This is a genomic window from Bradyrhizobium hipponense, from assembly GCF_008123965.1.
Classification (GTDB): Bacteria; Pseudomonadota; Alphaproteobacteria; order Rhizobiales; family Xanthobacteraceae; genus Bradyrhizobium; species Bradyrhizobium hipponense.
On sequence record NZ_VSTH01000027.1, the window covers coordinates 1 to 52,805 of the forward strand.

Here is a 52,805-nt window from a genome sequence, read left to right on the forward strand (position 1 = left end):
CACTCCCCATACAAGGATGAGGGACAGCGCGCGTGGCACAGTAGAACTCCCTCACGTCAGCCTGGCTGCGATCGCTGCATAGATCAGCTCGAGCTCTCGCCCCAGCGCCGCCAATTCATCATGGCCGTAGCGATCGAACAGCTGCGCGGGGGCTGGCCATCTCACCGTAACCGCATCGGCATCCTCCATGACGACGATCTTCAGCGGCGCCTCCAAGAGCGCGGCAGGGTCTGCGCCCAGCAGGCGAACCATGTAGTGTGGATGAAAGAATAGGATCTGGCGCGTGCGGGCGATGATATAGCCGCCACACTTGAGCAGCATCTGCGGATCGATTTCATGAATGATCCAGATATCCGCCTCGCGCAGTACGGTGCGGACGGTCTCGATGACCGTCTCAAATGGCGAGCTCGTAGCGATCGCGCGCTGGAACGCATGTCCGTCTCGCGGCCGAGCGCAGTTGACCTCGACCAATCCTGACGGCTCCTCGCTCATCGAAGCGCCTCCGCCGCAGCGGGACCGGACTTCATCGCGACCGCGTCGAGCACGCGCGCCGAATAGACCATCGCCGCCCCCGCGCCGAGGGCAACCGCGACCCCAAGCGCCTCGCAAATCTCGTCCGGCTCGGCCCCCTCCTTGAGCGCCGCTTGCGCATGCACGACGATGCAGCCGTCGCAGCGGGCCGTGACCGCGACGGCGAGCGCAATCAGCTCCCGCGTCTTCGCCGAAAGCTTCTGCGTCGTCTCGCCTGCCGAGCTCAGGGTCTTGTAGCCTCTGAGCGTATCCGGCGAGCCTTTGCCCAACTCGCCGATGCGGCCCAGCAGCTGCTTGTGATAGCCATCCCAATCGATCATCACGATCGAACTCCGTTGTTGGTGGAAGCGATGCTCCAGACAAGCGGAGTTGCCGCACAAAACAAACTGCCGATCCTTGTTTAGGTCTTATGCATTTTCGTCTGGGGACGATCGCCGGGGTCGAGACCGCGGGATTTCTTGCGGATGCCGGCGGCAAGGATTTGCGCAGCCGCCTGCACGCGGGGCGTGTCGCGAACCTCGGCGTGAATGCCCATCCAGATCTCGCGCGCCGGTATAGGCACGGGCGTCTTCACCAGACCAAGACCCGCCGTGTTGTCGCCGATGTAGCGCGGCAGGCAGGCAAGGCCGGCGCCGGCAAGCGCTGCATGTGCCTGTGCTTCGCGACTGTCCGTTCGCAGCACGGTGCTCGCGGCGTAGGCGATCTCTCCAAGCCAGGCGAGATCGGCAATCGCGTCCAGCTCGCTCCGCATCGCAATGATGGCATGACCCTTGAAGCCTGCCCCGAAGTCCGCCGCACGATGGCGGCTGAGATAGGCAGGCGCGGCGTAAAGGCCAAAGCCCACGCCACCGAGCCGCCGCTGGACCACCTCGCCTTGCTCGAAGCGAACGAAGCGAAACGCGATGTCGGCCTCGCCGCGCGCGAGATTAGCCCGGCGGGATTCTCCGAGCAGCTCGATGGTCATGCCGGGATGCGCCTCGGACAGTTCTGCACAGATGGCAGCCAGAACGCGCGCACAGAACCATTCCGCAGCGCTGACCCGAACGACCCCCTCGGCTCCCGCATCGCGCCCGGAGACCGTTCGCTCGATAGCCAGGGTCTCGGTCTCGATGCGCTCGAGCCTTTCCAGGATCGCAACACCGGACTCGGTGAGCGCGAGCGATCCGGGCAAGCGGCGAAAGATTTGCGTGCCAAGGCCGGCCTCGAACGCCGCGATGCGACGACCCACCGTGGGCTGCGTGGTCCGCAAATATCGCGCAGCCGCAGAGAGCGAGCCGTGCTTGGCGACCGCCAGCACAAATCGCAAATCGTCCCAGTTCAACGAACCCGCCGCAGTCTCCGGCTTGGATCCTCGGCTCGCATCCCGATCGAAACGGCGTTTCATTGACCAGCGGGCTCAGCCCTGCTCCCTTTCGATGATTCGACGTCTCACTAGCATACTTCACGAAATTCTCTTGACCGCGCCACCATAGCGTTTCCGCCGACCATCGCCTGCCCGCCGGTCGGGACAGCGGAATTGGTTCGCCGTTCTCAACGAGCGACGGGCCTCACTGTGCGGAGTGCACTGTCGCCGGAATCTCGGTTTGGCAGGACGCGCCGATGAAGGCGATCGGCACGGGCCTGCCGTCAACGGCTTTATCGATCACCGCAGAGCTGTTCTGATCGACGGCGCATGAGCGCCGTCGATCAAGCCGAGCCGCTTCGTCGTCAGGTCAGGCGGACCGACATGCCGCCATCAACCGTCATTGGGCTGCCGGTCATAAACGACGCCCGGTCACTCAGGAGAAAAACGGCCGCTTGCGCGATCTCCTTGGGACTGGCCATCCGCTTCATCGGGTGGAGCCCGGCGATCAAATTCAGGACGTCAGGATTTCCTTCGCCTCCCGCCGGGGTGACGGTCCCTCCAGGCAGAAGGGCGTTGACGCGAATGCCTTCGGCCGCGTGGTCGGAGCCCAGCGATTGAGCCAGGCCAATCAGTCCTGCCTTCGATGCTGCGTACGCAGCCATTCCCGGCATGCCCCCGTTGCTGAAGCCAACGAAGGACGAGGTAAAAACGATCGAGCCACCGCCCTGCTTCCGCAGTGCCGGGATTTGTGCCCTTGCGCCGAGGAAAGCCGAGGTGAGATTCACGGCAAGCACATCGGACCAATTTTCGACACTCATCTCGGGGACCGAGGTCATGTCGCCGACGAAGCCGGCATTGTTGAACGCGCCGTCGAGCTTTCCGAAGATTTTGACGGCGTGCTCTACGAGGCCAGCAGCGTATCCAATGTCCCGAACGTCGCCCGCGAGAAAAGTCGCGCGCCCTCCAGCACCTTTGATGCTTTCAACGATCGTTTGCAGATCGGTGGCGCGACGAGCCCCGAGCACCACATCGGCGCCTTCGGACGCGAACAGCGACGCCGCGGCAGCGCCGATACCGCTGCTGGCGCCGGTTATGATGATCGTCTTGTTTGCAAGTTCCACGGCGAGACCCTCCTGATGTCAAAAAGCAGCCGAACAAGACATCAGGCATCCGCCAGCCCGCCACCCGTTTCCTGAATCGAAACCGGGATCGCGATGCCCTCCTCCGCTTGAGCGCGATCGTCTAATCAAGCGGTTTCGGAAAATGTCGCAGGGATGCAATTTCGGCGCGAGAGTCTTGTTCGTTTCAACCCGAACCTGCCGGCGCCACGGCGTCGGTGCTGGCCCGAGGACGTGCCAGAAGACTAAATGCGGCGACGTGCGTGATCATCAGCAGCGGTACGTAAATGATCGGGATCGCATAGGCGGCGCCGAGCCACCCGGCGTGCTCGGGAAGGCCGACCTGGATGGCGTTGTAATAGTTTAGGACGAGGTCGACCGTTCCTACGACATTGAAGGCGGCGACGAACGGCCAGAACAGCAGGCGCACCCTCACTGTGAGAAGCGCCAACATGGCGAGCAGCCCGGTTGCAAAGTCACCCCAGGCAGCAGACACCGCGAAACCGGCCGGCAGGTCCGGACTGACGACACCGGGAAGAATGAAGACGAGCCCGAAGAAGCGGAAACTGTGCAGTGTGGCGATGGCGCGGTGCGCCTCGACTCTGTCCATCGACTTGAGCCAGGGCCAGACGTAGGCGCCAAAGCAAAGCAGCCAGGCGACATAGCCCAGGACGAGGTGTATCCGGAAGAGAGATTCCGTAGCCATTTTGGTCTCCGATCAGTTCACGACGTCGAGCGCCCGTCCCGACTTCGGCTTATCGCACATCGTCTTTTGGCCGGCCTGAGCGCGCGCCTCGCCCTTCGAGACGACCGCTCCGCAATCTCCTCAGGATGAGGCTAAGCGACATGGGCGCACACTGAAACTACTGCCGCGCACTCCATCCTCATCCTGAGGAGCCCGCAAAAGCGGGCGTCTCGAAGGATATACCGCAGCGAACCGTCGGCGGCTCCGACGGTGCAGTTGGCGCAAGCACAGGCGCGTCCGGGTTGCGGGCGCTCAGGGATTGGCCATGAGCAGGCGAAGTGGCAAAAGCGGGCCGACCGCGATGTACTCGTGGTCCATCAGGTCCTGCTTGGCCAATGGGAGGCCTTCCATGATCGTCTCCGCTTCGGCAACATCGCTAGTTGCGAGCAAGAGGACGACGCCGCGACCATCGCCGCGCGAATACCACTCACGGATCTTGCCACTGAGATAGAGCTGCACGGTCTGCCGGATTTCAGCCGGCATGACGGTCATGACCTGTTCGCGTGTGACGCCCGCTTTCACGGTCAGGATGACCATCACCCCGGTGGTTACGGGCGAGGTGGCTTGTGCTTGTTCCTGTTTTTGGGCTTGCGCAAAGGATTGATGGGCCATGGAAACGACTCCTATGAGAGTTAGGGTGACTGCCAGCGCGACGTTACGCACGGCTTTGATCCGGCTTGTTTGCTCGATCACGGCGATCACCTTTGCCTCGAGATCACGACGGCGTTGCGAACGTTGGGCTCGACATCAGCAACGCGCCCGATTTGTGCCCCGGTTGTAAGACCGCTTTCCGCGAGCGACTATCCGCGATAATGTCGACGGGTTATGAAGCGAAACTTCACAGTCCGGCGGGGCGCGCTCGACGGCGTCGAGGCGTTCCTGAGCGTTGCCCGGCACCGCAGCTTTCGCAAAGCGGCGGCGGAGCTCGGCGTGACGCCGTCGGCGATGAGCCAGGCGGTGCGGGCGCTCGAGCTTCGTGTCGGCGCCGCCCTTTTCATCCGCACCACGCGCAATGTTGGCCTGAGCGAAGCCGGCGAGCGATTCCACGCGCGGGCACGGCCGGCTTTCGAGGAGCTTATCGCCGCAAGCGATGTCGCCCGCGACCTCGGGCAGCGGCCCTCCGGATTGTTGCGCCTCACGGTGCCGCGGGCGGTCGTGCCGATCCTGCTGGAGCCGCTGATCGCATCCTTCTCCAAGGCCTATCCGGAGGTCGAGGTCGAGATCGCCGTCAGCGAGGGGCTGGTCGACCTCGCCGCCGGCGGATTCGACGCCGGCGTCCGGATGGGCCAGTTCATCGCGCCCGACATGATCGCGGTGCGGCTGGCGCCGCCGTTTCCGTTCGTGGTCGTCGGCAGCCCCAAATATCTGCGCCGGCGCGGCACGCCCGAGCAGATCGACGATCTGCGCCAGCATGCCTGCATCCGGATTCGCCGGTCGAACGGGACGATCGCACCGTGGTCCTTTGTCAGCGGCAACAAGCCGATCGAGGCGATCGTTTCAGGGCCGCTCATCGCCTACGACTTCCCGACCATGCTCGGTGCCGCCCTCGAAGGCATGGGACTTGCGCAAGTGCCCTCGCCGATCGCGACCGGGCCAGTGAAGGCGGGAAAACTCTTGCAGGTTTTGCAGCCGTTCGCGCCGATGACGCCGGGCGTGTTTCTCTACTATCCCAGCCGCCACCAGATGATGCCGAAACTGCGAGCCTTCGTCGATCACGTGAAGCACCGCTCCGCCACCAACCATGATGCCCGACTTCAACCGGACGACAGGCGGGCACGCAGCACGAAAAAGCGCTGAGGACGCGTATTGTGGAGCCCGCGTTTCTTGCGATCGGAAGGACAGGCCGCCGTCGGAGGGCGCTATTTCAGCGGCAGGAAAACGTCCGCGACCGTTTCGTGCTCCGGCACGTCCGGAAAGAAGCTCAGCCGCTGGCAATAGATCGGGAAGTCGCGCGCTTCCTCGCCGCTGGCCGGAAGCCAGTCGCGATAAAGGTAGAGCGCGGCGGGCTCCAGATTGTCGGTGTAGCCGACGACGCGCAGCACCGCGCAGCGTCCGCCGGGGATCTCGCCGACCTTGATCTCTTCGCCGTTCGCCTCGATCGGCCGGTCGGTCGCGCAATCGCGCCGGCCCGGGCTTCGTTCCAAGCGATCTCGCCGCGGAATATTACGGCCAACGCGCGTCGGCCGGCCTGCTGATTTCCGAGGCCACCCAGATCTCGCAGCAGGGACAGGGTTACCAGGACACGCCCGGCATCTACTCCCAGGCTCAGATCGACGGCTGGCGCACGGTCACGAACGCCGTTCACGCCAAGGGAGGGCGGATATTCCTGCAGCTCTGGCATGTGGGCCGGGTCTCCCACGTCGACCTGCAAGACAACGGCGCCGCGCCCGTGGCGCCCTCGCCGATCCGCGCCCGCACCAAGACGTTCGTCCACAACGCATTCGTTGACGTGTCGGAGCCCCGTGCGCTGACGCTCGACGAACTGCCGGGAAATCGTGAGCGACTTCCGGCAAGCGGCCGCGAATGCCATTGCGGCCGGCTTCGATGGCGTCGAGATTCATGGCGCCAATGGCTATTTGCTGGACCAATTCGCCAAGGACGACGCCAACGTCCGCACCGATGCCTACGGCGGATCGGTCGAGAACCGCGCCCGGCTGATGCTGGAGGTTACGGCTGCGGTCGTCGAGGAGATTGGCGGCGGGCGCACCGGAATCCGGATCTCGCCGATGTCGCCGGCCAATGGCGTTTCGAGCAGTGATCCTCAGGCACAGTTCGACTACATCGTCGATCAACTCGATGCCTTGGGCATCGTCTATATCCATGTCGTCGAGGGCGCCACGGGCGGACCGCGGAATGTCGCGCCATTCGACTTCGGATCGCTGCGACGGCGGTTCAACAACACGTACATTGCAAACAACGGCTACGACCTCGAACTCGCCGCTTCGTGCCTCTCGGAGGGCAAGGCGGACCTGTTTGCCTTCGGTCGACCTTTCATTGCCAATCCCGACCTCGTGGACAGACTGAAGACCAGCGCGAAGCTCGCGGAGTTCGATCCGGCGACGCTCTATGGCGGTGGCTCCGCCGGCTATACCGACTATCCCACCATTGCAGCCGCAAGCCGCCCTGAGAACAGCCGCCCTGAGAACAGACCATGATGAAGGCTTTCATCCTCGACAGATACAAGAAGAAGGATGCACTGCGCTTCGGCGACATGCCGGAGCCGACGTTGCGGGACGACGATGTTCTGGTCGAGATTCACGCGGCCGGGCTCAATGTTCTGGATTCCAAGATTCGGGATGGAGAGTTCAAGCTCATCCTGCCCTATCGACCGCCGTTTACCCTGGGGCACGACGTGGCCGGAACCGTGGTTCGGATCGGATCCAAAGTCCGTCGCTTCAAGCTGGGTGACGAGGTCTATGCCCGGCCGCGCGATGGCCGGATCGGGACGTTCGCGGAGTACATCACCGTCAACGAAGTCGACATGGCTTTGAAGCCGAAAACCCTCGGCATGGAGGAAGCGGCTTCCATCCCCCTCGTGGGCCTGACCGCCTGGCAGGCGCTGGTCGAGCTGGCCGAATTGAAGAAGGGGCAGAAAGTTCTCATCCATGCCGGCTCAGGCGGCGTGGGCACCCTCGCCATCCAGCTGGCGAAGCATCTCGGTGCGACGGTCGCGACGACGACGAGCACGGCGAATGTCGAACTCGTCAGGAGCCTCGGCGCCGATGTCATCATCGACTACAAGAAGCAGGACTTCGAGAAGGTCCTGTCCGGCTACGACGTGGCGTTGAACAGCCTCGGCGGCGACACGCTGCAAAATCGCTCAGCGTGTTGAAGCCCGGCGGCAAACTGATTTCCATCTCCGGCCCGCCGGACCCCGATTTCGCCAAAGACCAAGGACTGAACTGGTTGCTGCGTCAGGTTGTGCGCGTTCTGAGCTTCCGCATCCGAAGCAAGACCAAGCGCCGCCGCGTCAGCTATTCATTCCTGTTCATGCGCGCGAACGGCGATCAGCTGGGCCGGATCGCATCGCTGATCGAAGCCGGGATCATTCGCCCGGTCGTGGACCGGATCTTCCCGTTCGAAGCGACAAACGACGCCTTGGCCTACATCGACACGGGTCGCTCCAGGGGCAAGGTCGTCGTCAAGATCCGATAGGCGAAGAGTATGACCATGCTGCAAGCCGGCAAGGTAACCAATTGGATCGACACGCCAGAGGCCGGTGTGATGGGACGAGCGGCTTTATGGGCGGAGTTCGTGAGGCAGCGATGTTACTTGCTCCGCTGGATCGGACATTGGTGATGCGAGGAATTGCCGACGAATGAAAGTCGGCCTCGTGAAAGCTGGCCTTGCATCGCGGGATTCGGAGTTTTGTGCACTGTCACCGTAATTCCCGTAATTCGTAATTCCCGCAATTCCTGCCGGGCGTCAGTCGCGCGATATGGACAGCCCCGCGAGAAGCGGAGCGTACGCGGCGAGCCTGCGGGATATGAACTCCGTGAAGAGCCGGACGCGCTTCGTCTTGCGTGTCTCCCCCTGTGTGAGAAGCCAGAGCGTTCCGTACATGTGCAGGTCGGTGCCCGGCACCCTCACCAGCAGGGAGTCGGCATCTCCGACGAAGCACGGCAGTGTCGTGATCCCGAGCCCTTGCCGTACAGCAACGATCTGCGCCTCGGCGTCCGTGGTCCTGAATGGAACCCCCGTGGCGCGAACCTCACCTTCGCTGGCCCAATCCGGAATTCCATGAATGCTTATGACGATCCACCGGATGGGATCAGGCGCGCCCGCACGCCACGCGGCTAGTCGATCGCAGGACATGTAGACGCCGCCGAACAGCTCCGGTCCCTTCATGCCGTGAAGATTGAGCGGCAGGGTCTTGCGGTCGTAGACGACGCGGATCGCGACGTCGGCCTCTCGGTTGGTCAGATTTGCCAGCTCGCCGGACGACAAGATTTCCATCTCGATGTCCGGATGCAAACGCGCGAAATCGGCGAAGTCCGGCATGAGCAGGTGTGTCGCGAGGGGCGGAGCCAGCGTCACCCGCAGAAGCCCGCGCACGCTCTGGTCGCGCCCGAAGACGCGCGTCTCCAGCAGGTGCGACGACGCTTCCATCTGGTCCGCGAACTCGAGGACCTCCTCGCCCGCAGCCGTCAGGCGGTAGCCCGAAGGCAGCTTTTCGAACATGTGGACCCCGAGGCGCTCCTCGAGCTGGGCGATGCGTCGCAGCACGGTCGCGTGGTTCACACCGAGGCGCTCGGCGGCAGCCCGCACCGAGCCTCCGCGCGCGACGGCAAGAAAGTAGCGAACGTCATCCCAGTCGATCATGGTGCAATCCCGCACCGCGCGGTGCGCCTTCCAAAGCCCGTATCTAACGCCTCGTACAGCAGTACCGGCAGTCATCATAGCCCGTGCCGACAAGCACGGCCCAATTCCGAAACGGCGGGCACCGATCGTCGCGGCTGGCGTCAGTCGTCCGGCCGGAGCGATTTCGCACCACCGATGTGCGCGCTTCCGCACTCAACGCCTGACTGCGGCGGACCTATGTCGAGGTCCTCGGGGCGTCCCCGAACAACCAAAGACGGAGTCTGAAAAGAAGTCATGAGAAAGCTTGAGGGTAAGGTTGCAGTCATCACGGGTGGATCGAGCGGCATGGCGCTGGCGAGCGCGAAGCGGTTCGTTGAAGAAGGCGCCTATGTTTTCATCACGGGCCGGAGGCAGGAGGCGCTCGACGAGGCCGTCAAGCTGATTGGCCGGAACGTGACCGGCGTGCGCGGCGACGCGGCCAATCTCGACGACCTCGACCGTCTGTTCGACGCGGTCAAGCGCGAGAAGGGCAGGATCGACGTCCTGTACGCGAGCGCCGGCATGGGCGAAGCCGTCCCACTGGGCGAGATTACCGAGCAGCACTTCGATGCGACCTTCAACCTGAATGCGCGCGGCACGCTCTTTACGGTCCAGAAGGCGTTGCCGCTGTTTAGCGATGGCGGATCGATCTTCATGACCGGGTCAGTTGCTTCGATCAAAGGTTTTCCTGGTTACAGCGTGTATGCGGCGAGCAAGGCGACCTTGCACGCATTCGCACGCGGTTGGCTCAACGAACTGAAGGGCAGGAATATCCGGGTGAACGTGCTGCACCCGGGGCCGATCGCGACACCGATGCAGGACCAGGTTCTCACCGAGGAAGCGAAGCGGATGTTCGAATCCCTGATCCCGCGGGGAAAGATGGGGCGTCCTGAGGAAATTGCGGCGGTCGCGCTGTTTCTTGCTTCCGACGATTCAAGCTTCGTGAATGGGCTGGAGCTGTCTGTCGACGGCGGCTTCTCGGCCATCTGAACGGGCGGGGAATCAATATCAACACGGATCGGAGAAGCATGATGAACTACGCGATTGTAGGATTCGGTAAGATAGGCCAAGCCCTCGCCCACGCCTTCGCCCGTAAAAGCATCGACGTGGCCGTCGCGAGCCGCCGGCCGCCCGAGGCGTTGGCGCCGCAGGCGCGCGCAATTGGACCCAGGGTCGTCGCCAAGTCGCTGCGGGACGCACTCGAGGCCGACACGATCATCCTGGCGGTGCCGTTCGGGGAGCACCGCGAGGTTGCGAAGGCCCTGCCGAGCTGGAAAGGCAAGACGATCATCGACGCGATGAACGGGTTTGGAGAAGAGCTGGACGGTCTTCTGTCCTCCGCTGTCGTCGCGAAGGCGTTCACCGGCGCCAAGCTCGTGAAAGGCTTCAATCACCTGGGTGCGGCCAAACTGGCTGCCGATCCGGTCGTCGAGGGCGGCCACCGGGTCGTCTTTCTGTCGAGCGACGACGAGGACGCGACCGCTCCCGTGGCGGCCTTGGCCAAACAACTCGGGTTCGCGCCCGTCAAGCTCGGAAAGCTCAACGAGGGTGGCGCGCTGGTGCACGCACGCGGCCGCACCTGGGGCCAGCTCATCTTCCAGGATTTGTTCAGGAAGGAGCAGTAATCGATGTATGACCATGTGATTTGGCCCGAGCGATATGATCCGAAAACGTCGGCTATCTACGCACTCAACGACATTGACGTGAAGGCGCCGCCTGAAGTGGTCTGGAAGCTGCTCGTCGACGCCGAGAATTGGTCGAGCTACTTTCCCGCCGAAGATCAGGTCAGGATCCTGACCGGCGAGGCGGAGCTGGCGCTCGGAACCAAGTATAGTCGAGTCACCGTCGGATTCCCGATGAGCCTTATCGTGACCGAGTTCGAGCCCTTGCGCCGGCTCGCTTGGGCGACGACAGTCGACAGCGATGAGACCGGCTCGAGCGCATATCACGGCTGGGTCATCACGCTGACCAACGATGGCTGCCATGTCCTGACCGAGGAGACGCAACAGGGAGCCTGGTTTCTGGATTTGCTTGGGCACAAGCATCCCGGCGCGCTCTACCGCTATCACCAGGAGTGGGTCGAAAGCCTCGCCCGCGCAGCGGAGGCTGAAGCAAAGAAAGCGAGCTGACGCCCCTGCCCTGGCGCTGTCCACGCTTCAACGCTGCCTTCGTCCGGAAGCTGCCGGTACTCGACGGGGCGACAACCTGCGTCCAGCATGGATCGGTGGATCGATCGCCCAGTTCACCTATAATTTGGAGATGAAATAACATGAATATCGAACTCAAGGGCCGCAAGGCGATCGTTACGGGGTCAACGGCAGGCATCGGCCGTGCTACCGCGGAGGGACTGGCCTGTGCCGGCGCATCGGTCGTCATCAACGGCCGTGGAGAAGCCCGGGTCGACGAGGCGGTGCGGCAGATGCGGCAGGCCTTTCCCGGAAGCGACATCTCGGGCATCGCCGCCGATCTTGCGACAGCGGAGGGCGCCGAGGCCTTGATAGCGCAGGCGCCGGACGCCGATATCCTTGTGAACAACGTGGGCACGGCTCACATCCGAGACTACAGTGGCGTCGAGGACATCGCGAAGATCCCCGACGAGGACTGGCTTGGCCTCTTCCAGTTGAACGTCATGAGTGGCGTGCGCGTGACCCGTCATTACCTGCCGCGGATGGTGGCGAAAGGCTGGGGCCGCGTCGTGTTCGTAAGTAGCGAGTCCGCGGTCAACATCCCCAAGGAAATGCTCGACTACGGCATGACCAAGACCGCTCAACTCGCGGTCTCGCGCGGGCTCGCCGAGGCGGTCGCGGGCACGGGCGTCACCGTCAACGCCGTCCTGCCGGGACCTACCCGCTCTGAGATCCTGGGCGACTTCATGGCGAAGCAGGCTGACGCAAACGGGATCACGCAGCAGGAAGCCGAGCAGGGCTTCCTGAAGGCGATGCGTCCGAGCACCCTCATCCAACGCTTCGCGACCACCGATGAGGTGGCCAACATGATCATCTACACATGCTCGGAGCAGGCTTCGGCGACAACCGGCGCGGCTTTGCGGGTGGATGGCGGTGTGGTTCGTTTCGTCGCGTAGCTGCCGAGACGGTTATGGCGCCAATGGCGCCGACCAGCGGACGGTCGACGCCAGCGGCTGAGCGTCCCTTGAGTTTCTCCTGCCCGGTGTCTTCAGGCCGAATACTGGCCGTGACGTTCACCTGTTTCTCGACACAGCCTGCAACAGGTCGAGGAAGGCGCGCACGGCGGGATTGGCGCGCCGGCTTTCCGGCCAGACCGCCGACAGTGCACAAAACTCACCTTGAGTTTAGTGCACTGTCACCATAACTCCATCAACGCTACTACGCCATGCTGGAACAACCGCCATGGCGGCATAACTTAAACCAAATGGCCTCCGGCAAACCCGGGGCGGTTCAGATCGGCGACGGCGTCCCGTCTCTGTAATCGGTCCCAGCTCGGCGCGGGGATACGACCCCAATCAAGAATCGGTTTCGTCTTCGTCGCCATATTTCCAAGCCGGACCAGCCTCCGCACCGCTATTCAAAAGACCAACGCTTGGGTTCCCCCATGGTCTAATCGACCAAAGCATTGAAGTCATGTCGGTCGGAAAGATTGACTTTCCTAATCGCACCGTTGTTCCCAGGTCAAACTCTAAAATAGTATGGTCGGCTTGACGAGCAGCGGACAGCAATCTCTGTCCGTCCAAGTGGAAGAATATCATCTCATCCACAAGGTCCTGGCTTGACTCCCAATTGACTGAGTTAGCTTTCGTGAAAATCGACCACTGCGAGTCGGAAATAAATAGAGACAAGTCTCCCTTGATCGAGATTAGCCTACGACTTAGCATTTTCTGAACAAGGGGGCTTGCACTCTCACTTGCCTGCCTGGGTTCGCGAACTACCCGATGTGGCTCACCAAACTGCATCGTGAGAGAGGTACCAATGCCCCTTCGAACCGACCATGCGAATTGGCCAACAAGTAGATACAGGAGGTCGTCGATCCTTTTAAGATCTGGCATAGGTTGATCCTACAATATTTTTCCCGCCTTAACGTCCTTTGCAATCTCAACCATATCTTTGAAGCTTAGCTTTTTGCCATTAATTTCCTCTACACGCTGAATTTCGTCGTGAAACACCTCCATTTGATCTCTATTTAGCCCGGGATTACGGGGACAGTGCACAAAACTCACCTTGAGTTTTATGCACTGTCACCGCAACTCCTAGCGGCTTCTCCGATACTGCCTATTGCTTGAAGCAATGCTCGCGATGCCATTTTAGGAAATGCGGATGTGGACGATCGGATATCCGTGGCGGCGCAAGTGCGTGCCCCGTATTATTGATGATCGATCGCGCTCCATCCGGATCGTTGGTGTGGCGCGAGATCAATATCTCTAGATTGTCCGCCAAGCTGATGAGGCCGCGATCGAACATCCAATGCGCGGTGCCAGAAAGAGCGATGCCATTGCTGATGATGTCGGGCCCGTGTGCCTCGACTGGTCGTATGTGAGCGGCTGCGACCTCTGCACGGCCCATTCCATTGATGAGCTTTAGCCCGGTAATAGCGCAACGCTCATCATAAGCCCGGAGCACGATGCGGCGGAAAACTCGGTCACGCAGGATTCTCGACACCGTCAGGTTAACACGTTCGCGCTGTTGGTCGAAGTTGAATGGCGTCTGCTCCTCGTTAAGATCGAGTGATCGGAAGTCCTCGTCGCGCCGCGGCAGCAGCGGCGCATTCTCAGCCAAGCCGAATTCGCATATTCTATTGAAATCGTCGAGAGAGATTGGTCGGACCGCCGACTGAGCACGTCCTGAAATTCGACCCTGCTCGTTTAAGACGCCGCGCTCCACAGGGCCCGAGGGACTGTTGAAAGGAACTGGATTGGCGAAATCGAGATAGCTGCCCGGCTCAATCAAAGCAACGTACATCCCCGGCGTGCCGGGATCGGGAATAACTTGCTGAACCTTCGCAATCGCAAAGTAGCCGCGCGTTTCGGCTACTTTGCTCGGTTCATAGTAGATGATCCAGTTTCCGACGCAGGCTTCAACGCGACGCAAGTACTGACTCGGAAACTGATAGCGTTCAGCCGGGCTGTCATCGTAGATCGAGTCCGATCGATGGATGAATACCCCAAACCCCATGGCTAATGCGACGCCGCCTCTCTGGGATGAAAACAGCTAATGAGTGACGACCTACCGTAGCAATTCCCTACTCCCACTCGATCGTCCCAGGCGGCTTGCTCGTCACGTCGTACACCACCCTATTCACGCCCTTCACCTCGTTGATGATGCGCGTGGCCGTCTCGCCCAGGAATTTCATGTCGAACTGGTAGAAGTCCGCGGTCATGCCGTCGGTGGAGGTGACGGCGCGCAGGCCGACTACGAAGTCGTAGGTGCGGCCGTCGCCCATGACGCCGACCGTCTTCACCGGAAGCAGCACGGCAAAGGCCTGCCAGATCTCGTCGTAGAGGCCTGCTTTCCGGATCTGATCGATGTAGACGGCGTCGGCCTTGCGCAGGATCTCGAGCTTGTCGCGGGTGATCTCGCCGGGGCAGCGGATGGCAAGGCCCGGGCCCGGGAACGGGTGGCGGCCGACGAAGATCTCGGGCAAGCCGAGTTCGCGCCCGAGCTTGCGCACCTCATCCTTGAACAGCTCGCGCAGGGGCTCGACCAGCTTCATGTTCATGCGCTCGGGCAGTCCGCCGACATTGTGGTGCGACTTGATCGTCACCGAGGGGCCGCCGGTGAAGGAGACGCTCTCGATCACATCGGGATAGAGCGTGCCCTGCGCCAGGAAATCGGCGCCGCCGATCTTCTTGGCCTCCTCTTCGAACACCTCGATGAAGAGGCGGCCGATGGTCTTGCGCTTGGTTTCGGGATCGGTGACGCCTTCGAGCTCGCCCAAAAACTGCTTCGAAGCATCCACGTGCACGAGCGGGATGTTGTAGTGGTGGCGGAACAGATCGACCACCGTCTTGGCCTCGTCGAGGCGGAGCATGCCGTGATCGACGAAGACGCAGGTGAGCTGGTCGCCGATGGCTTCGTGAATCAAGACGGCCGCGACCGCGGAATCGACGCCGCCGGAGAGGCCGCAGAGCACCTTGCCCTTGCCGACTTGGCTGCGGATCTTCTGGATCTCCTCCTCACGGAAAGCGCGCATGGTCCAGTCACCGCTAAGGCCTGCGATCTTGCGCACGAAATTGCGGATCAGTTTTGCGCCGTCGGGCGTGTGCACCACTTCGGGGTGGAACATCAGGCCGTAATATTTGCGCGTCTCGTCCTGGATGATCGCGAACGGCGCATTCGGCGAAGTGCCGGCGACGGAAAAGCCCGGCGGCATTTTCGTGATGCGATCGCCATGGCTCATCCAGACCTGGTTCTTGCCGCCGGGCGACCAGACGTCCTCGAACAGCTTGCTCGGCGCCTTCACCTCGACATCGGCGCGGCCGAATTCGCGGTGATGGCCGCCCTCGACGGTGCCGCCGAGCTGCTCCGCCATGGTCATCTGGCCGTAGCAGATGCCCATCACCGGCACCCCCGATGCGAAGATCGCTTGCGGCGCGCGGGGCGAGCCGGCCTCATGCACCGACTCCGGGCCACCGGAGAGAATCACCGCTTTCGGCTTCATCTCCAGAAAGGCCTGTTCGGCCTTGTTGAACGGGACGATCTCGCAATAGACGCCGTCCTCGCGCACGCGCCGCGCGATCAGCTGCGTCACCTGGCTGCCGAAATCGACGATGAGAATCTTGTCATGCGCCGAGGGCGTCGACGCGGAGCGGTCGTGCTGTGCTGCTGTCATGGCAAGCAAATACGCGACCATGCCCCGGGCCGCAACCGCGCGCCGACGCGCGCCCACATTCTTCTTTGGGCATGGACAAACGGATATAGGTAAGTATCATTGACCTAATAAAGACAAGGGCCCGATCAGGGAGGAAGCCATGCCACAGCACCATCAGCCATCAGAGCTCGCCGCGCTCGGCCGGACCTGGGTCGAGGCCTGGAATGCGCGCGACCTCGAACGCGTGCTCACGCTTTACGACGACGACGCCGAGATGACCTCGGACCGCATTCCCGTGATGGGGTTTGACGCCAGCGGCACGGTGCGCGGCAAGAACGCGTTGCGGGCCTATTGGGGCAAGGCGCTCGGGCTGTTGCCGGACCTGCATTTTTCGCTGATCGATGTGTTCGTCAGCCCGGACAGCGTGGTGGTGTTTTACGAGAACGAGCGGGGCAAGCGCATTTGCGAGTATTTGCGGGTGAATGCGGCCGGGCTGATCGTGCAGGGTTCGGCGAACCATTTGCCGCATTGAGGGCTCGTTGTAGTACTGGGACCGCCCGCCACATCCTCCGCTGTCATTCCCCGCGAAGGCGGGGGAATCCAGTACCCCGCGGCTTCTGATTGAATCATGGACGTCTCGGGGTACTGGATCGCCCGATCAAGTCGGGCGATGACAGCGAGAGTGCGGCGCCGTGCCTTAAGCTTGCAATGACGGAGACTGGGGCGACCGGGTGCGATAACAACACACACCACCGGCACAGACACAGGACCCACCGCCATGAAACTCCCCGCCTCCCCCTTCACGGTCACCGACTGGAGCAAGGTGGAACCGACGCTGCATCCCGGCGAGACCGGCGAGGCCAAATGGCGCACGCTGAACGTCGGCGATCTCCGGGTGCGGATGGTGGAGTATTCGCCCGGCTATCTCGCTGATCACTGGTGCGACCGCGGCCACGTGCTCTACGTGCTCCAGGGCGAGCTCGACAGCGAGCTGCGCGACGGGCGCAAGTTCAAGCTGACGGCGGGAATGAGCTACCAGGTCTCCGATTTCGGCGACGCCGCGCATCGCTCCTCGACGGCCGTGGGGGCGACGCTGTTCATCGTGGATTGAGGGCATTCGAGCAGGCGGTGTGCACCGCAAAATAGCAAAGTCCGCTGGCCTCGCGACCAGCGCGTGCCGTCTTGAAGTTGCCCCAATAATTCGCTATATTGTGATCATCGATCCTTGGCCGAACGACTGGGCCGCTCCGCCTCATTTCCAATGGGTGAGCACGTTTCAGGTATTTCTCCAAAATCGACCAAATGGGACGACGGGCGCAAAACATAGCGCACTAGTCCCCCTGAATGCATCCTCAATGAAGGGAAATGACTATGGCAATGGGCACAGTGAAGTGGTTCAACAACCAAAAGGGTTTTGGTTTCATCCAGCCGGACAACGGCGACAAGGACGTTTTCGTCCACATCAGCGCAGTTGAGCGCGCTGGTCTGAGCACCCTCAACGAGGGTCAGAAGGTTTCCTTCGACATCGTCGCGGACCGCCGCAGCGGCAAGTCCTCGGCTGACAACCTCCGCGCCGGCTAGTCCGCCGCGCACCTCGCAGTCCGACCGCGGACGTACCGGCCAGATCGCAGGAACCTCGAAGCCCCGTCACCGGCCTCCGGTGGCGGGGCTTTCGTTTGGGCGGGATGGTGTTGTCTCGGCGACGGGCGCGACGCTGTTCGTAGGGTGGTCATTCCGGGGCGCCCGGAGAGCGAGCTATGATGCGCAATTGCGCATCTGAGAATCCATTCCACGGCCGTCTCTGCGGCTCGATGGATTCCGGGCCCGATGCTTCGCATCGCCCCGGAATGACGGAGGGAGTTCAGGATGTCTTCTTCAGCACCGACACGAAGAACCCATCCGTGCCGGTTCGGCGCGGCGTCATCAGCCAGCCTTCATCCGACCGAAGCGCGGCTTGCGCAAAATCCTCGGCCTTATCCCAGAGCACGCCGGCGGTCTGCTCGGGCGGGACAACGGCAAATTCGGGATGGCGAGCGACGAATGCCCTCACCTGCTCGCCATTCTCCTCAGACAGGACCGAGCAGGTGATGTAGGCGATGCGGCCGCCTGGCTTCACCAGCGGCACGGCGCGCTCCAGCACCTCGGCCTGGTCCTTGAGGCGCATCTCCAGCGCGCCCGGGCGCATGCGCCATTTGGCGTCGGGGTTGCGCCGCCAGGTTCCGGTTCCCGTGCAGGGCGCATCGATGACGACGAGGTCGGCCGAGGCATGGATGTCCTGGAGCGGATCGGCTTCGCCCTTGGGCGTGCGGACATCGGCGTTGTGGACGCCGGCGCGCGACAGCCGCTCGTGGATCGGCGCCAGTTGCCGCTTGTCGCTGTCGGTCGCGATCAGGCGACCCTTGCCCTGCATCATGGCGGCGAGCGCCAGCGTCTTGCCGCCGGCCCCCGCACAGAGATCGATCACCTGCTCGCCGGGCTTTGCCGCGGTGAGGCTGGCCGCAAGCTGCGATCCCTCGTCCTGCACTTCAACGCCGCCCTTGATGAAATCCTCTTCGGCCTGAATCCCGGGATTGCGCGCATCGGCCGAAAGCGCAATGCGCAGGCCGGTTGCCGACCACGGCGTCGGTTCCGCATGAAGATGAGCAAGCGCCCGCAGCACCTGGTCGCGGTTGGATTTTAGGGTGTTGACGCGCAAATCGAGCGGGGCCCGGCTCGCCATTGCGGCGGCCTCCGCCGCGCGGTCCTCGCCGAACGCTTTTGCCAGATACGGATCGAGCCATTGCGGATAGTCGCCGGCGATCGCGGCGGGTGCGCCCCTGAGGGAACGGGAGGCGAGCGCCGCCTGCTCGGCCTCCGTCAGCGGCGCCGGCGCGAACCGGCTGCCGTCGAACAAAGCCGCCATGGTCGCCGTGTCCATGTTGCGCTCGAGGCGGAGCATACCGATCAGCCGCGCCCGCGCCGTGTCGGCGTCCATCAGATACGCGCTCGAGGCATAGCGGCGCAGCACGTCCCAGACCAGGCCGGCAATGGCCGCACGGTCGCCGGAACCCGCGAAGCGGTGCGCAGTGCCCCACTCCTTCAGCGCCTTGGCCGCAGGCACGCGGTCTTTTTCGATGGTGTCGATCAGCTCGATGGCCGCGGACAGCCGGGCAGCGGGGGTCATTTGAGTCTTTCAGGTCAGGATTGGTTGTTTTTGCGCATGATCTTGTCGGAAAACCGGTATCCACTTTTCCGGATCATGCGCGCGCCTACAACAGCAACAGTATCTTCAGCGCGAAGTAGATCCACATCGCCAGCAGCACAAGCACACCCGCGAGCCACACCGTGGAGCGCCGGCCAAGATCGTTCGAGGAGACGAAGATTCCGGCATGGGCAAAACGCGTCACCACGAACACCCAGGACATCAGCACGATGAAGACGTCGGCATGGCGGAGCGGCAGCGCCAGCGCGATCAGGGCGTAGAACAGCACCGGCAGCTCGAACTGGTTGCGGTAGCAATTGGCATATTGTGTGGCGTCCTTCGGCCAGTTCGGCTCGCCCAGCGCAATGTCACGGATCCTGGTTTCGCCCGAGACCAGCGAGCGGCGGCGCGCCAGCACCATTCCTATCAGCAGCGCGAAGGTGAGCCCGATCTGGACGAAGACCGGCAGCAAAACCATTTGAACGGACATCGGAATCTTCCCGGCAGGCGAAAGACTTCCGACCGTCATTAGCCGCGACCATTGACGCTGACAATCAAGCAGTTGAACCGGCCGTTCCCATGCGGCTTTGACGTCATCGTTCGGTCTTCGTGACCGGGTTATGCTCGCAGCATGTCCGAATTTCGCCTCACGCAGATTTCCGACACCCATCTCGGCCGGCGCTTTCCCGGCCTGATCGCCAACTTCCACCGCGTCGGCGAGCACATCGATGCCTCAAGGCCCGATCTCGTCGTCAACACCGGCGACGTCTCGTTCAACGGGCCGACCAGCCGCGACGATGTCGAATTCGCCAAGAGCCTGCACGACGCGCTGCCCGTCGCCTGCCGCTACCTGCCGGGCAATCACGACATCGGCGATAATCCCACCGCGATCGGGCCCGCGCCCACCCCTCCGGTCGCCGAACCGCATCGCCGGCAATTCTGCACTCTGATAGGCGAAGACCATTGGTCGTTCGAGGCCGCAGGCTGGTGCTTCATCGGCCTCAACTCGCTGGTGATGAATTCAGGGCTGGCCTTCGAGGCCGAGCAGTTCGACTGGCTGGCCTCCGAAATCTCGCGCGCGAACGGCAGGCCGGTCGCGCTGTTCCTGCACAAGCCGCTGTTTCTCAACCTGCCCGACGATCCCGAAACGCCGGAGACATCGATCCGCTACGTGCCGCAGCCGGCGCGGGCACGCCTGGTCGAGATGTTTTCGCGCGTCGATCTGCGCCTCATCGCCAGCGGTCACGTGCACCAGCGGCGCGATTTCACGTTCCGTCACACGCGGCACATCTGGGCGCCGTCGGCCGGCTTCGTCATCAACGACGAGCACCAGGACCGAGTCGCGATCAAGGAAACGGGTCTCGTCGAGTACCACTTCCAGCCCGACAGTCTCGAGGTCCGCCACGTCCGGGCTCCTGGCCAGGTCGATGTCGATATCGAGGAGCTGCTCGCGCAGATGGGTGCGCACTAGCGACGATCGTCAGGCGACGCTCTTGAGATCCTGCTGGATCGCGGCAAGCAGGGATTGCAGCGCCTCGCTGTTCACCGGCTTGGCCGCGCCAGAAGCAGGCTGACCATCGGATGGCTTGGCGGCCTTGACCGGACGTTTCGGCAAGGGCGGCGCAGGCGCGCGCATCGCGGGTTGCGCGGTCGCGCCCCCATCGTCCGCATGAACGAACTTGCCATGGATGACGTCGTCATGACGGCCCATGACGAACATGATCGCCCAATAACCGGCGGCCAACAGCATGACGCTGAAAACACTGATCTCTAACATCGCAACACCCAAAATATGCGCGATGATTCAATGCCTTCGCTCAGCCGTCAATGAACCACCGGTCACACCAGCAGCTTTTTGCCGGCAGGTGTGGCCGATCGGTCACTCTTTGTTAACCATGTCCGTGCCGGCGTGTGACGCCGGTGCAACCAGGCTTCGCAGCTAAGCCTTATCCGGCCCGACCCGGACGAGCTGCTTGCCGAAATTGGCGCCTTTGAGCAGCCCGATGAAGGCCCCGGGCGCGCTCTCCAGACCCTCGGTGACGAACTCCTTGTATTTCACCCGGCCGTCGCGGACCCAGGCCGACATGTCTTGCAGGAAGTCGCCATGGCGGGCGGCGAAGTCGGAGACGATGAAGCCGCGGAAGGTCAGGCGCTTGGTCAGGATCGCGCGCATCATGGACGCGGCCCATTTCGGCGGCTTGGCCTCGGTGTCGTTGTAATGAGCGATCAGGCCGCACACCGGCACGCGCGCGAACGGATTGAGCAACGGGAACACCGCCTCGAACACGGCGCCGCCGACATTCTCGAAATAGACGTCGACACCCCCAGGACAGGCGTCCTTCAGCTTCGCCGCGAGATCGGGATCGCGGTGATCGAGACAGGCATCAAAGCCGAGCTCCCTCACGACGAAGTCGCACTTGTCCTTGCCGCCGGCGATGCCGACTGCGCGTGCGCCCTTGATCTTGGCGATCTGGCCTACGGCCGAGCCGACCGCACCGGAGGCGCCGGCGACGACGACGGTCTCGCCCTCTTGCGGCTTGCCGATGTCGATCAGCCCCGTATACGCCGTCATGCCGGGCATGCCGAGCACGCCGACGGCCGTCGAGATCGGCGCGAGCTTTGGATCGACCTTTGCCAGTCCCTTGCCGTCGGAGATGGAGTGCGTCTGCCAGCCGGCGCGCGAGAGCACGATGTCGCCCTTGGCGAAGTTCGGATTGTTGGAGGCCGCGACCTCGCAGACCGTGCCGGCTTCCATCACCCCGTTCACCGGCACCGGCGTCGCATAGGACGGACCGTCGCTCATGCGCCCGCGCATATAGGGATCGAGCGATAGCCAGATCGTGCGCAGCAGGACTTCACCCTGCCCCGGCGTCGGGATCGCGAATTCCTCAATGCGGAAATCGGACGGCTTTGGCTCGCCGACGGGACGCGCGGCGAGAACGATGCGTTTGCCTTGGGACATGATGGCTTCCTCCGGAGTTTCTTTCGACGCGAACGGAAGCGGAGGGAGGTAGCTACGTCAATACCAAAGCGGTGGAGCTCGACGTTGCGTCATGCACTTCTCTCGTGTCCCGGACGCGCTGCAGCGCCCTTGCGCTGCTGCGCAGAGCCGGGACCCATCTCTCAGCGATCGAAACGCACTGGGCCCCGGCTCTGCAACGCACCGCTGAAGAAGCGCTGCGCTGCGTCCGGGGCACGAGAACGAGAACGGAGACTAACCTCCGCCCGGATAGTTCGGGGCTTCGCGCGTGATGGTGACGTCGTGGACGTGGCTTTCGCGCAGGCCTGCGCCGGTGATGCGGACGAACTGCGCCTTGGAATGCAGCTCGCTCAGGTCGCGCGCGCCGACATAGCCCATCGCGGCGCGAAGGCCGCCGGCGAGCTGGTGCATGACGTTGCCGACCGGACCCTTGTAGGGCACCTGGCCCTCGATGCCTTCGGGCACGAGCTTGAGCGTGTCCTTGATGTCCTGCTGGAAGTAGCGGTCGGCCGAGCCGCGCGCCATCGCGCCGACCGAGCCCATGCCGCGATAGGCCTTGTAGGAGCGGCCCTGCCACAAGAACACTTCACCGGGCGTCTCGTCGGTGCCCGCCAGCAGCGAGCCGACCATGGCGATATCGGCGCCGGCGGCAAGCGCCTTGGCCAGATCGCCGGAGAACTTGATGCCGCCGTCGGCGATGACGGGGATGTTCGACTTCTTCGCCGCTTCCACCGCATCCATGATCGCGGTGAGCTGCGGCACGCCGACGCCGGCGACGATACGCGTGGTGCAGATCGAGCCCGGGCCGATGCCGACCTTGATGCAATCGGCGCCCGAATCGATCAGGGCCTGCGTGCCCTCCGCCGTCGCAACGTTGCCGGCGACGACCTGCACCGAGTTGGACAGGCGCTTGATGCGGTTCACGGCGTGAAGCACGTGGCGGGAATGGCCGTGCGCGGTGTCGACGACGACGAGGTCGACGCCGGCATCGATCAACCGCTCGGTGCGCTCGAAGCCGGTATCGCCGACGGTAGTGGCGGCGGCGACGCGCAGGCGGCCCTGCGCGTCCTTGCAGGCGAGCGGATGGGCGACCGCCTTCTCCATGTCCTTGACGGTGATCAGGCCGACGCAGCGATACTGCTCGTCGACGACGAGCAGCTTTTCGATGCGGTGCTGATGCAGCATCCGCCTCGCTTCGTCCTGGCTGACATTCTCACGGACCGTGACGAGGTTTTCGTGCGTCATCAGTTCGGAGATTTTTTGCTGACGATTGGTCGCAAACCGCACGTCGCGGTTGGTGAGGATGCCGACCAGCTTGCCCGGCGTGGACTTGCCTGCGCCGGTGACGACGGGAATGCCGGAGATGCCGTGATCGCTCATCAGCTTCAGCGCATCGTCGAGCGTGGCATCGGGGCTGATGGTGAGCGGGTTCACCACCATGCCCGACTCGTATCGCTTGACCTGCCGGACCTGGGCGGCCTGCCCCTCGGGGTCGAAATTGCGATGTATGACGCCGATGCCGCCGGCCTGCGCCATGGCGATCGCCATGCGCGCCTCGGTCACAGTGTCCATGGCGGAGGCCATGATCGGAATGTTGAGCGGGATGGCGCGGGTGACGCGGGAGCGGATATCGACCTCGCCCGGCATGACGTCGGAGAGGCCCGGCTTCAACAGCACGTCATCGAATGTAAAGGCTTCGCGGATGCCTTGTTGCACCGTAGCCATGTGCCAACTCCTTCCTGCGGCCTTGCCGCAAATAGCTATGGATGAGCGCCGCCCTCGGCGTACCTTGCGGCAGCGCCGTCGAATCGGAGCCCATCAGTGGGGTTGACGCGGGTCGATAGCACGGTCGGGTGACGAATCAAAGCGATTCGGACCGCTGGCCAGCCATGCACAGGCTTTTTGGGCTAATTCAGCGGGGATAGCCCGGCGGCGACCCACCCGCCGTCATTCCGGGGCGCGACGAAGTCGCGAGCCCGGAATCCATCCCAGAGCGGTCTCTCGGCCCAATGGATTTCGGGCTAGCGCCAAGAAGGCGCGCTCCGGAATGACGAGAGGTCACACCGTCGTTGCGCAGGATTTAGGTGCCATGCGCTGATCCGCAATGGTCCCCGCTCGGTGGCGGTGATAAGCCGCAATTCCACCCGTCCTGCCATTTCAATTACCAATCCGTCATGGTCGACAAGCAACGCGTCATTCCGCTGATCGTGGCCACCGCCCTGTTCATGGAGAACATGGACTCGACGGTGATCGCCACCTCGCTGCCGGCGATCGCGGCCGACATCGGCACCAGCCCGCTGACGCTCAAGCTCGCGATCACGTCCTATTTGCTGTCGCTCGCGGTGTTCATCCCGGCGAGCGGCTGGACTGCTGACCGCTTTGGTGCGCGCCTGGTGTTTGCGATCGCTGTCGGGGTGTTCATGGTCGGCTCGGTCGGCTGCGCGCTCTCGACGTCGGTCACGGATTTCGTGTTCGCGCGCATCCTCCAGGGCATGGGCGGGGCAATGATGACGCCGGTCGGACGCCTCGTGCTGCTGCGCTCGGTCGACAAGAGCGCGCTGGTCAATGCGATGGCCTGGGTGACGGTCCCTGCCCTGATCGGTCCCGTGATCGGGCCGCCGCTCGGCGGCTTCATCACCACCTATGCGTCGTGGCACTGGATCTTCCTGATCAACATCCCGATCGGGCTGCTCGGCATCTTCATGGCCTTGCGCTTCATCGATCCCATCAAGAGCGAGGAGCGCGAGCCGTTCGATCTCTACGGCATGGTGCTCGCCGGAATCGGACTCGCCGGTATCGCGTTCGGGCTGTCGGTAGCCGGCCTCAATCTGCTGCCGTGGAGCACCGTCGTCGCCCTTGTCGTCGGCGGATCGATCTCGATGACGTTTTATGTGCTGCATGCAAGGCGGACGGGATCGCCGGTGCTGGACTTTTCGCTGCTGAAGCTGCCGACGCTACGCGCGGCCATTCTCGGCGGCTTCATGTTCCGGCTCGGCATCGGCGCGCTGCCGTTCCTGCTGCCGCTTTTGATGCAGATCGGCTTCGGCCTGTCGCCGTTCAAGTCCGGCCTCGTCACGTTCGGCTCCTCGCTCGGCGCCATGGGCATGAAGGCGCTGGCCGCGCGCATCATCCGCGCCTTCGGGTTCCGCAATCTGATGACGATGAATGCCATCATCAGCGCGGTTTTCCTCGCCGCCTGTGCGCTGTTCACGGTGACGACGCCGCTGCTCATCATCATGATCATCCTGGTGGTCGGCGGCTTCTTCCGCTCGCTGGAGTTTACCGCGATCAACACGGTCGCCTATGCCGAGGTCGAGACCATCCAGATGAGCCGCGCCACCACGCTCGTCAGCGTCAACCAGCAGCTGGCGGTCTCGGCCGGCGTCGCCGTCGGCGCCGCCTCGGTGGAGACGACGATGTGGCTCAGCCACGTCAATGAGCTCAACGCCAGCGTGTTCGCGCCGGCCTTCATCGTGGTCGCGCTGACCTCGGCGGCGTCGAGCTGGTTCTTCTGGCAGATGCCCGATGACGCCGGCCACGAAATCTCGGGCCGCAAGGCGGTGGAGATTTCCAGCCGCAAAGGCGCGGACAAGGGTGCGGCGAAAGCGGCCGTCAAGGCGGCGACCGAGGATACGCAGGACGTGCGGGATCAAAGGCTGGGGTAGCGGAAAGCAAGGTGTCGTCCGTCCTGCCCTCGACGTGATCTTCGCACGCCCGCGGAACAGCTGGGCATATGGATCGCCCCAGCCAACGCGATAGCCATGAGGCGGCCGCCACCAGAGCGCGCGGGTTCAATGAGAGGAACGCTCGTTTATCTTTGTGGCTCCTGTTGCTCGCGGACGGCGTGCACTTGCAACTTTTGCCCTTCGGCAATGTTGGCTCTCATTGAGAAAATGCTCATGGAGGAGCTTCAGATGAACACGAGGAAGAACAGGTTCCTGCTGACCACAGCAGTGCTGCTCGCCGGTGTCAGCCTGGCATCGGCCCAGGGCATGCGTGAAGGTGCCGGCGGTGGAATGAGCGGCGGCGGAACGAGTGGAGGCGGAATGAGCGGAGGCGCAGGCGCTGCGGAACACGGTCGATCCGGCGGCGGAATGCCGCAAGGTGCAGGTGGTGCTTCCCATAGCGAAGGCGCAGCTGGCACTTCCCACCGCGAAGGAATGACACAGGGCCGCGCAGGCGGCCGGGCCGAGGGTCCATCTGCGGCGCCATCGCGCACCGAGCGCAGTGAAGGAATGCGTGATAGCGGCACGGCCGACAGGAGCGAGCGTCAGACCATCGGTCAGGGGCGCAGCGATCGCGACGCTACACGTCAGTCCCAATCTGAAAACGAGAAGCGTGGCAAGGACCAAACGGTCGGCCAGAGCCGTAGCGAACCTGGCCATGCGCGTCAGTCCAAGTCCGATAGCGACAAGAGCGGACAGAAGGACCAGACCGTCGGACAGGGACGCAGCGACCGCGACCGCACGCGTCAGTCACAAGGTGCAGAACAGGGTAAGAGCACGACCACAGGCGCCAACACCAAGGACAATGTCCAAGGCAAGAACGCGCAGGGTCAGAACACGACGACGACCGGCGCCAACACCAAGAGCAACGCCCAAGGTCAGAACACACAAGGTCAGAACGCCCAGGGTCAGAGCACGACAACGACCGGCGCCAACATCAACCGCAACGTCCAAGGCCAGAGCCCGCAGCAGGATCAGGGCACGACGACCGGCGCCAACACTCAGGCCCCGGCCCCGGCCAACACTCAGGCGCAAGCCCAGGGTGGGACTACCCAGAGCCTGTCCGGCCGCGTGCAGGTAAACGCGCAGCAGCAGACCACACTGCAGCAGTCGGTGTTGAGCTCAAGCAACGTGGAGCGCGCGCGGGTCAACTTCAATTCCATCAACTTCGCCGTCAATCCTGGCGTGGTGGTGCCACGGAACATCTCCGTGGTCGCCGTCTCGGCATTCCCAGTGCTGATCGACATCTATCCGGACTATCGCGACGATAGCTTCTTCGTCGTGGATGACGAGATCGTCGTCCTCGACCGCAGTCGCCGGATCGTCGACACCATTCCCGCCGGCCCAAGGACACACTTTGCCCGGCGCGGCGGCCCGAGCGGCGGCGGTGCCAGCGTCGCGGCGCTGAATCTCAGCCCCGACGAGATCCGCGTTGTTCAACGGGTCCTGATTGAACGTGGCTTGCTGTCTGGCCAAGCAGACGGCGTCCTCGGGCCCGCTACGCGCGATGCGCTGATCACCTTCCAGAGACAGGAAGGCTTCCAGACCACTGGCTCGATCGATACCCGCACGGTCGCTGCACTTGGCGTATCCGACCAGATCCGCGCTACGCAGGGCCAATCGACGACCGTTGGTCAAGGCGCGACTGGCCAGGCGACGCAGCAGAACACAACCGAGCAGTCGACGCAGCAGAACACGACCGGTCAAACCACCGGTCAGACCAACGCGCCGGCGCAGCAGAACCAGACCACGGGCCAAGCCGGACAGAACCAGCCGTCCACTAGCGGCCAGGCCCAGCAGAACCAACCGGCGACGTCGGGTCAGGCAGCCACACAGCCGCCGCCGGGCCAGACCACCGGACAGGCCCCGGCTGAAAGCAACCAGTCCACCAACCAGCCTGGCGCCACGCAGAACACGCAGTCTGGACAAACCAACCAGAACAATGTCCCGCCGCCTTCGCAGTCGGGTCAGCCGGCTCAGAACCAACCCAGCCGGTAAGGCGCCCTCCCCGAGCCCCGCCCCTGGCGGGGCTCTTTTTGCGGCCTGTACGATGCTCAGGCGTTTGGCTGCCACTGCCGGACGATCGCTGCAACTCTGGTTGCCTCGGTACGTCTACCGCGCATCACGGACGGATCACGCGGTAGGGGTCCCGGCCTACGCCGCGACGACCGCTGAGTGTTGGGCTACGCCTTCGCCCCGCCCCGAAATCCCGTCGCCAGCACGTAGCGCTCCGAGGAATCCTGGCGGCTGGCGGCGGGCTTCACATGGCGCACGGTCGTAAAATCGCGCTTGAGCTGGGCGAGCAGATCGGCGTCCGCGCCGCTCTGGAACGTTTTCGCCAAGAACGCGCCGCCGGGCTTGAGCACGTCGCAGGCAAACGCCGCGGCGGTCTCGATCAGGCCGACGATGCGGAGCTGGTCGGTCTTGCGATGGCCGGTGGTGTTGGCGGCCATGTCGGACATCACGACGTCGGCGCCGCCGCCCAGCATGGCCTTGAGCTTGTCCGGCGCGTCATTCTCCATGAAGTCGAGCAGCGCGAAGTCGACGCCGGGAATCTCAGGCATCTCCAACAGATCGATTGCGACGACCTTGCCCTTGCCCTCGACGGAACCGACGCGCTTGGCCGCGATCTGGCTCCAGCCGCCGGGTGCAGCGCCAAGATCGACCACGGCCATGCCGGGTTTCAGCAGCCGAAACTTGTCGTCGATCTCCAAGAGCTTGAACGCCGCGCGCGAACGATAGCCCAGCGCCTTGGCCTTGACGACATAGGGATCGTTGAGCTGCCGCTCCAGCCAGAGCTTTGACGACAGCTTGCGCTTGCCGCCGGTCTTGACCTGGACGTGCAAGCGGCCGGTGGTGTCCTTGGCCATCACCAGCTCCTGAGCGCGCCGTCCTCGCGCATCATCTCGACCAGCATGCCCTCGCGCAGGCCCCGGTCGGCGACGCGCAGGCGCGGCAGCGGAAAGGCGCGGCGGATCGCATCGAGAATGGCGCAGCCGGCCAGCACGAGATCGGCGCGCTCGGCGCTGATGCAATTGTTGGCTGCGCGCTCCTCGTAGCTCATGCCGAGCAGCTTGCTGATGGTCGTGGTGACGTCGGCATCGTTCATCCAGATGCTGTCGATGCGGCGGCGATCGTAGCGCGCGAGGTTGAGATGAATGCCGGCGAGCGTCGTCACCGTGCCAGACGTACCCAAAAGATGCATGTCGGCGAGATCGCGGCCATGCTCTTGCGCAAACGGCGCCACGTGGCGGGCCACCTCCTGCTCCATCTGCGCGTAAATTTCCGGCGTGACGTCGCGGCCGCCGAACTGCTCGGCCAGCGTCACGACGCCGAAGGGAATCGACATCCACGCCTTGATGCGCGGCTCCGGATTCTCGCCGGCGGGATCGCGCTCGATCCGCACCAGCTCGGTCGAGCCGCCGCCGATGTCGAACAGGATGGAGCCGCGTCCCCTGTGATCGACCAGCGGCGAGCAGCCGAGCACGGCGAGCGCGGCCTCGGTCTCGCGGTCGATCACCTCGAGTTCGATGCCGGTCTCGGCCGAGACGCGGCTGCGAAAACCTTCCGCATTCGAGGCGGCACGGCAGGCTTCGGTGGCGATCAGCCGGAGCCGCCGCGCTTTGCGCAGGTTGATCTTGTCGCGGCAGATGCTGAGCGCAACGATGGCGCGCTCGATCGCGGCCTCGCTGATGCAGCCGGTTGCCGAGACGCCCTCGCCGAGCCGGATGATGCGCGAGAACGAATCGACCACGCGAAAGCCGTCGTGGGTCGGACAGGCGATCAGAAGCCTGCAATTGTTGGTTCCGAGGTCCAGCGCCGCGTAAACGCCGGTTCCCGGCGCTTGCGCGACGACGGCCGGTTCAGTGGCCAACGCCACCGCCGCCATCGACCCCTCCAGCTCACCGGGCAGCGCATGGCCGTCGCGGAGCCGCGTGTGGTCATTCATACAAACTGTCTTTCCGCGGCCCCTAAGGGCCGGTCTGGAATTGCTTTTTCGCCTGAAACATTAGCAGCGCGGCAGGTCTGCGCAACAACGCATCACATAGGACCATGCCCATTCGTGCGTTGTCGTGAACGGGTCCGTGGGCTATTTGGAGGGATCCGGTCCTCCAGGCGCCCCCAAACCGCGCAATCGCCGGCTTTTCAGGTCAATTCCATGCAAGAACACACCAAATCGTCTACGCTCGAAAACGCTATTGCACTGCAAAAATACGGCGTCGGGCAGCCAGTCCGCCGCAAGGAGGACGACACGCTGGTGCGCGGCAAGGGCCGCTACACCGACGATTTCAACCTGCCCGGCCAGGCCCATGCCGTGGTCGTCCGCTCGACCCATGCGCATGGCATCATTCGCGGCATCAAAATCGACGCCGCCAAGGCGCTGCCGGGCGTGCTGGGGGTGTGGACCGGCACCGACCTCAATGCCGCCGGCTATGGCCCCTTCACCTGCGGCCTGCCGCTGAAGAACCGCGATGGCTCGCCCCTGCTCCAGACCAACCGCCAGCCGCTGGCCACCGACAAGGTCCGCTTCGTCGGCGATCCCATCGCCTTCGTGGTGGCGGAGACGCTGGCCCAGGCGCGCGATGCGGCCGAGGCGGTCGAAGTCGACATCGACCCACTGCCAGCCGTGACGGATCCCGAGGAAGCCGCCAAGCCGGGCGCGCCGCAACTCTACGACCACATCCCGAACAATGTCGCGCTCGACTATCACTATGGCGACACGGACAAGGTCAACGCCGCCTTCGCCGGCGCCGCCCATGTGACCAGGCTCGACATCGAGAACACACGCGTAGCCGTGGTCTCGATGGAGCCGCGCGTGGGACTTGCCTCCTATGACAAGAAGGCCGAGCGCTACACCCTCCAGGTGCCGACGCAGGGGGTCGCGGGCAACCGCGCCAATCTCGCCAAGAACCTGAAGGTGCCGAACGAGAGGGTGCGCATTCTCACCGCCAATGTCGGCGGCTCCTTCGGCATGAAGAACATCAACTATCCCGAATACATGTGCATCCTGTACGCGGCCAAGGCACTCGGCCGTCCGGTGAAATGGCTCGACGAGCGCTCGACCAGCTTTCTCTCCGACAGCCACGGCCGCGCGCAAAAGATCCATGCCGAGCTCGCGCTCGACGCCGAGGGGCATTTCCTCGCCGCCAAACTCTCCGGCTACGGCAATCTCGGTGCCTATATCACCGGCGTCGCGCCGGGCCCGCTCTCGCTCAACACCGGCAAGAATTTTTCCAGCGTCTATCGCACGCCGCTGATGGCGGTCGACATCAAGACGGTGCTGACCAATACCACGCTGATGGGCGCCTATCGCGGCGCCGGACGGCCCGAGGCGAACTACTACATGGAGCGGCTGATCGACCGCGCCGCCGACGAGATGGGCATCAACCGCCTGACCTTGCGCAAGCGCAACTTCATCAAGCCGAACCAGATGCCGTTCCCGGCCTCCTCCGGCGTCACCTATGACAGCGGCGACTTCCAGGGGGTGTTCAACAAGGCGCTCGAAATCTCCGACCACGAGAATTTCGCCAAGCGCAAGAAGGAGAGCAAGAAGGCCGGCAAGCTCCGCGGCATCGCGGTCGGCTCCTATCTCGAGGTCACCGCGCCGCCGAGCCCCGAGCTCGGCAAGATCGTGTTCGACCCCGACGGCACCGTGCAGCTCATCACCGGCACGCTCGACTACGGTCAGGGCCATGCAACGCCATTCGCGCAGGTGCTGTGCGAGCAGCTCGGTGTTCCCTTCGAGAGCGTCAAGCTGGTGCAGGGCGACAGCGACATCGTCCACACCGGCAGCGGCACCGGCGGCTCGCGCTCGATCACCGCGACCGGCATGGCGATCGTGGGCGCCGCCAAGCTCGTGATCGAGAAGGGCAAGCGCGCCGCGGCGCACATGCTGGAAGCCTCCGAGGCGGACATCGAATTCGAAGGCGGCAGCTTCACCATCGCTGGCACCGATCGCAGCATCGACATCATGGAGCTCGCCAAACGCCTGCATGACGGCAAAGTGCCGGAGGGCGTGCCCGATACGCTCGACGTCGACCACACCAGCGAGCCGGTGCCGTCGGCATTCCCGAACGGCTGTCACGTCGCCGAGGTCGAGATCGATCCCGACACCGGCGTGGTGCAGATCGTCCGCTACAGCGCCGTCAACGATTTCGGCACGGTGATCAACCCGATGCTGGTCGCAGGTCAGCTCCATGGCGGCGTCGTGCAGGGCATTGGCCAGGCGCTGATGGAGCAGGTCCGCTACGACGAGAGTGGCCAGCCGATCACGGGCTCGCTGATGGACTATGCGCTGCCGCGTGCGGAGGACGTGCCGAACATGACAGTCGGCGACCATCCGGTGCCAGCGACGACCAATCCGCTCGGCAGCAAGGGCTGCGGCGAAGCCGGCTGCGCCGGCAGCATGTCGACGGTGGTGAATGCGGTGGTCGATGCCCTCTCCGACTATGGCATCAAGCACATCGACATGCCGCTGACGCCCGAGCGGGTGTGGCGGGCGATCCAGGATGCGAAGGGGACGGCGTAAGGGACGCCCTCTCCGTCGTCATGGCCGGGCTTATCCACGCCTTCATTCGCCGGCCCAAGAACGTGGATGCCCGGGACAAGCCCGGGGCATGACGATGTGGTGGCGACGTGCCCCTTCCGACCGCCTACGCCGCCGCCTGCTCGCGCGGCTGGTAGATCGCGATGTGCTGGCAGTGCGCGAGCGGTGTCGTGCCGTTGCCGACGACGAGCGCGTCGAGCTCGACGAAGCGGTGGCCCTTCTTCTCATAGTTCGCAGTCACCTTGGCTCGTGCAATGATCTCGTCACCGGCGCGCGCGGCTTCGAGCAGCTGCATGCGGCTGCCGACATGGATCCACGGGCCCAGGATCGTATTGTCCACCAGCACACGGTTCATGACCCGCTGGATCAGACCGGGATGGCCAAGTCCCTCGCGCGCGAAAATCGGATCGGTTTCCCTGATGTCGGCGAGATAGTCAGCGGCCGCCTGACCAATCCAACGGCGGGGCTCGGTGCCAAGCCATTTGTCTGTCTCGAACGTCGCCGGGCTGACCGGCTTGCGCTCGGCCACGGCCGGCACCTCGACATAATCGTTCAACGAGAACGCGGGCACCGTCGCCGGCAACGAGGCCGTTCCCGTGGCGCACAGCTCGCCTCGACTGAACACCTCGATCGTCAGCACGTCGTTGTGCTCAGTCGCATCGACATCCGCCGTCTCACCGTCATAGACCGGCTTAGTGAAGCGCGCCTCGACCAGCCCGCGCGCAAGGAAATCGCGGCCCCAGCGCGCCACCGGCACATGCATCATGTAGGCGAAGACATCGACGCCCGGGACCAGCCCGCCGGAAAAGCCGAAGCGCCGCGCCACCGTGTCGTCATGCATCTTGTTTTCGGATTGCTTGGCGGTGTTGTAGGCCTCGACGCGGTAGGTTTCGAGCCGGTTCGGCATGGGGTTTTCCCTGAATTCTTGTTGTTTCGGCGCCGATCGTAGGCCGCCGGGAACCACGGTCAATCCCCCTCGCCTTTGCAGCCCGAATGGGGTACCACGCGGCGAATGACTGATACCCCCACCCGCATCTATGTCGACGCCGACGCCTGTCCCGTGAAGGACGAGATCTACCGCGTCGCGCTCCGGCATGGCGTGCCCGTGAGCGTGGTCGCCGGCAATTTCATCCGCGTGCCGCAGGATCCCCTGATCGAGCGCATCGCCGCAGGCGCCGGCATGGACGCGGCTGACGACTGGATCGCGGAACGAGCCAAGCCAGGCGACGTCGTCGTCACCTCCGACATTCCGCTCGCCAGCCGCTGCGTCAAGGCAGGCGCCGACGTGATCGCGTCGAACGGAAAACCGTTCACGGAAGAGTCGATCGGGATGACTTTGGCGGTGCGCAATCTGATGACGGATCTGCGCTCGGCGGGCGAAGTCACCGGCGGCCCGCGATCGTTCGCACCGCGCGACCGCTCGACATTCCTCGCGGCGCTCGACCAGGCGCTGCGCCGGATCCAGCGCCGCCGCACCGACCAGGCCATGGAGAGCCAGAATTCGAGTCAAGGCTAGTCATGGCGCCGCCGCTGATTCAACTGAAAGACATCAAGCTGACGTTCGGCGGCACGCCGCTTCTGAGCGGCGTCGAACTCAATGTCGCGGCGAGCGAGCGAGTCTGCCTGATCGGCCGCAACGGCTCCGGCAAATCGACATTGCTGAAGATCGCGGCCGGCATCGTCGAACCCGATGCCGGCACCCGTTTCGTGCAGCCCGGCGCGACCGTTCGCTATTTGCAGCAGGAGCCGGACTTCGGCGATCACAAAACCACGCTTGCCTATGTCGAGGCGGGCCTCGCGCCGGGTGACGATCCATACCAGGCGCGCTATTTGCTGGAGCAGCTCGAGCTCACCGGTAACGAGCACCCCGAAAATCTTTCCGGCGGCGAGGCGCGTCGCGCTGCGCTGGCCTGCGTGCTGGCGCCCTCGCCTGACATCTTGCTGCTTGACGAGCCGACCAACCATCTGGATCTCTCCACGATCGAGTGGCTGGAAAAGGAGCTCGACGGCCGCCGCAGCGCGCTGGTGCTGATCAGCCACGACCGCCGCTTCCTCTCCAATCTGTCGCGCTCGACCGCGTGGCTCGACCGCGGCAGGATCAAGCAGATCGACCGCGGCTTTGCCGCCTTCGAGGCCTGGCGCGACGAGGTGCTTGCCGAGGAAGAACGTGACCAGCACAAGCTCGACCGCAAGATCGTTGACGAAGAGCACTGGCTGCGCCACGGCGTCTCCGGCCGGCGCAAGCGCAACGTCAAGCGACTCGGCAATCTGCACGCGCTGCGCGACCAGCGTCGCAATTATCGCGGCACGGCCGGCAGCGCCAACCTCGCAGCGGCCGAGGCGGAGCAATCCGGCAAGCTGGTGATCGAGGCGAAAGGCATCAGCAAAGCCTTTGGCGAACGCATCATCGTCGACAATTTCTCGACCCGCATCCAGCGCGGCGACCGGCTCGGCGTCATCGGACCGAACGGCGCCGGCAAGACCACGCTGGTCAATCTGCTCACCGGCGGGGCGGAGCCGGACTTCGGCACGGTGCGGTTAGGGGCCAATCTGGAGATAGCGACCCTCGACCAGCATCGCGAAAGCCTCGATCCCAAGTCGACGCTGGCCGAAGCGCTCACCGGCGGCCGCGGCGACCAGATCATGGTCGGCGGCAAGCCGAAGCATGTCGTCGGCTACATGAAGGACTTTCTGTTCGCGCAGGAGCAGCGCGGCACGCCGGTGGAAGTGCTCTCCGGCGGCGAGCGCGGCCGGCTCATGCTGGCGCGCGCGCTGGCGAAGCCGTCGAACCTGCTGGTGCTGGACGAGCCGACCAACGACCTCGACCTCGAAACGCTCGACGTGCTCGAGGACATGCTCGGCGACTACGAGGGCACAGTGATCCTGATCAGCCACGACCGCGATTTCCTTGACCGCGTCGTCACCTCGGTGATCGCGCCGGAAGGCGACGGCAAGTGGCTCGAATATGCCGGCGGCTACAGCGACATGCTGACGCAACGCGGTGCCGACCTCAAGCGCGAGACCGCGAAAGCGCAGCCGGCTGCGGAGAAGAAAGAGGATCGGCCCGCCGCTCCGACGTCCGCGCCAAAACGGCGGCTGAACTTCAACGAGAAGCACGCGCTGGAAACGCTGCCGAAGAAGATGGAGACGTTGCAGGCCGATATCGCCAGGCTGCAACGCGTACTCGACGATCCCAATCTCTACGCTAAGGATCGCAAGAAATTCGACGATACATCGGCCGCCATCGCCAAGGCGCATGACGAATTGTCCGCCGCCGAAGAGCGCTGGCTCGAACTGGAAATGCTCCGCGAAGAGATTGAACAGGCATAACCCATGACAACCACTCTTGCCGCCAAGATCGCCCGCGAATACGGCACGCCCTGCGCCGTCATCGACATGGACAAGGTCGAGCGCAACATCGCGCGGATCCAGAAGGCCTGTGACCATGCCGGAATCGCCAACCGGCCGCACATCAAGACCCACAAGAACCCGACCATCGCGAAGATGCAGGTCGCGGCAGGCGCGAAGGGCATCACGTGTCAAAAACTCGGCGAGGCCGAGATCATGGCCAATGCCGGCATCGACAATATCCTGATCAGCTACAATCTGCTCGGCGAGGAGAAGATGGCGCGGTTAGGGGCACTGCAGGCGAAGGCCAATATGACTGTCGCCGCCGACAACTCGACCGTGGTGGCCGGTCTGCCCAAAGCCGCGGCGGCCTCGGGCCGGCCGCTGTCCGTGGTGGTCGAGTGCGACACCGGCCGCAAGCGCGCCGGCGTCGAGACACCGGCCGAAGCGATCGCGCTGGCGCGCGAAATCGCCGCGTCCAAAGGGCTGCAATTCGCGGGCTTCATGCTCTATCCGACCGAGACCGGCTGGGCCGACGCGCAAAAATTCTACGATGAGGCGCTGGCCGGCGTGCGCGCGCATGGGTTGGAAGCCAACATCGTTTCGACCGGCGGCACGCCCAACCTCAAGAACATCGGCAAGCTCAAGGGCGGCACCGAGCATCGCTTCGGCACCTACATCTACAACGACCGCATGCAGGTCGCCGCCGGCGTTGCCACCTGGGACGACTGCGCGCTGCAGATCTATTCGACGGTGGTGAGCCGCGCCGCGCCCGAGCGCGGCATTCTGGACGCCGGCTCGAAGACGCTGACCTCGGACACCGGCGGGCTCGAGGGCCACGGCCTGATCCTGGAGCATCCCGAAGCCAAGATCGCCCGCTTCGCCGAGGAGCACGGCTTCCTCGATCTCTCCCGCAGCAACACGCGGCCCAATGTCGGCGATGTCGTGCGCATCGTGCCGAACCACGTCTGCGTCGTCGTCAACATGATGGACGAGGTGGTGATGGTGCGCGGCGAGGAGATCATCGGCACGCTGCCGGTGGCAGCACGCGGGAAGCTGCGCTAAGCGCCGATCAGCGCCTTCAGCTCCCGATCCAGCCCGTCACGAAACAGCTCGATCGGACGCGCCAATCGGCCAGCCGGCGGGCGATGCACGATCCATGCGCGCACGGCCGGCTTGAAGCCCCGAACCGCGACCGGCCTAAGCTTGTCGCGAAATGCGCTCCGCCTCAACCCAATCGGCGTCACCAGACCGACGCCGAGGCCGCGCGCGACCAGCGACAGACGAAGCTCGCTGTCGAGGGCCTCCACCGCAATGTTGAAAGGCAAATGCTCGGCGTCGAACCGACGCTTCAGCGCGTCGCGAAATCCGCAACCATCCTGGTTGATCACCCAGGACATTTGCGACAATCGCTCCAGCTCGACGATGCGCGGCATCTTGATGTCGCGTGCGACGACGAACACGACCGGCTGCGCACCGAGATCGTCGGCAAGGAGATCCGCCGGGGGCACGGCGCCGTCTGGCAGGCAAATCGCGGCCGCATCGAGCTCGTTGCGGCAGACGCGCTCGACCTGGTGCGGCGACCAGCCGGAAACGACCCGCACGGCCAAGGCCGGAAATTCAGCCCGTACCGCGTCTAACGGTGCGGTGAGCCCGGCCTCGGACAGAAACGGTGTGAGACCGAGCCTGAACTCGCCGCGCACGACGCCGTCGTTCGCAACGCCTGACTTGAGGTCATCCAGCATCCTGAGCAGGCGCCGGCCCTGCTCATAGGCTTCATGGCCCGCGGCTGTCGGCTTGAGCGGCTTGGAGAGCCGATCCAGCAGCTGCGCACCTAACATCTCCTCGAGATTCTGGATGCGCCGGGTCACGCCGGGCTGGGTGAGATTGAGACGGGCCGAGGCCGCGACGATCGATCCCGTCTCGACCACCGCGACGAAGGCGACGAGGTCATGGGTATTCATAACGAACTCGCATATTCTTTATAGGCTTATTTGAATTGTAGCATATTGTCCCGCCCGGTTAAAGGACCCGCACCATCGTTGCGAGGTCCAATGACCATTTCAGAAATCACCAGGCTTGCGTCTCCCAAGCAACTCTCCGAGCGGCCCCTGATCTGGCTCGGCGCGATCACCACCGGCGTCGTCGTCACCAATTTGTTCGCACCACAGATTTTGGTCGGCCTGATCGGCCGATCGCTGGCGATGCCAGGCTGGCAGGCCGGCCTCGTCAGTACGCTGACGCTGCTCGGTTATGCGCTCGGCCTGCTGTTGCTGGTCCCGCTCGTCGATCTTGTCGAAAACCGGCGCCTGATCCTACGAACGCTCGGCTGCGCCATCCTCGCCGCACTTGCGACGGCGCTGGCGCCGACGCCAGCACTCCTGCTGCTTGCCAGCTTCGTTCTCGGTGCCTCCTGCGCGGCCATCCAGATGATGGTCCCGCTGGTTGCGTCCATGGTGGCGCCGGAGCGTCGCGGCCAGGCCATCGGCGAGGTGATGAGCGGACTGATGATCGGCATCCTGGTTTCGCGGCCAGCAGCAAGCCTGATCGCCGACCTCTGGAGCTGGCGTGCCTACTACATCGCCTCAGCCGCCCTGATGGCGCTGCTTGCCGGCGCGCTTGGCCGCTATCTGCCGCTACTCCGGCCGACGGCCCGCACGAGCTACGGCGAACTGCTGCGCTCCTTTCCGACACTGCTGCGGGAAGAGCCCGTGCTCCGTGTCCGCGCCTGGACCGCGGCACTGGTGATGGCTTCCTTCACAGCCTTCTGGTCCGCAGTCGCGCGGCGCCTGCCGGACGCGCCGTTCGGTCTCGACGCCAGGGGAATTGCCGCGTTCGCATTGATCGGAGTGGTCGGCGCCGCGGCAACGCCGATCGCCGGCCGCTGGGGCGACAAGGGCTGGGCGCGCCCGATGTTGCTCTCAGCCCATGTGCTCATCATCGGCTCGCTCGCGCTCTGCGCCTGGGCTGGCGTGCTGGAATCCCCTGTCCCCGCCCTGCTCGTGTTGGGCTTTGGCACCATTCTGCTCGACGTCGGCATCACCACCGACCAGACGCTTGGCCGCCGCGCCGTCAACCTGCTGCGTCCCGAAGCACGCGGCCGCATCAACGGCCTGTTCGTCGCTCTGTTCTTCATCGGCGGCGGGATCGGCGCCGCGGCAGCATCGCTGGCCTGGAGCTACGGCGGCTGGACGGCGGTCTGCACGGTCGCGGCCAGCTTCGGCGTGCTCGGTCTCGTCACGGATCTCATGACTCGAACCGGGACGTCGTGATCGCGGGAAATCAGCAAGACGATCGCGCAATCCATCGCAGCGCGCCTCGCCCCGCGGCGGCGCCGGTCGCGAACGAGGCTTGCAGCAGGTATCCGCCAGTCGGCGCTTCCCAGTCCAGCATCTCGCCGGCGGCGAAGACGCCCGGAAGCTTGCGGATCATGAAATCAGCGTCGAGCTCCTCAAAGGCGATGCCACCGGCGCTGGAGATCGCGCGCGCAATGGGCGCGAGCCCGGTGAGCTTGATCGGCACGGCGTTGATGAGTTCCGCCGATCGTTCCGGCGGCATTGCCGATAATGACTGGCCCGCGCCGATCGCCGCTTCCTGGAGCAGTCCGACGGCGACGGACGGAAGCTGCGCGGCCTTGCGCAAGAAGTTGGAGAACGATTGCTTGCCGCGCGAGGCGGACAGGCGCTTGACCAGTTCGGCCCGATCGACATCCGGACGCAATGCGACGTGCAGGACCGCCTCACCGTTCGCGATCACCGCGTCACGCAACTCGGCCGACAGCGCATAGATCGCGCCACCTTCGATGCCGTTGCGCGTTATCACCGCCTCGCCGCGTACCGTGTGCGCACCGATCGTCAGCGCCACGCCCTTGAGCGGCTGGCCCTCGAAGCGCGTGCGAAAGACGTCGGACCAGGCGACCATGAAGCCGCAATTCGCCGATCGCAACGGCGCAATCTCAACGCCTTTGTCGGCCACGATCGTGGTCCAGCCGCCATCGGAGCCCAGCCGTGGCCAGCTCCCGCCGCCGAGCGCCAGCACCATGGCATCTGCGGCCACAGCGGCCGTGCCGTTGGGTGTTCTCAACAGCAAGCGGCCCTCGTCGTCCCAACCGGTCCAATGGTGGCGAAAGGCGAATTGCACGCCCGCTGCATCAAGCCGGCGCAGCCAGGCACGCAGGAACGGCAAGGCCTTGAACGCTTTCGGAAATACACGTCCGCTGGTGCCTACGAAGGTCGGCTCGCCCAGCGCCTCGCACCAGGCGCGCAATGCTTCCGGCGGAAACGTTTCGATCGCCGCCTGCAGCATCGGCGCCGCCTCGCGATAGCGCGCCATAAACTGCGGCAGCGGCTCGCTGTGGGTCAGATTGAGGCCGCCGCGGCCGGCCATCAGCAACTTGCGGCCCGCGGATGGCATGGTGTCGTAGACGGTGACGCGGGCCCCGCCCCGCTCCAGCGTCTCCGCCGCCATCAGCCCGGCGGGACCGGCGCCGATCACGGCGACGTGGTTATCAGGTGATGTCATGGCGCAAGCTTAGGCCAGGCTGGACGCGAAAGAACAGGTCGTCATGCCCGGGCTTGTCCCGGGCATCCACGGGAGCCACGCCCGCGGTGCCAAGACCGTGGATGGCCGGGACAAGCGCGGCCATGACGGAAAGTACGGTCCGGGCGGCCCTTCGCGACGGCCCGGAATGACGGCCTCAAAGCTTGATGCCCGCCCTTGCCGCCGCCTGCGCCACATATTTCTGCGTCTGCTCGAACGCGCCGGTCAGCGCCCTGGCCTTCGACATGTCGCTGATCTCGGCGAAATGAGCGGCGACCGCATCCGGGGTCCACTCGGCTTCCGGCAGGTTGATGCCCTCGCTCTCGACAATCTTGATCACCGCGAAGGAGCCGGCGCCGGCGCCCATGATGGTGCGGGTGGGCGCGTCCTCGCTCAGCATATACTCGACCGCCGGCGTGATCGCGTTCGGCTTCATCAGCTGCAGCGCCTGTGGCGGCAGCAGCTCTTCGGTCATGCGGGTCGCCGCCGTCGGCGAGATGATGTTGACGCGGATGTCGTTCTTGCGGCCCTCTTCCGCGAGCACGTTCATCAGGCCGACCATGCCTGACTTCGCGGCGCCGTAATTGGCCTGGCCGAAATTGCCGTAAAGGCCGGAGGACGATGTGGTCAGCACGATGCGGCCGTAGTTGAGCTCGCGCATGCCGGCCCATACCGCCTTGCAGCAGTAGAAGGTGCCGACGAGGTGCACGTCGAGCACCTTCTGGAAATCGGCGGCTTCCATCTTGCCGAATGATTTGTCGCGCAAAATGCCGGCGTTGGCGCACATGAGATCGACGCTGCCCCACTCCTTCGTGGCGCGCTCGATCATCGCTGTGACCTGCTCGAAATTGGAGACGTCAGCACCGTCGGCCATCGCGGTGCCGCCGGCCTTGCGGATTTCCTCGACCACGGTTTCCGCCGGCGACAGCGAGCCGCCGCTGCCGTCGCGCGCACCGCCGAAATCATTGACCACGACTTTCGCGCCGCGGCTTGCGAGCCCCAGCGCGTGCGCGCGTCCGAGGCCATTGCCGGCGCCGGTGACGATGGCGACGCGTCCGTCAAACCTGATTGCCATTATGCATTTCCTGCTTCTTCCCTTCTCCCCTTGTGGGAGAAACTGGACTCTATAGCGGTATTTGTTACTATGTCCGGCGCACCTAAGCAATTGAAATTACTTAGATATACCCTATTGCACTATACCCCACTCCATATCAATCTATCCCCACGATAGAGACACTTGGGGGATACCGTGGCACGCCGAACACGTTCTGTACCGCTCGAAAACCGCACCAATCGGCTGCGCCTCACCCCGCGCAAAAAGCCGTACTCGCTGCTGCTCGCGCCGAACATCCATCTCTGTTACCGCCGCAACAAAGGTGCGGGCACATGGAGCGTGGACTATCCCGGCGGGTTGAAGCGCTTCGCGCTGGCCGACGACCATGAGGACGCCAACGGCGAGTCCGTCATGGACTTCTGGCAGGCGCAGGACAAGGCGCGCGAGCTGGCGCGGGTCGGCGAAGGATCAACCGAGCGGCTCGCCGATGTCGCCGAGGCGATCGACGACTACGCGGCCGATCTCGAAGCCCGCGGCGGGCGCAAGTACAACGCCAGCCAACTGCGATTGCATGTCCCCGCGACGTTGATGAACAAGACGGTTGCGCTGCTCTCCGAGAAAGAGCTGCGCGACTGGCGCAACGGGCTCATCAAGACTGGCTTGAAGCCGTCCAGCGCCGACCGCATCGCCAAGGCGCTCAAGGCGGCGCTGAATCTGGCGGCCAGCAACGACAAGCGCATCATCAACGGCAGGGCGTGGAAGCACGGTTTGGAGCCGCTGCCGCCGAGTGACGACGATGACGGCGAGACGGTGCGCGACAACTTCATTCTGTCCGATCAAGTCATCGCGGCCATCATGCGCGGCTGCTACGAGGAGGGCCGCGAGCAAGGCAACGATTTCGGCGCGGTGATCGATGTGCTGGCCGAAACCGGCACGCGGGAAAGTCAGGCGTTCCGGTTGAAGCCGCGTGATCTGCAGGACGACGATCCGGCAGCGCCGTACCTGCTGATGCCCACCAGCAGGAAGGGCTCAAGCCGAAAAAGGAAGCGCAAGACTGAGTATCGGCCGCTACCGATCTCGTCGCGTCTGGCCAAGATTCTGCGGCAACTGGCGAACCAGCGCGCGGCGCACGAGCGGCTGTTCGAGAAAATCTGGAATCTCTCCCGCTTCTTCCGGCCTGTCGTGCAGCGCCTTGAACTCGACCCCACGCTCACGCCGTACTGTCTGAGGCATTCGAGCATTGTCAGGCAATTGCTGAAGGGTGTGCCGATCAGGCTCACGGCTGCAAATCATGACACCTCGACCACAGTCATCGAACGGCACTACGCCCGCTTCATCGTCAGCCGGCAGACCGATGCCGTGACGCGTGCAACCCTCGTCGATGTCGAGGCGGTGCCCGGCTCGAACGTGATTCCGATGGTGCGACAGAATTGATCCAGCGGCCGGCCGGGGCGCTCGCAACGCCCCGGGCCGGTCTACCCCACCAATGGACCTGATCCATGGGCAAGGCGAAGAAACCTATATCACATCCCGCGCGCCGCATTGGCGATGCTGGCAAAGTCAATGAAGCCGGCCGGGTGTTGAGCCGCCCCCTGACCCCGTCGGAGGCAGCGGAGATCAAGGCCGAGTGGGAAAAACACAACAAAGCGACCAGCATTTTCCTTTCATACTCGGTCATCACGGATTCTAGTGCGGTGGCCTCAGTTCGCCTTCGATCCAGCCCAGCGCCCCGGATTCCAGCGGGTCGGTGTTCACCTGCATTTGGTCGATGCGACCGCAGCTTGTGCAGCGGAGTGTCCAGTGCTCAAAGCCTGAACGGGCCGCAGCAGCAATAAGCTGGACCTCCATTGGAGCTTGGCATACCAAGCATCGGCGCCTCGTGGTTCGGCGCTGCGACAATATAGGTTTTGGAAGCTCGGACATGACGCGCCCCCTTTCTAGGCCGGGAGCGCAACACTCTCAGTCACCGAGAGCAGCCAAGGGGTCGGGCGGTGATGCTGAAACAGTGCGCTTTGTGGGGCGGCCCCGCAAGTTAATTCCGGTCAATGCGGCGCAAGAAACGCAACGCATATGCACCTCTATTCGATCACCACCAACCAAGCCGCGATTATCGCGCAATTCCGCGTGGTCAACCGCTATGTCGACAACTTGCAGCCCATGCCGGGCATCTTTCCGGACTACCCGGCTCCCGTGATCCGCAACGCCGAGGGCGACACCGACCTGACCCTGATGCGCTGGGGCATGCCACCGCCAGCGCGCGTGGGTGGCCCGCCCGTCACCAACATCCGCGATATATCCCCGCATTGGCGCGGATGGCTGAAGCCTGAGAACCGCCGTCTCGTGCCTCCACGGCATCACTGAAGCAATGCCTAGCGCGCTCCGGGCTTGCCTCAGTTCGTTCCAAATCCGGAACGCGATGAAGCAAAATTCGCTGGCGTTGCAGATTTACAACCCGCACTGCCAGTCAAGATACTAAGCTCGTCCATTGAGACGACCAAAATATATTTCATTCTTAGTTCAGTTTGAGCAGGCGGGGGCGGACGTGTTTGATGTCTATCGCAATGGCAAGCGCGACTTGCTCGTTCTAAATACAGGCTCTGGCGTACCCGTGCTTTACTCTGCACATAAGTGGCGTAAGAGCAGAAAGAGAGTTCTCAAGGTCAGCGACGAGATTAAGTCAGCGGTTCGGGCACAAGGCTATTACGTCCGCAGCCTGCGGCGCGCCAAGGAGCGGATGATCGAGGTCGAGTAGGTCGGCGGCCGATGTTCTCCATTGGTGATCGCTACAGCATCCTCGCGCTCAACAGTCGTCGGCCGACCGTAGGCAGCTTGAATGTTCGAACCGCCTTGAGAGACTAGCTCGTCACCGCGCCATCCAACCGCGCCAGTCCAGCCTCAATCACGATGATATCTTCTTCGATCTGCTGGATCGTTGTCCGGCAATCAAAACCGGTAAGCGCCTTTAGGTCTACGGCCAGCTTCCGGCGCTGCATGCGCAAATCGTCGAGAGCCCTCTGGTCATTCAAGCTAACGTAACCGTCTACGATGAGTTCAATCGCGTTTGGCATTCCCCAACCCCAGTCCTTATCACCGCCCGGCAAACTTACCTCGCGAGACCGTTCAAACGGCATCTCTTCGCAAATTGTCTCCAGCAGCCGTCAAATGGGACCCGATGATCAGCCCGAGCCGCCTCAAGGTCAGGAGAGCAAGTGGGTCGCAAAGTTCGATGGAAAGACCGGCTACCAATATCGCAATGGCGCGTTGTTCATCCCTGTTGAGATCAGCCCATGAGATGCCTTCCATCACGCGTCTCCGTCGCAAAGAACTATCTAAAATCCAAACGCGTGACCGATTTGCCGCAGCATGGCTATGGCCGCGTCGGTGTACCGACCGTGGGTTAGGTATTGATCGACCTGCGCTGTGCTGATCAGCGCCACAACTACCACCGTGAAGCCCTTAAACATTGGGCCTCTCCTACAAGAGACCGCCAACCGGGCGCGTCGAAGTATTAGACTCTTTTCAGAATGCGCTGCCGCATATGGCGGCCTGTACAGTAATGGTGCCAGTGACCAGTAACCAACCCCTTAACCGGCGAGACGTTTGGATGCTTGCGCCGTGGGACGAGGCGAAGGCGGAGCGGGCCTTTATGCGTCAATAAAATTGCCGGATGATCCGCGAACCAATGCTTTGCTCAATTTCGATAGCGTTCTCTATGCAACTTGCATAATCAATACCGGCTGCTCGCAATCGGATAAATGTTTCTTAACCGCTTCGGCGTGAAACTCTGAACACGGACATTCTTACAAAGGGTCGGCGTGGCCCATGAGCTGTATTTTTCATCATCGCTTTTTGATCACTTTCGACGAAGCAACGTCATAATGGCCGACCCGCAAAGGAGATTTGCGACGATGTCGTCAGTGCTGCAATTTCAGCGGCCTTACCAAGGGAAATCTGAGACAAGTCCCTCGTGCCAGAGACTGCCTGACATTTTGGCGAACGTCGCCGCGCTGTTGTCGCAAGTTCAAGCTCTAGACATTCAAGCGACGGATGACGCCCGTCAGGCCATCTTTCTTCTTGAACTCGCGAATGTTTGCATCCGGTTGATCATCGGACAGACCAATTTGAATGAAGCGACGAGAGCGACGTTACTGGCGCAGTCTGCCACGATCGATATGCGCATTGAAACCGCGCGCAGGGAGGCAGCGCATTTATTTTAGAAGAAAATGATTTGGAATTGGGGATTGCAGATGATGGGAAACAATCGAACGGCGAACCGTGTTCGGTTTGAACACAAGCATACCGTCAGCATCATGGGCGTCGATGGGACATGGCGGCGAAGCTGCATTCTTCTCGACGCCTCTGCAAGTGGCGCCAAACTTGAGGTCGAGGGCTCGACCGACCCCCTGAAAGCGCAGGAGTTCTTTCTGGTTCTGTCCTCCACTGGTCTGGCATTTCGGCGGTGCGAGCTGATTTGGGTCGACGGGTCTCAGGTCGGCATTCATTTTGTCACCGGAAAGGCAAAAGGAAAGGCGAGTGCGGAGAAGCGTCTCGTTGGTTCGCAATGAGACGAGTTCGGATTAAGCCATGATCGCTCAGAAGACCGACAGGTTTGTTGTCGGCACACGTTTCAAGATGAGCGAGCTGGGGATCATTCAATTCCCAGATTTAGCCCACAAGACCGGTACGGTTGTCGAGGTCAGCATTCGCACCTCCGGCCTCACGGTGCTGTTCGATGGTGCCACAAGACCGACCGTCCTAGACCGAATCTATATAGCCCTTCTGACGGAGTAGCAGTTTTCGGATGGCGACCCTTCCGTCTCTGACTTCCGTTCCGAGCCGATAGTCCCGATGGCCGTCCGTACTCGCAGTTGGGCCAACGGCGACTTCGACCCGTAAATTTCCCAAGTGTCGGCACCCAGGCGCGGTGGTTAAGTGGTCGCCGGTTGAGGCCGCACCAATGAAAACTCAAAAGCCAAAGCAATGGGCCGAGCGCGAGGTGCAGCGATTATTCAAGCTCGCCCGGGCGGGAGCTGGCGTATCGAAGATAGCGGCCGAACTGGGCCGTCACGCCGGATCAGTGAGGCGAATGGCGCGGACGATGCGGATACTGGTCAAGAAGTAGCGCCAGACCACGCGTGCGGGAGAAGGAGACCATCATCTATTTGCGCGCTGCGGTCCACGCACTGTCCGTAGTCGTACGGACGTTGCGCATCATCGATATTGGGCGTCTACTTCAGATTGATTTTCTTGATGATCAATTTTTGACGGTGGCCCCATGAGCGTTAAAGCCATGATGGCGACGATCCTCCAGAACCAACTGACATCGCGCGGCGTGCATTCACTGACGCATTCGGACTGCGAGGAGATCGTAGGGCAGTTGATCGAAAAGCTCACTGAGCTTGAGCTTAGTCTGGCAGTGCGAGAAGTAGCCGACAAGCAGGAGCCGTAGTAGCGCGAAGCATGATGAGCAATCGAGGCTGGCAGCGCGCTTTCGACGATCCAATCCAGTTACCCGACGACCGAACGCTGGTCACATTGCATGACGCGGCAACCTACGTCACTGGGCTGCCGAAAAAGCAAGCCGCAGAGCCGGAATGGCAGGCCGCAATCGAGACACTGATGTTGGTGGTCGAACTGGGAGGCCCGACGATGTTCGCCCGGATCGGCGTCATGAAAGCATTGAACCGGGGACACGTTCGGGAGTTTAACCTATCTCGCAAGGAACCCCGCTGGGGACGCCGCAAGCTGGCGCGAGATCGATGAAAACGGTCTGGATTTACGTTGATACAAAGAAACAGGTCGGCGACCGTGACCATCTCAGGGTGTTTGCGAACTCGGACCTTGCCGATGAGTGGTTCGTGGTGAACGATCCCGAAGGCGTCGTCTTTGAGTACGAGGTCATAGGCGTTGCAGACGACGAAACCGGGTCAGGACGTCAACGGCATCGCTAGGGACCGAGGCCGACCACCACATGAAATGCCCGGCGTGCGGGCACTGGTCGACATGCGCGATTTGGCGGAGGTGGTGACCCACATCCACGACAGAACATCGAGGAACGGCAAGGTCGTCCGGCTACGGATTTACAGTGACGTTCCGCCCATGGTGAAGCGCTCGGGGCAACGCCGAACGCCTTCCGGCAGCTTGATGTTGCCCTCGATCCATTCAGACAGCGCGATGCGCGGCGGGGAGTAGAGTTGCGCGGATCATGGCACCGCCCGCGATACGCTATCGATAGCGGTGATCGTTTTCCCGCGTGATCCCAGCCGGACGTAGATGTCGCAATCGGCCCCATTCGGGCAAACCGCGAGAATGCGCCGCCCGAGTTTCGAGGCGGTCCGAAACCGACAACCGTCAGGGGCGTAGTCGCCGATATCGCCCGTGACCGTTGTCCATTCCTGACCGACTTTGACGACGACGCCGCATTCGTTCGAGCCCGCCTGCGCGATGGCAGTGCTCGCCAGCAGCGCGAGCGCGATGATGATGCGTTTCATTGCACTTGATCCTTTCCGGGGCGGCGCAGCAGATGGATCGACGGGAATGTCGCGCCGCTCGCGCCAGCGATGGCGAGCACGTTGTTATTGTCCATCTTCCGCAGCGCCCAAACTTCGCGCACCAACTTGCCGCGCGACGGCGGGCCTTCGCCAGCACATCGCATCTCGACGAGATACACCGGGCCGCGCCCGACGGTGCCCGCTTCGGCGCGCTGCTGCACCGATCGGATATCGCAGTTATAGCCGGGTTCATGATAGGTGCGCGGGCCGATCACGATGCCGGTGATCTCGACATCACCGTTATCGTCGCTTGTCCAATTGCCCAAATAGGCTTCGGGCAATTCGGCAGCGTGCGCGGGGATGGTGCTGGCGAGTAATGCGAGCGCGGCCATGATGCGTTTCATGACTTTGCCTTTCCTGTGATCGACATCTGCTGATAGGTCAGGTCCGGTTCGCTATTTCAATTCCGAAAGAACACTGAGCAACGTCTCCCGCGCTCCGGTAGGGTTCCCACTTCCCGTCCAACTGAAACATCGCCGTCGCGCTCAGAGGTCAGGAACGAAAGCGCATGGCCGCACTTGAGAAAGCATGAGACCGCCGCTCGCCGGTACCAATACGGCGCATGTCGCGGATAGCCAAAGGTCGCCGACCCGCTTTTCTCTACAAGCGCTCGCGCAAGATAGCCAAAAGCGGCGGTCTCCGGTTTCATTCAAAATCGCCAGCCGCGCCCCAATCGGTTGCGGGGGGAGCGCACACTGGGCCGATGTCAGCCTGCCGGCGGATTGTTCTTACCGAACGGGAGGCTGCGTCATGCGCAACCGCATCGAGATCGACTACGTACACAGCCGGGCCATCATTCGAGCGATTGGCAAGCGACTAGGGGCGTCGCTGAAACCAGAGCCGGAACCACCGGCGAACCTTAGAACGCAAATCGACCGGCTCCGCGAATTGGAGGAGCAGTCACCCTCAATCGTTCCCGGTGCCGAGCGCTTGGACAAAACTCGGCGTTGAGCCGCCTTGGACAGCAAAGACGGGTCGACCGAACATGGACGAGCAATGCCATCGGTCACGGTCCGTGCATCAAGAATTTTGAGTGAGTACGGTGAGGCGAGATCAGAATTGATCGGCAAAACCGTCGTCCTTACCGACGGAAAGGCAGGCACGGTCGAGAACGTTTGGCTGGATGAATTGCACGGGCTTCGCATTTCGATCAAAGGCCATGATGGAAGATGGCCGGTCTCAACCATCAAGTTCGCGGAGAACTAGACCGTCGCATCCGCTGCCCGGCCCTCTTTTCAGAACATTCCAAGCAGGATGAAGAACCCAATCTCGATCAGGCCGCGCCGCAACAAAAAGGGATGGCCCCCGTCAGACCTATGCGTTGCAGCACAAGATCGAGTAAGGAAAGAGGCCACCAACTGATGCGGCCTTAGTGGCGTTGTTGTTCTTGTAGTTTGCGCTCAAGGACCGCAGCCATCTTGCGGTATTCCTCGGCCATGTCCTCCAGCGCTCTGCGAGCCTCTTCATTGCTCGTAACCACGGCCTGTCGTTCGCATATTAGCTGTAGGTGTCGATAGTCCGGAACCGTTCGATAGTCTGGTGCCATTGGGCACAAAAGCATGACCTGGCCGATCGTTCCCTCCCGGATTTCAACTTAGGACACTGAGGGTTAAATACGGACAGTACCCGCCCGCCGGCGTTCACGAGCCCAATTCGGGAATGGGCGCGGCTAGGTACTTTGGGAGGGGCAGAGGCCCCCGGGGACGCGCGACGCCGGGCCTTTCGCGTATCTGGCGGCGGCCTTTTCCGATTTTGCTGCGCCGGCTAATCTCGCGAATTCCGCAGGGTATGGCCGATGACCGAGTTGGAACAGGCGTGGCGATCTTGGCGGGCGCTTTCGCGGCCCGATCGGGCGCGATTTCTTGTCATGCTTCGTGAGGCATACAGCCGGGAGCGCGAGGCGACGGTGCGGAGGAATGGCGTCGGTCGGTATGGCGCAACGGCGTCCGGCCTCGGGCAATTGACGTTGACCCAGGCGGACCTCCAACGGCTTCGGCCATAAACGGTCACTGGTGCGTTTGACGGCCCGCCGGCTCTCCGGGCCGGGCCGCTTGCGTAAATCGCGGTAAATCGGGTTTGCGGGGCGGGAAACCGCAAGGACAAATGCCTAATTCTGCACGAGAGGATGCGGGCGCTCATTACGCGGCCGATTTTGTTGACCTCCGGGTCCCGATGCTACCAGCGCAGCAGCGTCCGGTTTGCCCCCGGTAGCCGCCGCCACAACGAAGGCGGCGAGAGTCCGGGCTGGGCCATCAAGCGACATCGCATGGACAACGGGCCAAGCACGCGAAGTCCAGGGTCGCATTCGATCAGCCCCGCGGATGGTTTTCGGGACTTGAGATAGAGCTGGGACGAGCGCGATAGGGGGCAGACGGTTGGATGTCGGTCGGTTTGCGACTGGCATCCCATGTCTCGCCACTTAACCGACTGGTAGGGGACCGAGGGACTTTCCCTAACCTGCCATGTCCCAATGGTGCTAGGCTGGCTGCGGTCACGGTACCCCTCGCGGTAAAGAGCGCTGTCGGCGCTTCCGCGCGGACAGGGGAGAACAACAGTGCATCAAATGCACCCCCAACGCCGGCTTGCGGCGATCCTGGTGGCAGATGTGGTCGGCTACAGCCGGCTGATGGGCCAGGATGAGAGTGGCACACTTCGCAGAATTAAAGCCATTCGGCGTCAAGTCGTCGATCCCAACATCGCCGCGTATCACGGCCGCGTCGTCAAGACGACCGGAGACGGAATTCTCATAGAATACCCCAGCGCTGTGGAGGCCGTTGGCTCCGCCGTGGCTGTCCAGCGCACGATAGCCGAGCGCAATGCCGACATTCCGGTGGACCAGCGGATCGAATTCCGGGTCGGCGTGCACCAGGGCGATATCGTCGTTGACGATCAAGATATCTTCGGTGATGGGGTCAATGTGGCGGCCCGGCTCGAGGCGCTGTGTGAGCCGGCGGGAATTTGCATCTCGGGCCGTGTTTACGAGGACATGGCCGGTCGGTTAGAGCTTCCATTCGTGGAACGCGGCGAGCATCAGCTCAAAAACATCGCGCGTCCGGTTCGCATCTACGCGCTCGGACCAAGAGCAATTGCCGGATTGCCGGCCACGCCGGATATGGCGTCAGAGGACTCGCGCAATAACGGGCTCGCGCCGTGGTTGGGACAGCTCCTCACCCGGACCTTCTCAACGAAATCGCTCCGCTGGCTTATGTTGCTGCCGGTTGTGGTTGCGCTCGCCGGCATTGGCGCTTGGCAAGTGACCAAGCGTTCGCAGGCACCTCCTCGGTTAGAGGCGGCGAACCAGTCGAGGGGCCCCGCCATCGCGGTGTTGCCATTCGACAATCTGTCTGGCGATCCAAGCCAGGAATTCTTCTCGGATGGCCTCAGCGAAGAGCTCATCACTGGTCTCAGCCGCTTCGATCAGCTGCGGGTGCTGGCTCGCAACACCACCTTCGCCTACAAGAAGAAGGCCATCGAAATGCAAGAGCTGGGCCGTCAGCTCCAGGCGCAATATGTCATCGAAGGCAGCTTCAGGCGTACCCCCGATCAGATCAGCGTCACCGCGCAGCTCATCGACGCCCGCACCGGGACCCACGTTTGGGCACAGACCTACGAGCGGGCGGCGACATCGGCAAGCCTTCTCGGCCTGCAGAACGACATCGCACATCATATCGGCGCTGCAATCGGCGACATTCGGACCGGTGCGATCGCAAAAGCAGAGCTGGAACGGGCGCGTGCGAAGCCAGCCACTGAGCTTTCATCTTACGAGTGCGTCCTTCAAGGCTATCAGGCAAGTGCGGCGCAGAGTGCCGCAGGGCCAATGCGACGGGCCCGTGCATGTTTGGAGGCCACTGTAACACGCGATCCCACCTATGCCGAGGCGTGGGCGATCTTGACGCGCATTCTGTACATACAGCGCAGTTGGGGCACTGGGCTCGACGACGTTGACAAGCGTGTCGATCTCGTTCCCCGCCTCCTGGAGGCAGGCAATCGTGCTGTAGAACTTGCACCTGAAAACGCCGCGGCGCATTTCGCACTTTTCTCGGCCTACGCCGCCACCTGCCAGACCCAGAGAATGCGGGTTGAAGCTGACCGTGTGCTGGCTATCAATCCGAATGATGCAAGCGCCCTCGGCCTAATAGGGAACCTTCTGGCTTATGCCGGAGACTGGGATTACGGGCGCCAGCTTGCGGAAAAGGCCATCGCACTTGCAGGGCCGGCGGCGCCGTCCTGGTGGTGGTGGGTAGTCGGAAAGGACTACTATCGGAAGGGGGAGTACGCCAAGGCTCTTGAGGTGTTCCAAAGATCCTACGCTGAGCAGAACTGGCTAGACCACCTGCACCTCGTCTACACACTCCCACATCTTGGAAGGATTGACGAAGCCCGAGCACAAGTGCCGAGCTTGATGAAGCTCAAGCCGGATATCAGCGTGCGCGAAGCTGATCGCTATTATACCATGTGGTGCTTCGATGCTGACTTCAGGGACAGGATGGTAAGGGCACTTCGGCTCGCAGGGTTGCGGGAAGAAGCTGATGAGAACCGCGTGCGACAAGGCAATGCCGCGGTGGTCCCGTCACAACCCTGAAATTCTTTTTGAGTTGATCAGGCGCTGCGCTTCATGCGCAGCCATCCCCCTAATCCTGTTCCATGGGCCGGCTATAGCCGACCGCATCGGCGGTCAGAATGGCAGTAAGCGGCGTTTGGCGCATTCCTCCAGCATGTGGGTGTTGCTTTCAGAGAACCTCGTGCGAGACGTTGTATTAGCGTATTAGCGCCTCCCATCCCCGAGAAGGTCTGTCGGGGCAGACTTCCGATTTGGGTCAACATGCGAAGAACTCATGTTGAGCAAAATGTGTCCGCTGTTGCCTTGATTGCTGGCGTGCGAGTCGACATTGATCGCTGTCGCTAGGGACAGAAACGGAAGTCGCACCCAAGTGGTTCAAGTCTGATAGAATTTGTTGAAATCACCGGTTGGCTAGAAACGACATCAAACAGGCAATCAGACTGCGGATTCCGGGGATTGC

The 52,805-nt window shown here is 63.0% G+C and carries 52 protein-coding genes and 4 pseudogenes; 30 read left to right on the forward strand and 26 right to left on the reverse strand.

Annotated features, from left to right (window positions below):
• Nucleotides 1-51: 51 nt before the first annotated feature.
• The 6 genes from FXV83_RS09340 to FXV83_RS43950 form a co-directional block, all read right to left on the reverse strand.
• Entirely contained in the window at nt 52-492 is a 441-nt protein-coding gene (locus tag FXV83_RS09340) for a DUF302 domain-containing protein (RefSeq protein WP_148738893.1), read from the reverse strand.
• Complete coding sequence (locus tag FXV83_RS09345) at nt 489-851, reverse strand: carboxymuconolactone decarboxylase family protein (RefSeq protein WP_148738938.1); 363 nt, start codon at nt 849-851, stop codon at nt 489-491. The genes FXV83_RS09340 and FXV83_RS09345 overlap by 4 nt, the downstream gene beginning before the upstream one ends.
• Before the next feature lie 80 nt (nt 852-931).
• Nucleotides 932-1,852: a LysR family transcriptional regulator gene (locus FXV83_RS09350; protein WP_187435781.1), complete on the reverse strand. Its 921-nt coding sequence runs from the start codon at nt 1,850-1,852 to the stop codon at nt 932-934.
• 386 nt (nt 1,853-2,238) lie between these two features.
• The gene (locus FXV83_RS09355) at nt 2,239-2,997 is read right to left on the reverse strand and encodes an SDR family oxidoreductase (RefSeq protein WP_148738895.1); all 759 of its coding nucleotides are present in this window, start codon (nt 2,995-2,997) and stop codon (nt 2,239-2,241) included.
• A 184-nt stretch (nt 2,998-3,181) separates the two neighbouring features.
• A complete protein-coding gene (locus FXV83_RS09360; RefSeq protein ID WP_148738896.1) occupies nt 3,182-3,700 on the reverse strand; it encodes a hypothetical protein in 519 nt (172 codons plus the stop codon).
• Nucleotides 3,701-3,991: 291 nt separating this feature from the next.
• Entirely contained in the window at nt 3,992-4,441 is a 450-nt protein-coding gene (locus FXV83_RS43950) for a hypothetical protein (protein WP_235939353.1), read from the reverse strand.
• Nucleotides 4,442-4,564: 123 nt separating this feature from the next.
• Between FXV83_RS43950 and FXV83_RS09370 the strand changes: the two genes are divergently transcribed.
• A complete protein-coding gene (locus FXV83_RS09370; protein WP_148738897.1) occupies nt 4,565-5,536 on the forward strand; it encodes a LysR family transcriptional regulator in 972 nt (323 codons plus the stop codon).
• A 62-nt stretch (nt 5,537-5,598) separates the two neighbouring features.
• On the opposite strand, the pseudogene FXV83_RS09375 reads toward FXV83_RS09370, so the two are convergent.
• Nucleotides 5,599-5,850, reverse strand: a pseudogene (locus FXV83_RS09375) (AraC family transcriptional regulator); the annotation flags it as partial.
• Between FXV83_RS09375 and FXV83_RS09380 the strand changes: the two are divergent.
• Nucleotides 5,850-6,894: pseudogene (locus tag FXV83_RS09380) on the forward strand (alkene reductase); the annotation flags it as partial. The pseudogenes FXV83_RS09375 and FXV83_RS09380 sit on opposite strands and share 1 nt — an antisense overlap.
• Nucleotides 6,894-7,894 (forward strand): annotated as a pseudogene (locus FXV83_RS09385) (NADP-dependent oxidoreductase). The pseudogenes FXV83_RS09380 and FXV83_RS09385, both read left to right, overlap by 1 nt.
• A gap of 270 nt (nt 7,895-8,164) precedes the next feature.
• On the opposite strand, the gene FXV83_RS09390 reads toward FXV83_RS09385, so the two are convergent.
• Nucleotides 8,165-9,061, reverse strand: coding sequence for a LysR family transcriptional regulator (locus FXV83_RS09390; protein ID WP_148738898.1), 897 nt, complete (start codon nt 9,059-9,061; stop codon nt 8,165-8,167).
• A gap of 273 nt (nt 9,062-9,334) precedes the next feature.
• Here FXV83_RS09390 and FXV83_RS09395 point away from each other — a divergent pair, with 273 nt between their 5' ends.
• The 4 genes from FXV83_RS09395 to FXV83_RS09410 all read left to right on the forward strand — a co-directional run bounded on the left by FXV83_RS09395 (nt 9,335) and on the right by FXV83_RS09410 (nt 12,161).
• Nucleotides 9,335-10,069 (forward strand): SDR family NAD(P)-dependent oxidoreductase, encoded by a 735-nt coding sequence (locus tag FXV83_RS09395; RefSeq protein WP_148738899.1) that lies wholly within the window; start codon nt 9,335-9,337, stop codon nt 10,067-10,069.
• A gap of 41 nt (nt 10,070-10,110) precedes the next feature.
• Nucleotides 10,111-10,704, forward strand: coding sequence for an NADPH-dependent F420 reductase (locus tag FXV83_RS09400; RefSeq protein ID WP_187435782.1), 594 nt, complete (start codon nt 10,111-10,113; stop codon nt 10,702-10,704).
• A gap of 3 nt (nt 10,705-10,707) precedes the next feature.
• Nucleotides 10,708-11,208 (forward strand): SRPBCC domain-containing protein, encoded by a 501-nt coding sequence (locus FXV83_RS09405; protein ID WP_148738901.1) that lies wholly within the window; start codon nt 10,708-10,710, stop codon nt 11,206-11,208.
• Nucleotides 11,209-11,348: 140 nt separating this feature from the next.
• Nucleotides 11,349-12,161 carry an SDR family NAD(P)-dependent oxidoreductase gene (locus FXV83_RS09410; protein ID WP_148738902.1) on the forward strand — a complete coding sequence of 271 codons (813 nt, stop codon included), beginning with the start codon at nt 11,349-11,351 and terminating at the stop codon, nt 12,159-12,161.
• Between the two features lie 1,162 nt (nt 12,162-13,323).
• Here FXV83_RS09410 and FXV83_RS09415 read toward each other — a convergent pair.
• Both FXV83_RS09415 and guaA read right to left on the reverse strand, forming a co-directional pair.
• Complete coding sequence (locus tag FXV83_RS09415; protein WP_148738903.1) at nt 13,324-14,223, reverse strand: HNH endonuclease; 900 nt, start codon at nt 14,221-14,223, stop codon at nt 13,324-13,326.
• Between the two features lie 67 nt (nt 14,224-14,290).
• On the reverse strand, nt 14,291-15,880 hold the full coding sequence (gene guaA / locus FXV83_RS09420) for a glutamine-hydrolyzing GMP synthase (protein ID WP_187435784.1): 1,590 nt from the start codon (nt 15,878-15,880) through the stop codon (nt 14,291-14,293).
• 139 nt (nt 15,881-16,019) lie between these two features.
• Between guaA and FXV83_RS09425 the strand changes: the two genes are divergently transcribed.
• The 3 genes from FXV83_RS09425 (at nt 16,020) to FXV83_RS09435 (ending at nt 17,440) form a co-directional block, all read left to right on the forward strand.
• On the forward strand, nt 16,020-16,391 hold the full coding sequence (locus tag FXV83_RS09425) for a nuclear transport factor 2 family protein (RefSeq protein ID WP_148738905.1): 372 nt from the start codon (nt 16,020-16,022) through the stop codon (nt 16,389-16,391).
• A 246-nt stretch (nt 16,392-16,637) separates the two neighbouring features.
• On the forward strand, nt 16,638-16,970 hold the full coding sequence (locus FXV83_RS09430; protein ID WP_148738906.1) for a DHCW motif cupin fold protein: 333 nt from the start codon (nt 16,638-16,640) through the stop codon (nt 16,968-16,970).
• 260 nt (nt 16,971-17,230) lie between these two features.
• Nucleotides 17,231-17,440, forward strand: coding sequence for a cold-shock protein (locus tag FXV83_RS09435; RefSeq protein ID WP_045000506.1), 210 nt, complete (start codon nt 17,231-17,233; stop codon nt 17,438-17,440).
• Nucleotides 17,441-17,720: 280 nt separating this feature from the next.
• Here the strand turns inward: FXV83_RS09435 and FXV83_RS09440 are convergent, their stop codons facing one another.
• Nucleotides 17,721-19,022 (reverse strand): RsmB/NOP family class I SAM-dependent RNA methyltransferase, encoded by a 1,302-nt coding sequence (locus FXV83_RS09440; RefSeq protein ID WP_148738907.1) that lies wholly within the window; start codon nt 19,020-19,022, stop codon nt 17,721-17,723.
• 85 nt (nt 19,023-19,107) lie between these two features.
• Nucleotides 19,108-19,530, reverse strand: coding sequence for an MAPEG family protein (locus FXV83_RS09445; RefSeq protein ID WP_148738908.1), 423 nt, complete (start codon nt 19,528-19,530; stop codon nt 19,108-19,110).
• A 141-nt stretch (nt 19,531-19,671) separates the two neighbouring features.
• Between FXV83_RS09445 and FXV83_RS09450 the strand changes: the two genes are divergently transcribed.
• On the forward strand, nt 19,672-20,511 hold the full coding sequence (locus FXV83_RS09450) for a metallophosphoesterase family protein (protein ID WP_148738909.1): 840 nt from the start codon (nt 19,672-19,674) through the stop codon (nt 20,509-20,511).
• A gap of 9 nt (nt 20,512-20,520) precedes the next feature.
• Here the strand turns inward: FXV83_RS09450 and FXV83_RS09455 are convergent, their stop codons facing one another.
• The 3 genes from FXV83_RS09455 to guaB form a co-directional block, all read right to left on the reverse strand.
• Nucleotides 20,521-20,817, reverse strand: coding sequence for a hypothetical protein (locus FXV83_RS09455; protein ID WP_148738910.1), 297 nt, complete (start codon nt 20,815-20,817; stop codon nt 20,521-20,523).
• A 162-nt stretch (nt 20,818-20,979) separates the two neighbouring features.
• Nucleotides 20,980-22,002, reverse strand: a complete 1,023-nt coding sequence (locus tag FXV83_RS09460; RefSeq protein WP_148738911.1) for an NADP-dependent oxidoreductase — start codon at nt 22,000-22,002, stop codon at nt 20,980-20,982.
• 252 nt (nt 22,003-22,254) lie between these two features.
• Nucleotides 22,255-23,745, reverse strand: a complete 1,491-nt coding sequence (gene guaB / locus FXV83_RS09470; protein ID WP_148738912.1) for an IMP dehydrogenase — start codon at nt 23,743-23,745, stop codon at nt 22,255-22,257.
• A 449-nt stretch (nt 23,746-24,194) separates the two neighbouring features.
• On the opposite strand from guaB, the gene FXV83_RS09475 reads away from it, so the two are divergent.
• Together FXV83_RS09475 and FXV83_RS09480 are read left to right on the forward strand one after the other, a co-directional pair.
• Nucleotides 24,195-25,685, forward strand: coding sequence for an MFS transporter (locus FXV83_RS09475; protein ID WP_148738913.1), 1,491 nt, complete (start codon nt 24,195-24,197; stop codon nt 25,683-25,685).
• A 249-nt stretch (nt 25,686-25,934) separates the two neighbouring features.
• Entirely contained in the window at nt 25,935-27,743 is a 1,809-nt protein-coding gene (locus FXV83_RS09480) for a peptidoglycan-binding protein (RefSeq protein ID WP_148738914.1), read from the forward strand.
• Nucleotides 27,744-27,928: 185 nt separating this feature from the next.
• Here the strand turns inward: FXV83_RS09480 and FXV83_RS09485 are convergent, their stop codons facing one another.
• Nucleotides 27,929-28,615, reverse strand: coding sequence for an RlmE family RNA methyltransferase (locus FXV83_RS09485; protein WP_148738915.1), 687 nt, complete (start codon nt 28,613-28,615; stop codon nt 27,929-27,931).
• Entirely contained in the window at nt 28,615-29,694 is a 1,080-nt protein-coding gene (locus FXV83_RS09490) for a Ppx/GppA phosphatase family protein (RefSeq protein WP_148738916.1), read from the reverse strand. The genes FXV83_RS09485 and FXV83_RS09490 overlap by 1 nt, the downstream gene beginning before the upstream one ends.
• A 210-nt stretch (nt 29,695-29,904) precedes the next feature.
• On the opposite strand from FXV83_RS09490, the gene FXV83_RS09495 reads away from it, so the two are divergent.
• A complete protein-coding gene (locus FXV83_RS09495) occupies nt 29,905-32,274 on the forward strand; it encodes a xanthine dehydrogenase family protein molybdopterin-binding subunit (RefSeq protein WP_148738917.1) in 2,370 nt (789 codons plus the stop codon).
• A 124-nt stretch (nt 32,275-32,398) separates the two neighbouring features.
• On the opposite strand, the gene FXV83_RS09500 is transcribed toward FXV83_RS09495, so the two are convergent.
• Nucleotides 32,399-33,199, reverse strand: a complete 801-nt coding sequence (locus tag FXV83_RS09500; protein ID WP_148738918.1) for a hotdog family protein — start codon at nt 33,197-33,199, stop codon at nt 32,399-32,401.
• A 105-nt stretch (nt 33,200-33,304) separates the two neighbouring features.
• Here FXV83_RS09500 and FXV83_RS09505 point away from each other — a divergent pair, with 105 nt between their 5' ends.
• From FXV83_RS09505 to FXV83_RS09515, 3 genes are read left to right on the forward strand one after another with little or no spacing between them, the layout of a single operon-like run.
• Nucleotides 33,305-33,808: a YaiI/YqxD family protein gene (locus FXV83_RS09505; RefSeq protein ID WP_148738919.1), complete on the forward strand. Its 504-nt coding sequence runs from the start codon at nt 33,305-33,307 to the stop codon at nt 33,806-33,808.
• Between the two features lie 2 nt (nt 33,809-33,810).
• Nucleotides 33,811-35,622, forward strand: a complete 1,812-nt coding sequence (locus FXV83_RS09510; RefSeq protein WP_148738920.1) for an ABC-F family ATP-binding cassette domain-containing protein — start codon at nt 33,811-33,813, stop codon at nt 35,620-35,622.
• Nucleotides 35,623-35,625: 3 nt separating this feature from the next.
• Entirely contained in the window at nt 35,626-36,705 is a 1,080-nt protein-coding gene (locus FXV83_RS09515; RefSeq protein WP_148738921.1) for a D-TA family PLP-dependent enzyme, read from the forward strand.
• Here FXV83_RS09515 and FXV83_RS09520 read toward each other — a convergent pair.
• Complete coding sequence (locus FXV83_RS09520; RefSeq protein WP_148738922.1) at nt 36,702-37,604, reverse strand: LysR family transcriptional regulator; 903 nt, start codon at nt 37,602-37,604, stop codon at nt 36,702-36,704. The genes FXV83_RS09515 and FXV83_RS09520 overlap by 4 nt on opposite strands.
• A 90-nt stretch (nt 37,605-37,694) precedes the next feature.
• Here FXV83_RS09520 and FXV83_RS09525 point away from each other — a divergent pair, with 90 nt between their 5' ends.
• On the forward strand, nt 37,695-38,912 hold the full coding sequence (locus tag FXV83_RS09525; RefSeq protein ID WP_148738923.1) for an MFS transporter: 1,218 nt from the start codon (nt 37,695-37,697) through the stop codon (nt 38,910-38,912).
• Nucleotides 38,913-38,922: 10 nt separating this feature from the next.
• On the opposite strand, the gene FXV83_RS09530 is transcribed toward FXV83_RS09525, so the two are convergent.
• Both FXV83_RS09530 and FXV83_RS09535 read right to left on the reverse strand, forming a co-directional pair.
• Nucleotides 38,923-40,161 (reverse strand): BaiN/RdsA family NAD(P)/FAD-dependent oxidoreductase, encoded by a 1,239-nt coding sequence (locus FXV83_RS09530; protein ID WP_148738924.1) that lies wholly within the window; start codon nt 40,159-40,161, stop codon nt 38,923-38,925.
• Nucleotides 40,162-40,336: 175 nt separating this feature from the next.
• Nucleotides 40,337-41,254 (reverse strand): SDR family NAD(P)-dependent oxidoreductase, encoded by a 918-nt coding sequence (locus tag FXV83_RS09535; protein ID WP_148738925.1) that lies wholly within the window; start codon nt 41,252-41,254, stop codon nt 40,337-40,339.
• A gap of 174 nt (nt 41,255-41,428) precedes the next feature.
• Between FXV83_RS09535 and FXV83_RS09540 the strand changes: the two genes are divergently transcribed.
• The 3 genes and pseudogenes from FXV83_RS09540 to FXV83_RS09550 all read left to right on the forward strand — a co-directional run bounded on the left by FXV83_RS09540 (nt 41,429) and on the right by FXV83_RS09550 (nt 43,985).
• Nucleotides 41,429-42,667, forward strand: a complete 1,239-nt coding sequence (locus FXV83_RS09540; RefSeq protein ID WP_148738926.1) for a site-specific integrase — start codon at nt 41,429-41,431, stop codon at nt 42,665-42,667.
• Nucleotides 42,668-43,303: 636 nt separating this feature from the next.
• Nucleotides 43,304-43,579, forward strand: a pseudogene (locus tag FXV83_RS09545) (SOS response-associated peptidase family protein); the annotation flags it as partial.
• Nucleotides 43,580-43,775: 196 nt separating this feature from the next.
• On the forward strand, nt 43,776-43,985 hold the full coding sequence (locus FXV83_RS09550) for a hypothetical protein (RefSeq protein WP_148738927.1): 210 nt from the start codon (nt 43,776-43,778) through the stop codon (nt 43,983-43,985).
• Between the two features lie 103 nt (nt 43,986-44,088).
• Here the strand turns inward: FXV83_RS09550 and FXV83_RS09555 are convergent, their stop codons facing one another.
• The 3 genes from FXV83_RS09555 to FXV83_RS44900 are packed head-to-tail and all read right to left on the reverse strand — an operon-like array spanning nt 44,089 to nt 44,697.
• A complete protein-coding gene (locus FXV83_RS09555) occupies nt 44,089-44,301 on the reverse strand; it encodes a hypothetical protein (protein WP_148738928.1) in 213 nt (70 codons plus the stop codon).
• A 52-nt stretch (nt 44,302-44,353) separates the two neighbouring features.
• Nucleotides 44,354-44,536, reverse strand: coding sequence for a hypothetical protein (locus tag FXV83_RS09560; protein WP_148738929.1), 183 nt, complete (start codon nt 44,534-44,536; stop codon nt 44,354-44,356).
• 26 nt (nt 44,537-44,562) lie between these two features.
• Nucleotides 44,563-44,697, reverse strand: a complete 135-nt coding sequence (locus FXV83_RS44900) for a hypothetical protein (protein ID WP_283811702.1) — start codon at nt 44,695-44,697, stop codon at nt 44,563-44,565.
• Between the two features lie 444 nt (nt 44,698-45,141).
• Between FXV83_RS44900 and FXV83_RS09565 the strand changes: the two genes are divergently transcribed.
• From FXV83_RS09565 to FXV83_RS09590, 6 genes are all read left to right on the forward strand, one after another.
• Entirely contained in the window at nt 45,142-45,450 is a 309-nt protein-coding gene (locus tag FXV83_RS09565) for a hypothetical protein (RefSeq protein ID WP_148738930.1), read from the forward strand.
• 30 nt (nt 45,451-45,480) lie between these two features.
• Entirely contained in the window at nt 45,481-45,798 is a 318-nt protein-coding gene (locus tag FXV83_RS09570; protein ID WP_148738931.1) for a PilZ domain-containing protein, read from the forward strand.
• A 19-nt stretch (nt 45,799-45,817) separates the two neighbouring features.
• Nucleotides 45,818-46,024, forward strand: a complete 207-nt coding sequence (locus FXV83_RS09575; RefSeq protein WP_148738932.1) for a hypothetical protein — start codon at nt 45,818-45,820, stop codon at nt 46,022-46,024.
• 484 nt (nt 46,025-46,508) lie between these two features.
• Nucleotides 46,509-46,682 carry a hypothetical protein gene (locus FXV83_RS42555; RefSeq protein WP_187435783.1) on the forward strand — a complete coding sequence of 58 codons (174 nt, stop codon included), beginning with the start codon at nt 46,509-46,511 and terminating at the stop codon, nt 46,680-46,682.
• An 11-nt stretch (nt 46,683-46,693) separates the two neighbouring features.
• Nucleotides 46,694-46,996, forward strand: a complete 303-nt coding sequence (locus FXV83_RS09585) for a hypothetical protein (protein ID WP_235939354.1) — start codon at nt 46,694-46,696, stop codon at nt 46,994-46,996.
• Entirely contained in the window at nt 46,993-47,184 is a 192-nt protein-coding gene (locus tag FXV83_RS09590; RefSeq protein WP_148738933.1) for a hypothetical protein, read from the forward strand. The genes FXV83_RS09585 and FXV83_RS09590 overlap by 4 nt, the downstream gene beginning before the upstream one ends.
• Before the next feature lie 252 nt (nt 47,185-47,436).
• Here FXV83_RS09590 and FXV83_RS09595 read toward each other — a convergent pair whose 3' ends face one another.
• Both FXV83_RS09595 and FXV83_RS09600 read right to left on the reverse strand, forming a co-directional pair.
• On the reverse strand, nt 47,437-47,724 hold the full coding sequence (locus tag FXV83_RS09595) for a hypothetical protein (RefSeq protein ID WP_148738934.1): 288 nt from the start codon (nt 47,722-47,724) through the stop codon (nt 47,437-47,439).
• On the reverse strand, nt 47,721-48,128 hold the full coding sequence (locus tag FXV83_RS09600; RefSeq protein ID WP_148738935.1) for a hypothetical protein: 408 nt from the start codon (nt 48,126-48,128) through the stop codon (nt 47,721-47,723). Before FXV83_RS09600 ends, FXV83_RS09595 begins: the two co-directional genes overlap by 4 nt.
• 406 nt (nt 48,129-48,534) lie before the next feature.
• On the opposite strand from FXV83_RS09600, the gene FXV83_RS09605 reads away from it, so the two are divergent.
• From FXV83_RS09605 to FXV83_RS09615, 3 genes are all read left to right on the forward strand, one after another.
• A complete protein-coding gene (locus FXV83_RS09605) occupies nt 48,535-48,735 on the forward strand; it encodes a hypothetical protein (protein WP_148738936.1) in 201 nt (66 codons plus the stop codon).
• Between the two features lie 45 nt (nt 48,736-48,780).
• Nucleotides 48,781-48,990: a PRC-barrel domain-containing protein gene (locus FXV83_RS09610; protein WP_148738941.1), complete on the forward strand. Its 210-nt coding sequence runs from the start codon at nt 48,781-48,783 to the stop codon at nt 48,988-48,990.
• A gap of 1,357 nt (nt 48,991-50,347) precedes the next feature.
• Nucleotides 50,348-52,366 (forward strand): adenylate/guanylate cyclase domain-containing protein, encoded by a 2,019-nt coding sequence (locus FXV83_RS09615; RefSeq protein WP_235939355.1) that lies wholly within the window; start codon nt 50,348-50,350, stop codon nt 52,364-52,366.
• The last annotated feature ends 439 nt before the right edge of the window (nt 52,367-52,805 follow it).

Coding starts and splice junctions, on each gene's coding strand:
- FXV83_RS09555 (WP_148738928.1), bottom strand. CDS start 44,301: ATGCCAAACGCGATTGAACTCATCGTAGACGGTTACGTTAGCTTGAAT.
- FXV83_RS09460 (WP_148738911.1), bottom strand. CDS start 22,002: ATGTCCCAAGGCAAACGCATCGTTCTCGCCGCGCGTCCCGTCGGCGAG.
- FXV83_RS09510 (WP_148738920.1), top strand. CDS start 33,811: ATGGCGCCGCCGCTGATTCAACTGAAAGACATCAAGCTGACGTTCGGC.
- guaB (WP_148738912.1), bottom strand. CDS start 23,745: ATGGCTACGGTGCAACAAGGCATCCGCGAAGCCTTTACATTCGATGAC.
- FXV83_RS09475 (WP_148738913.1), top strand. CDS start 24,195: ATGGTCGACAAGCAACGCGTCATTCCGCTGATCGTGGCCACCGCCCTG.
- FXV83_RS09450 (WP_148738909.1), top strand. CDS start 19,672: ATGTCCGAATTTCGCCTCACGCAGATTTCCGACACCCATCTCGGCCGG.
- FXV83_RS09600 (WP_148738935.1), bottom strand. CDS start 48,128: ATGAAACGCATCATGGCCGCGCTCGCATTACTCGCCAGCACCATCCCC.
- FXV83_RS09560 (WP_148738929.1), bottom strand. CDS start 44,536: ATGGAAGGCATCTCATGGGCTGATCTCAACAGGGATGAACAACGCGCC.
- FXV83_RS09360 (WP_148738896.1), bottom strand. CDS start 3,700: ATGGCTACGGAATCTCTCTTCCGGATACACCTCGTCCTGGGCTATGTC.
- FXV83_RS09415 (WP_148738903.1), bottom strand. CDS start 14,223: ATGGGGTTTGGGGTATTCATCCATCGATCGGACTCGATCTACGATGAC.
- guaA (WP_187435784.1), bottom strand. CDS start 15,880: ATGACAGCAGCACAGCACGACCGCTCCGCGTCGACGCCCTCGGCGCAT.
- FXV83_RS09490 (WP_148738916.1), bottom strand. CDS start 29,694: ATGAATGACCACACGCGGCTCCGCGACGGCCATGCGCTGCCCGGTGAG.
- FXV83_RS09410 (WP_148738902.1), top strand. CDS start 11,349: ATGAATATCGAACTCAAGGGCCGCAAGGCGATCGTTACGGGGTCAACG.
- FXV83_RS09425 (WP_148738905.1), top strand. CDS start 16,020: ATGCCACAGCACCATCAGCCATCAGAGCTCGCCGCGCTCGGCCGGACC.
- FXV83_RS09615 (WP_235939355.1), top strand. CDS start 50,348: ATGCACCCCCAACGCCGGCTTGCGGCGATCCTGGTGGCAGATGTGGTC.
- FXV83_RS09565 (WP_148738930.1), top strand. CDS start 45,142: ATGTCGTCAGTGCTGCAATTTCAGCGGCCTTACCAAGGGAAATCTGAG.
- FXV83_RS09610 (WP_148738941.1), top strand. CDS start 48,781: ATGCCATCGGTCACGGTCCGTGCATCAAGAATTTTGAGTGAGTACGGT.
- FXV83_RS09515 (WP_148738921.1), top strand. CDS start 35,626: ATGACAACCACTCTTGCCGCCAAGATCGCCCGCGAATACGGCACGCCC.
- FXV83_RS09480 (WP_148738914.1), top strand. CDS start 25,935: ATGAACACGAGGAAGAACAGGTTCCTGCTGACCACAGCAGTGCTGCTC.
- FXV83_RS09520 (WP_148738922.1), bottom strand. CDS start 37,604: ATGAATACCCATGACCTCGTCGCCTTCGTCGCGGTGGTCGAGACGGGA.
- FXV83_RS09485 (WP_148738915.1), bottom strand. CDS start 28,615: ATGGCCAAGGACACCACCGGCCGCTTGCACGTCCAGGTCAAGACCGGC.
- FXV83_RS09535 (WP_148738925.1), bottom strand. CDS start 41,254: ATGGCAATCAGGTTTGACGGACGCGTCGCCATCGTCACCGGCGCCGGC.
- FXV83_RS42555 (WP_187435783.1), top strand. CDS start 46,509: ATGAGCGTTAAAGCCATGATGGCGACGATCCTCCAGAACCAACTGACA.
- FXV83_RS09605 (WP_148738936.1), top strand. CDS start 48,535: ATGCGCAACCGCATCGAGATCGACTACGTACACAGCCGGGCCATCATT.
- FXV83_RS09570 (WP_148738931.1), top strand. CDS start 45,481: ATGATGGGAAACAATCGAACGGCGAACCGTGTTCGGTTTGAACACAAG.
- FXV83_RS09400 (WP_187435782.1), top strand. CDS start 10,111: ATGAACTACGCGATTGTAGGATTCGGTAAGATAGGCCAAGCCCTCGCC.
- FXV83_RS09455 (WP_148738910.1), bottom strand. CDS start 20,817: ATGTTAGAGATCAGTGTTTTCAGCGTCATGCTGTTGGCCGCCGGTTAT.
- FXV83_RS09390 (WP_148738898.1), bottom strand. CDS start 9,061: ATGATCGACTGGGATGACGTTCGCTACTTTCTTGCCGTCGCGCGCGGA.
- FXV83_RS09595 (WP_148738934.1), bottom strand. CDS start 47,724: ATGAAACGCATCATCATCGCGCTCGCGCTGCTGGCGAGCACTGCCATC.
- FXV83_RS09405 (WP_148738901.1), top strand. CDS start 10,708: ATGTATGACCATGTGATTTGGCCCGAGCGATATGATCCGAAAACGTCG.
- FXV83_RS09440 (WP_148738907.1), bottom strand. CDS start 19,022: ATGACCCCCGCTGCCCGGCTGTCCGCGGCCATCGAGCTGATCGACACC.
- FXV83_RS09445 (WP_148738908.1), bottom strand. CDS start 19,530: ATGTCCGTTCAAATGGTTTTGCTGCCGGTCTTCGTCCAGATCGGGCTC.
- FXV83_RS09370 (WP_148738897.1), top strand. CDS start 4,565: ATGAAGCGAAACTTCACAGTCCGGCGGGGCGCGCTCGACGGCGTCGAG.
- FXV83_RS09435 (WP_045000506.1), top strand. CDS start 17,231: ATGGCAATGGGCACAGTGAAGTGGTTCAACAACCAAAAGGGTTTTGGT.
- FXV83_RS09340 (WP_148738893.1), bottom strand. CDS start 492: ATGAGCGAGGAGCCGTCAGGATTGGTCGAGGTCAACTGCGCTCGGCCG.
- FXV83_RS09590 (WP_148738933.1), top strand. CDS start 46,993: ATGAAAACGGTCTGGATTTACGTTGATACAAAGAAACAGGTCGGCGAC.
- FXV83_RS09525 (WP_148738923.1), top strand. CDS start 37,695: ATGACCATTTCAGAAATCACCAGGCTTGCGTCTCCCAAGCAACTCTCC.
- FXV83_RS09395 (WP_148738899.1), top strand. CDS start 9,335: ATGAGAAAGCTTGAGGGTAAGGTTGCAGTCATCACGGGTGGATCGAGC.
- FXV83_RS09575 (WP_148738932.1), top strand. CDS start 45,818: ATGATCGCTCAGAAGACCGACAGGTTTGTTGTCGGCACACGTTTCAAG.
- FXV83_RS09495 (WP_148738917.1), top strand. CDS start 29,905: ATGCAAGAACACACCAAATCGTCTACGCTCGAAAACGCTATTGCACTG.
- FXV83_RS44900 (WP_283811702.1), bottom strand. CDS start 44,697: ATGTTTAAGGGCTTCACGGTGGTAGTTGTGGCGCTGATCAGCACAGCG.
- FXV83_RS09530 (WP_148738924.1), bottom strand. CDS start 40,161: ATGACATCACCTGATAACCACGTCGCCGTGATCGGCGCCGGTCCCGCC.
- FXV83_RS09500 (WP_148738918.1), bottom strand. CDS start 33,199: ATGCCGAACCGGCTCGAAACCTACCGCGTCGAGGCCTACAACACCGCC.
- FXV83_RS09505 (WP_148738919.1), top strand. CDS start 33,305: ATGACTGATACCCCCACCCGCATCTATGTCGACGCCGACGCCTGTCCC.
- FXV83_RS09430 (WP_148738906.1), top strand. CDS start 16,638: ATGAAACTCCCCGCCTCCCCCTTCACGGTCACCGACTGGAGCAAGGTG.
- FXV83_RS09585 (WP_235939354.1), top strand. CDS start 46,694: ATGATGAGCAATCGAGGCTGGCAGCGCGCTTTCGACGATCCAATCCAG.
- FXV83_RS09345 (WP_148738938.1), bottom strand. CDS start 851: ATGATCGATTGGGATGGCTATCACAAGCAGCTGCTGGGCCGCATCGGC.